The 57,671-nt window shown below is 40.2% G+C and carries 58 protein-coding genes (2 of these 58 cut by a window edge); 25 read left to right on the plus strand and 33 right to left on the minus strand.

From position 1 onward, the window contains the following. A protein-coding gene (locus tag ABJN95_RS09400; protein WP_348370135.1) for a hypothetical protein crosses the window boundary here: on the plus strand, positions 1-640 show its 3' portion. Its footprint begins 536 nt before the window's first position; only the last 640 of its 1,176 coding nucleotides appear in the window; the start codon falls outside the window, past its left edge; its stop codon occupies positions 638-640. 2 nt (positions 641-642) lie between these two features. After that, complete coding sequence (locus ABJN95_RS09405; protein ID WP_348370136.1) at positions 643-1,998, plus strand: hypothetical protein; 1,356 nt, start codon at positions 643-645, stop codon at positions 1,996-1,998. 86 nt (positions 1,999-2,084) lie between these two features. On the opposite strand, the gene ABJN95_RS09410 is transcribed toward ABJN95_RS09405, so the two are convergent. From ABJN95_RS09410 to moaA, 3 genes are all read right to left on the minus strand, one after another. Continuing rightward, a complete protein-coding gene (locus ABJN95_RS09410) occupies positions 2,085-2,540 on the minus strand; it encodes a hypothetical protein (protein WP_348370137.1) in 456 nt (151 codons plus the stop codon). Positions 2,541-2,549: 9 nt separating this feature from the next. Further along, positions 2,550-3,764, minus strand: coding sequence for a molybdopterin molybdotransferase MoeA (locus tag ABJN95_RS09415; RefSeq protein WP_348370138.1), 1,215 nt, complete (start codon positions 3,762-3,764; stop codon positions 2,550-2,552). 88 nt (positions 3,765-3,852) lie between these two features. Next, entirely contained in the window at positions 3,853-4,836 is a 984-nt protein-coding gene (moaA, locus tag ABJN95_RS09420; RefSeq protein WP_348370139.1) for a GTP 3',8-cyclase MoaA, read from the minus strand. A 90-nt stretch (positions 4,837-4,926) separates the two neighbouring features. On the opposite strand from moaA, the gene ABJN95_RS09425 reads away from it, so the two are divergent. Continuing rightward, positions 4,927-6,033, plus strand: coding sequence for an XdhC family protein (locus ABJN95_RS09425; protein WP_348370140.1), 1,107 nt, complete (start codon positions 4,927-4,929; stop codon positions 6,031-6,033). A gap of 14 nt (positions 6,034-6,047) precedes the next feature. Here ABJN95_RS09425 and ABJN95_RS09430 read toward each other — a convergent pair whose 3' ends face one another. The 3 genes from ABJN95_RS09430 to ABJN95_RS09440 all read right to left on the minus strand — a co-directional run bounded on the left by ABJN95_RS09430 (position 6,048) and on the right by ABJN95_RS09440 (position 9,272). Next, entirely contained in the window at positions 6,048-6,671 is a 624-nt protein-coding gene (locus tag ABJN95_RS09430) for a hypothetical protein (RefSeq protein ID WP_348370141.1), read from the minus strand. A 97-nt stretch (positions 6,672-6,768) separates the two neighbouring features. Beyond that, positions 6,769-8,079, minus strand: a complete 1,311-nt coding sequence (locus ABJN95_RS09435) for an FAD-dependent oxidoreductase (RefSeq protein ID WP_348370142.1) — start codon at positions 8,077-8,079, stop codon at positions 6,769-6,771. 17 nt (positions 8,080-8,096) lie between these two features. After that, on the minus strand, positions 8,097-9,272 hold the full coding sequence (locus ABJN95_RS09440) for a cysteine desulfurase family protein (protein ID WP_348370143.1): 1,176 nt from the start codon (positions 9,270-9,272) through the stop codon (positions 8,097-8,099). A 198-nt stretch (positions 9,273-9,470) separates the two neighbouring features. On the opposite strand from ABJN95_RS09440, the gene ABJN95_RS09445 reads away from it, so the two are divergent. The 8 genes from ABJN95_RS09445 (at position 9,471) to ABJN95_RS09480 (ending at position 17,540) form a co-directional block, all read left to right on the plus strand. After that, positions 9,471-10,340 carry a xanthine dehydrogenase family protein subunit M gene (locus ABJN95_RS09445; RefSeq protein WP_348370144.1) on the plus strand — a complete coding sequence of 290 codons (870 nt, stop codon included), beginning with the start codon at positions 9,471-9,473 and terminating at the stop codon, positions 10,338-10,340. Between the two features lie 7 nt (positions 10,341-10,347). Then, a complete protein-coding gene (locus ABJN95_RS09450; protein ID WP_348370145.1) occupies positions 10,348-10,830 on the plus strand; it encodes a (2Fe-2S)-binding protein in 483 nt (160 codons plus the stop codon). Between the two features lie 18 nt (positions 10,831-10,848). After that, positions 10,849-13,215, plus strand: a complete 2,367-nt coding sequence (locus tag ABJN95_RS09455; protein WP_348370146.1) for an aerobic carbon-monoxide dehydrogenase large subunit — start codon at positions 10,849-10,851, stop codon at positions 13,213-13,215. A gap of 103 nt (positions 13,216-13,318) precedes the next feature. Continuing rightward, a complete protein-coding gene (locus ABJN95_RS09460) occupies positions 13,319-13,789 on the plus strand; it encodes an SRPBCC family protein (protein WP_348370147.1) in 471 nt (156 codons plus the stop codon). Between the two features lie 63 nt (positions 13,790-13,852). Further along, a complete protein-coding gene (locus ABJN95_RS09465) occupies positions 13,853-14,725 on the plus strand; it encodes a MoxR family ATPase (protein ID WP_348370148.1) in 873 nt (290 codons plus the stop codon). Positions 14,726-14,777: 52 nt separating this feature from the next. Further along, positions 14,778-15,914, plus strand: coding sequence for a VWA domain-containing protein (locus ABJN95_RS09470; RefSeq protein WP_348370149.1), 1,137 nt, complete (start codon positions 14,778-14,780; stop codon positions 15,912-15,914). Then, positions 15,907-16,917 carry an XdhC family protein gene (locus ABJN95_RS09475; RefSeq protein WP_348370150.1) on the plus strand — a complete coding sequence of 337 codons (1,011 nt, stop codon included), beginning with the start codon at positions 15,907-15,909 and terminating at the stop codon, positions 16,915-16,917. The genes ABJN95_RS09470 and ABJN95_RS09475 overlap by 8 nt, the downstream gene beginning before the upstream one ends. Before the next feature lie 47 nt (positions 16,918-16,964). Then, positions 16,965-17,540, plus strand: a complete 576-nt coding sequence (locus ABJN95_RS09480; protein WP_348370151.1) for a hypothetical protein — start codon at positions 16,965-16,967, stop codon at positions 17,538-17,540. 39 nt (positions 17,541-17,579) lie between these two features. Here the strand turns inward: ABJN95_RS09480 and ABJN95_RS09485 are convergent, their stop codons facing one another. Together ABJN95_RS09485 and ABJN95_RS09490 are read right to left on the minus strand one after the other, a co-directional pair. Beyond that, a complete protein-coding gene (locus ABJN95_RS09485) occupies positions 17,580-18,395 on the minus strand; it encodes a DUF2306 domain-containing protein (protein WP_348370152.1) in 816 nt (271 codons plus the stop codon). A gap of 163 nt (positions 18,396-18,558) precedes the next feature. Beyond that, complete coding sequence (locus tag ABJN95_RS09490; RefSeq protein ID WP_348370153.1) at positions 18,559-19,140, minus strand: Crp/Fnr family transcriptional regulator; 582 nt, start codon at positions 19,138-19,140, stop codon at positions 18,559-18,561. A gap of 127 nt (positions 19,141-19,267) precedes the next feature. On the opposite strand from ABJN95_RS09490, the gene ABJN95_RS09495 reads away from it, so the two are divergent. Continuing rightward, complete coding sequence (locus ABJN95_RS09495) at positions 19,268-19,414, plus strand: hypothetical protein (RefSeq protein ID WP_348370154.1); 147 nt, start codon at positions 19,268-19,270, stop codon at positions 19,412-19,414. Between the two features lie 12 nt (positions 19,415-19,426). Here ABJN95_RS09495 and ABJN95_RS09500 read toward each other — a convergent pair whose 3' ends face one another. After that, positions 19,427-19,936, minus strand: a complete 510-nt coding sequence (locus ABJN95_RS09500; RefSeq protein WP_348370155.1) for a fasciclin domain-containing protein — start codon at positions 19,934-19,936, stop codon at positions 19,427-19,429. A gap of 117 nt (positions 19,937-20,053) precedes the next feature. On the opposite strand from ABJN95_RS09500, the gene ABJN95_RS09505 reads away from it, so the two are divergent. Continuing rightward, the gene (locus tag ABJN95_RS09505; protein ID WP_348370156.1) at positions 20,054-20,617 is read left to right on the plus strand and encodes an RNA polymerase sigma factor; all 564 of its coding nucleotides are present in this window, start codon (positions 20,054-20,056) and stop codon (positions 20,615-20,617) included. Beyond that, positions 20,610-21,386 carry an anti-sigma factor gene (locus ABJN95_RS09510; protein WP_348370157.1) on the plus strand — a complete coding sequence of 259 codons (777 nt, stop codon included), beginning with the start codon at positions 20,610-20,612 and terminating at the stop codon, positions 21,384-21,386. Before ABJN95_RS09505 ends, ABJN95_RS09510 begins: the two co-directional genes overlap by 8 nt. Before the next feature lie 97 nt (positions 21,387-21,483). Here the strand turns inward: ABJN95_RS09510 and eutB are convergent, their stop codons facing one another. From eutB to ABJN95_RS09540, 6 genes are all read right to left on the minus strand, one after another. Beyond that, positions 21,484-23,799, minus strand: coding sequence for an ethanolamine ammonia-lyase subunit EutB (gene eutB / locus ABJN95_RS09515; protein ID WP_348370158.1), 2,316 nt, complete (start codon positions 23,797-23,799; stop codon positions 21,484-21,486). A gap of 216 nt (positions 23,800-24,015) precedes the next feature. Next, a complete protein-coding gene (locus ABJN95_RS09520) occupies positions 24,016-24,630 on the minus strand; it encodes a hypothetical protein (protein ID WP_348370159.1) in 615 nt (204 codons plus the stop codon). Between the two features lie 172 nt (positions 24,631-24,802). Continuing rightward, positions 24,803-26,845: a S9 family peptidase gene (locus ABJN95_RS09525; protein ID WP_348370160.1), complete on the minus strand. Its 2,043-nt coding sequence runs from the start codon at positions 26,843-26,845 to the stop codon at positions 24,803-24,805. Positions 26,846-26,862: 17 nt separating this feature from the next. Next, positions 26,863-28,152, minus strand: coding sequence for an amidohydrolase family protein (locus ABJN95_RS09530; RefSeq protein ID WP_348370161.1), 1,290 nt, complete (start codon positions 28,150-28,152; stop codon positions 26,863-26,865). A 41-nt stretch (positions 28,153-28,193) separates the two neighbouring features. After that, entirely contained in the window at positions 28,194-31,148 is a 2,955-nt protein-coding gene (locus ABJN95_RS09535; protein ID WP_348370162.1) for an amidohydrolase family protein, read from the minus strand. 179 nt (positions 31,149-31,327) lie between these two features. Continuing rightward, positions 31,328-32,395, minus strand: a complete 1,068-nt coding sequence (locus ABJN95_RS09540; protein ID WP_348370163.1) for a DUF3810 domain-containing protein — start codon at positions 32,393-32,395, stop codon at positions 31,328-31,330. A gap of 121 nt (positions 32,396-32,516) precedes the next feature. Between ABJN95_RS09540 and ABJN95_RS09545 the strand changes: the two genes are divergently transcribed. Then, the gene (locus ABJN95_RS09545) at positions 32,517-33,977 is read left to right on the plus strand and encodes an aminoacyl-histidine dipeptidase (protein WP_348370164.1); all 1,461 of its coding nucleotides are present in this window, start codon (positions 32,517-32,519) and stop codon (positions 33,975-33,977) included. Positions 33,978-34,123: 146 nt separating this feature from the next. On the opposite strand, the gene ABJN95_RS09550 is transcribed toward ABJN95_RS09545, so the two are convergent. The 5 genes from ABJN95_RS09550 to ABJN95_RS09570 form a co-directional block, all read right to left on the minus strand. Beyond that, a complete protein-coding gene (locus tag ABJN95_RS09550; protein ID WP_348370165.1) occupies positions 34,124-34,480 on the minus strand; it encodes a DUF805 domain-containing protein in 357 nt (118 codons plus the stop codon). 196 nt (positions 34,481-34,676) lie between these two features. Continuing rightward, positions 34,677-35,660, minus strand: coding sequence for a glycoside hydrolase family 5 protein (locus ABJN95_RS09555; protein WP_348370166.1), 984 nt, complete (start codon positions 35,658-35,660; stop codon positions 34,677-34,679). Positions 35,661-35,851: 191 nt separating this feature from the next. Continuing rightward, a complete protein-coding gene (locus tag ABJN95_RS09560; RefSeq protein ID WP_348370167.1) occupies positions 35,852-36,991 on the minus strand; it encodes a peptidylprolyl isomerase in 1,140 nt (379 codons plus the stop codon). Positions 36,992-37,028: 37 nt separating this feature from the next. Then, a complete protein-coding gene (gldI, locus tag ABJN95_RS09565) occupies positions 37,029-37,574 on the minus strand; it encodes a gliding motility-associated peptidyl-prolyl isomerase GldI (RefSeq protein WP_348370168.1) in 546 nt (181 codons plus the stop codon). Then, on the minus strand, positions 37,571-38,587 hold the full coding sequence (locus ABJN95_RS09570; RefSeq protein WP_348370169.1) for a bifunctional oligoribonuclease/PAP phosphatase NrnA: 1,017 nt from the start codon (positions 38,585-38,587) through the stop codon (positions 37,571-37,573). Before ABJN95_RS09570 ends, gldI begins: the two co-directional genes overlap by 4 nt. 77 nt (positions 38,588-38,664) lie before the next feature. Between ABJN95_RS09570 and ABJN95_RS09575 the strand changes: the two genes are divergently transcribed. Together ABJN95_RS09575 and ABJN95_RS09580 are read left to right on the plus strand one after the other, a co-directional pair. Next, positions 38,665-39,693: an alkaline phosphatase D family protein gene (locus tag ABJN95_RS09575; RefSeq protein WP_348370170.1), complete on the plus strand. Its 1,029-nt coding sequence runs from the start codon at positions 38,665-38,667 to the stop codon at positions 39,691-39,693. Between the two features lie 49 nt (positions 39,694-39,742). Then, positions 39,743-40,162, plus strand: coding sequence for a nucleoside-diphosphate kinase (locus ABJN95_RS09580; protein ID WP_348370171.1), 420 nt, complete (start codon positions 39,743-39,745; stop codon positions 40,160-40,162). Positions 40,163-40,216: 54 nt separating this feature from the next. Here the strand turns inward: ABJN95_RS09580 and ABJN95_RS09585 are convergent, their stop codons facing one another. Genes ABJN95_RS09585 through recF form a run of 3 tightly spaced genes read right to left on the minus strand, consistent with a single transcriptional unit; the run spans position 40,217 to position 42,013 of the window. Continuing rightward, positions 40,217-40,513, minus strand: coding sequence for a DUF721 domain-containing protein (locus ABJN95_RS09585; RefSeq protein ID WP_348370172.1), 297 nt, complete (start codon positions 40,511-40,513; stop codon positions 40,217-40,219). Continuing rightward, the gene (locus tag ABJN95_RS09590) at positions 40,513-40,932 is read right to left on the minus strand and encodes a hypothetical protein (protein ID WP_348370173.1); all 420 of its coding nucleotides are present in this window, start codon (positions 40,930-40,932) and stop codon (positions 40,513-40,515) included. Before ABJN95_RS09590 ends, ABJN95_RS09585 begins: the two co-directional genes overlap by 1 nt. A gap of 1 nt (position 40,933) precedes the next feature. Then, on the minus strand, positions 40,934-42,013 hold the full coding sequence (gene recF / locus ABJN95_RS09595) for a DNA replication and repair protein RecF (protein ID WP_348370174.1): 1,080 nt from the start codon (positions 42,011-42,013) through the stop codon (positions 40,934-40,936). Positions 42,014-42,138: 125 nt separating this feature from the next. Here recF and ABJN95_RS09600 point away from each other — a divergent pair, with 125 nt between their 5' ends. The 8 genes from ABJN95_RS09600 (at position 42,139) to ABJN95_RS09635 (ending at position 49,540) form a co-directional block, all read left to right on the plus strand. Then, the gene (locus ABJN95_RS09600) at positions 42,139-42,906 is read left to right on the plus strand and encodes a tetratricopeptide repeat protein (protein ID WP_348370175.1); all 768 of its coding nucleotides are present in this window, start codon (positions 42,139-42,141) and stop codon (positions 42,904-42,906) included. After that, a complete protein-coding gene (gene ribH, locus ABJN95_RS09605; RefSeq protein ID WP_348370176.1) occupies positions 42,906-43,388 on the plus strand; it encodes a 6,7-dimethyl-8-ribityllumazine synthase in 483 nt (160 codons plus the stop codon). The genes ABJN95_RS09600 and ribH overlap by 1 nt, the downstream gene beginning before the upstream one ends. Positions 43,389-43,453: 65 nt before the next feature. Beyond that, positions 43,454-44,653 (plus strand): PatB family C-S lyase, encoded by a 1,200-nt coding sequence (locus ABJN95_RS09610; RefSeq protein ID WP_348370177.1) that lies wholly within the window; start codon positions 43,454-43,456, stop codon positions 44,651-44,653. Positions 44,654-44,758: 105 nt separating this feature from the next. Further along, entirely contained in the window at positions 44,759-45,043 is a 285-nt protein-coding gene (locus tag ABJN95_RS09615) for a riboflavin synthase subunit beta (protein WP_348370178.1), read from the plus strand. Further along, positions 45,043-46,896 (plus strand): DNA mismatch repair endonuclease MutL, encoded by a 1,854-nt coding sequence (gene mutL / locus ABJN95_RS09620; protein WP_348370179.1) that lies wholly within the window; start codon positions 45,043-45,045, stop codon positions 46,894-46,896. Before ABJN95_RS09615 ends, mutL begins: the two co-directional genes overlap by 1 nt. Continuing rightward, a complete protein-coding gene (locus ABJN95_RS09625; protein WP_348370180.1) occupies positions 46,897-47,640 on the plus strand; it encodes a rhomboid family intramembrane serine protease in 744 nt (247 codons plus the stop codon). 1 nt (position 47,641) lies between these two features. Then, positions 47,642-48,505: a rhomboid family intramembrane serine protease gene (locus ABJN95_RS09630; protein ID WP_348370181.1), complete on the plus strand. Its 864-nt coding sequence runs from the start codon at positions 47,642-47,644 to the stop codon at positions 48,503-48,505. A gap of 3 nt (positions 48,506-48,508) precedes the next feature. Continuing rightward, positions 48,509-49,540, plus strand: coding sequence for an endonuclease/exonuclease/phosphatase family protein (locus tag ABJN95_RS09635; RefSeq protein WP_348370182.1), 1,032 nt, complete (start codon positions 48,509-48,511; stop codon positions 49,538-49,540). Here the strand turns inward: ABJN95_RS09635 and ABJN95_RS09640 are convergent. The 10 genes from ABJN95_RS09640 to acs all read right to left on the minus strand — a co-directional run. Beyond that, the gene (locus ABJN95_RS09640) at positions 49,526-49,840 is read right to left on the minus strand and encodes a DUF6122 family protein (protein ID WP_348370183.1); all 315 of its coding nucleotides are present in this window, start codon (positions 49,838-49,840) and stop codon (positions 49,526-49,528) included. The two genes, ABJN95_RS09635 and ABJN95_RS09640, sit on opposite strands and share 15 nt — an antisense overlap. Next, entirely contained in the window at positions 49,833-50,465 is a 633-nt protein-coding gene (locus ABJN95_RS09645) for a WbqC family protein (protein ID WP_348370184.1), read from the minus strand. The genes ABJN95_RS09640 and ABJN95_RS09645 overlap by 8 nt, the downstream gene beginning before the upstream one ends. 80 nt (positions 50,466-50,545) lie before the next feature. Then, complete coding sequence (lepB, locus tag ABJN95_RS09650) at positions 50,546-52,270, minus strand: signal peptidase I (protein ID WP_348370185.1); 1,725 nt, start codon at positions 52,268-52,270, stop codon at positions 50,546-50,548. Between the two features lie 33 nt (positions 52,271-52,303). Next, positions 52,304-53,002: a 4-hydroxy-tetrahydrodipicolinate reductase gene (dapB, locus tag ABJN95_RS09655; RefSeq protein ID WP_348370186.1), complete on the minus strand. Its 699-nt coding sequence runs from the start codon at positions 53,000-53,002 to the stop codon at positions 52,304-52,306. Positions 53,003-53,004: 2 nt separating this feature from the next. Continuing rightward, positions 53,005-53,664: a DUF5683 domain-containing protein gene (locus tag ABJN95_RS09660; RefSeq protein WP_348370187.1), complete on the minus strand. Its 660-nt coding sequence runs from the start codon at positions 53,662-53,664 to the stop codon at positions 53,005-53,007. Further along, complete coding sequence (locus ABJN95_RS09665) at positions 53,654-54,556, minus strand: ParB/RepB/Spo0J family partition protein (protein WP_348370188.1); 903 nt, start codon at positions 54,554-54,556, stop codon at positions 53,654-53,656. Before ABJN95_RS09665 ends, ABJN95_RS09660 begins: the two co-directional genes overlap by 11 nt. Continuing rightward, a complete protein-coding gene (locus ABJN95_RS09670; RefSeq protein WP_348370189.1) occupies positions 54,557-55,330 on the minus strand; it encodes an AAA family ATPase in 774 nt (257 codons plus the stop codon). A gap of 179 nt (positions 55,331-55,509) precedes the next feature. Continuing rightward, a complete protein-coding gene (locus ABJN95_RS09675; RefSeq protein WP_348370190.1) occupies positions 55,510-55,857 on the minus strand; it encodes a septum formation initiator family protein in 348 nt (115 codons plus the stop codon). Between the two features lie 3 nt (positions 55,858-55,860). After that, a complete protein-coding gene (gene udk / locus ABJN95_RS09680; RefSeq protein ID WP_348370191.1) occupies positions 55,861-56,469 on the minus strand; it encodes a uridine kinase in 609 nt (202 codons plus the stop codon). A 286-nt stretch (positions 56,470-56,755) separates the two neighbouring features. After that, on the minus strand, positions 56,756-57,671 hold the 3' end of the coding sequence (gene acs, locus ABJN95_RS09685) for an acetate--CoA ligase (protein ID WP_348370192.1). The gene runs 992 nt beyond the window's last position; only the last 916 of its 1,908 coding nucleotides appear in the window; its start codon lies beyond the right edge, outside the window — the gene reads right to left on this strand; the stop codon is at positions 56,756-56,758.

The raw sequence follows: 57,671 nt of genomic DNA on the forward strand, positions 1-57,671 counted from the left end.
TGCACTAGAGGGCGTTACCAATTCTGGCGCAATAGTTTTGACCGGAAATGTGGTGTACTCCAATTTCATTGTAAGGCCCGATGCTACCGAGGATCTAGCTGCCAATGAGGGTTATGATCACACCTATAGTGATTCGAGATATCTAAAGAATTGGTCGGTTAGCAACCCTATAGACTTTCCGTTTGGTAAGGACCTGATGTTGGGCATAGCGCGAAATCCTGGAGTTGCTATCGATACTAATTTGTTGAATAGTAAAACGGTATGGAAACCCTTAAAGGCAGAGCGTCGTGCTTTGGTCAACTTAACCCGTTTGTTTGGCAGTACAGCACAAGGGCAACGCAAATTAGCCTGGATTAAAACCACTATTTCATCAGCAACTGATCAAGAAAAAAGAGTTGATTTAGGCTTTAGCGATGAAGTTTGGGTTTTTGTCAATGGGCAGCCGCTGTTTACCGATAAAAACTATTATGGCTCTCCAGGTATGAAAGAACCCCGGGGCCGATGTACCATTGATAATACTTCATTTCAATTACCCTTGCAAAAAGGAGAAAATGAAATTCTTATTGGGGTAACGAATTACTTTTTTGGATGGGGCATTATGGCCCGAGTTGCTGATACTGATGGTTTGAAATTTAACTGATCATGGTAGTACGATTTAGAAGATTTTTAATTTTAGGTACTTTCGCTGCACTACTTTCTTGCGACCAAACTGAAAAAGAAAGTAAATCCTTCCAAGATTTTCCTTTTACTGAGGATCATTGGCGCGTTGAAAATGAGGATGAGACCACTGGTGAAATAGATACCTTGCTATATAAGGGTAAACTTGCATTGAAATTAGGACCCAACCAAAAAGCGTACTTAAAAAACAAGAACTACAAAAACTTCGTCTTGGAGTTTTATTGTAACGGCCTTTCCGCTCCGGGGTTTGGATTCAGGTTGAAGGACAAGCAAAACTTTGAGTACTTATATTTAAGACTGGGTTTGAGCGAAAAAAAAGATGCCTTACAGTATTTACCTATATACAATGGCAGTTTACCGTGGCAATTGTACAATTATCCGAAATATGAAGGTCAGGCAGAATTTCCAAGAGAAGAGGTGGCCACCCTGCCTCAAGGTTTAAGACAAGAACTAGTAGATGGTAAGGCTAGCGATACATTGCGAAGTTTTTTGAAAAATAAACGATTCTCTTTTTCGGAAGCAGCAGAGGTCATAACTGGAGATGATGTAAACTACATTTTTGATCCGGAAGAAATGAAAGTATTGCTTTTCGTTGAAGTTAATAACAAAATAACTTTTCTTGATTCTCGAACTTGGATTCATGTCAAAGTTGAGGTCAAAGGAGATATGGCTGTTTTTTATATAGAGGATATGGAGCGATCTGCTTTTGTGGTGGAACACTTAAAACGTGATCCAATTGCTGGCGGTATAAGTTTAGTATCAGATGCCTTTGGCGTCTATTTTTCAAATGTTTCCATAGCCGAACTAAAGGAAACAAAAGAGGAAGTTTATCAAGAAAAACCATCGACCAATTATGTTACTGAATGGAAAGTCTCTAAAATGTTTGCCAAGGATTCACTGAAATTTGCATTTCAACTTGATTCCGTAATACAGAACAAAAACAAATTCAAGACTATACATACTGATGAAGACGGACTCCTTAACATTAGTCGTTTCTATGATGATATGACTAAAACCATTGTCTTAAGTTGTAATCTTGAATCTGATGTAAATAGAGAAGTCAAACTTGAATTCGATTATGCTGACCATCTTGTCCTCTTTTTAAATTCTGAGATTGTTTTTGATAAAGGAATGAACTTTAAGCCACCAGCTGACAAGGGTATGGAGGGACGGGTTTTTGTAAATGACGAAAGCGTTATGTTAGACTTAAAGCAAGGTGCCAATAGATTAGATTTTATGCTTTCGGCCGACAATAGACAGAAGTTCAATTGGGGCATTATTGCACGACTGGCCGATACCGATGGCTTGAAATTCAATTGATCAACTAAATGGAGGTATAACTTGAAAGTTACAAGTGCTTATTTGTCGCCAAATTGGAGAGATCGAATTGCATTAGTTTAAGACCGCTAAACAGCCTCTCCTTGGCGTCCAAACCGTATAAATCGATAAAAATATTGGAAATTGCCATTGTACCAAATCGCAAAGATAAAGGCAATATAGATAAGCCAATCGGGCATTGCCAAAGCCGTCTCGAAGTAAGTTTTTAAAACCAAGAAAGTAAAGGCTACTGCCGCAATGGCTAAGGAAACGAGTGTTCTTTTGTCTTTGCTATTTAGGAGGATCATCACGATAATTAGTATTCCCATCACCGGTTTTGTATGCAACAACACGGGTACTAAAGTAGCGTACTCAATATCAAAGAAGAGTACCATGGCACTCATGTAGGCCGTCAAGCATAAGGGACATTTCGGTATAAGAATCAATAAGATTGTTGAAAGAAAAGACACTGAACCCTTAGCGGCTTCCACTTTTTTAGGAGAGTGGAGCTTAGTTTTACAGCAGCCTGTCTTAGTGATTTCCATTGCAGGGGATTACCATTTCGTTCGATAAGATACAAAAGGATAAACCTCATTCGCAAAAAATTGGGTTTTATTTTGCGGTAATATTAAAAAACCGTCTGTTTTTACAAGATTAGCGAAATCGCCAGAGCCATTTCCTTTAATGGCTTCTGCGACTAGCGAACCGTCATGATGACTTTCTAGTTTGGCTTCAAGAAAGTAGACCAAATCTGGTTTGAACTCCACATCATTTTTAAGTTTAACCAACAAGGCTTCTGAGGCAATTCCCAAGGACTTTTGCAACCAAAACTTCAAATACATATATACACAAACAAAGGAAGAAACTGGGTTTCCTGGAAGAGCGAAGATCTTTTTCCCATGAGCGTTACTACCGAACCAAAAAGGTTTACCGGGTCGCTGTTGTATTTTGTGAAAGTGTTTCTTGACTTCCAGTGCTTCGAGTACATCTGGCAGGTAGTCAAATTTTCCTTTTGAGACACCACCGGTAAATACGAGGAGATCGTATATCCGCAATGCCGTCGATATCGCCTTGAACATTTGTGCTTTATCATCAGCCAAATGTTGAAGATCGGCTTTAATCCCACATTCCTTTAAGGTCGCCTGAATGCCGTAGATATTTGACCTGCGAATCTGATGCAATTCAGGAGTTTGATCTACGGGTACCAACTCATCTCCGGTAGAAAAAATAACCACCTTGGGCAGCTGACGAACTTGTAAGGCAGCTTTTCCAATAGAAGCAGCAATATTGATTTCAGCGCTAGATAACTGTTTTCCTCTGCCCACTATGACCGTCCCTTTAGCCATATCGATTCCTTTAAAATGCACATTCTGCTTGTAATTCAAGGCATCGAGATTTATGGTAGCCCGATTGCCTTCAATAGTAAGATCTTCATAGCGAATCACCGTATCAACGCCCTTCGGCATAATGGCACCGGTCATCACTTCAATACAGTTTGCGGTATCTGTCAGCGTTTTTTGAGGATTTCCCGCGGCAGCCGTATCGGCAATTGTAAATGCCCTAGTTCCTGATTCGAAAGTTGCATATGCGATCGCGATACCATCCATAGTAACCCTGTCAAAAGGTGGGAAGTCACGGTCTGCGATTAAATCTTCCGCAAGATAAGACCCAATACATTCTTCTAAAATTCTGGATTCTATTGGAAAGTCACCCTGGTGTTCTTCTAAAATCGAGAGGGCTTTTTCATAAGGGATAAACGTATTCTCCATCGGTCACATTGAGCGGAGTCGAAATGCTTTTTTGTACGACTGTCTATTTCTCGACTCCGCTCGAAATGACAGTTTAAAAGATTTTTAACTACCCACCTATACTACTCATACTCTGCATTGCTTTCTTCGGAGCTTTCCGCAATTTTTCGGCTTCAAATCCGTCTTTGGGTTTTAAACGAACAATTTCCCTGAACTTATCTGCCAATTCCTCATCAGAAACTCCAGAACGCATATAATCGCGAATGTTAAAGACACCGTCGTCATACAGGCAACTTTTGATTTCTCCTTTTGAGGAAATTCGTAGGCGATTGCAGGTATTGCAAAAGGTTCTTGAAAATGCGGCAATGACACCGATATTTCCTTTGTATCCAGGTACAGCAAGTAAACTTGCCGTGTCGCCATGTTTACTCGGAAGTTTTACTAAGTTGGGATAATGTGCATTTAAGTCAGCATAAATATCTCTAGCTGAATACATTTCAAGATTCTCTTTGTAGCCCCCATTAAAAGGCATTTCTTCGATAAACCGAACATCAACCTGATAGTCTTTGGCTAGTTCTGCCAAGGGAATAATATCTTGGGTGTTAATGCCCTTCATAATGACTGCATTGAGCTTGATTTTAAAGCCATTATTCACTAACAGTTTAAAGGTCTGCATCACTTTTTCAAAATCATCACGTCTTGTGATTTTATGAAAGCGCTTTTTGTCTAAAGAATCAATACTCAAATTGATTTTGGTAATGCCCAATTCCTTTAAACGAGCTATATGTCTTTGCAAAAGTGTTCCGTTAGAGGTAATGTGGATAGATGTAAAGTCATCCAAGGTAGCGGTGTTTTCCAACAATTTCATGAAATCTTTTCTAAGAAATGGTTCACCTCCTGTAAACCGTACTTTCTGAAAACCGAGTTCTCCTAATACCTTAAGTAATCGAGTAATCTCTTCATAACTAAGCAAATGTGCTTTTGGCTCATAGGGTATACCTTCTGCAGGCATGCAATAGAAGCAGCGCAAATTGCAGCGGTCAGTCACTGCTATACGCACATAATCTATGGTTCTGTCAAAGGAATCCTTCATGATTTATATCAGTGATAAGAAGATTCAATATAGCTATTTTTAGATATATTAGGGGGCATATTTAAGAAAGAAATAAGAACTGTTACGGAAATGAAAGAAATAAAATCGATACTTCAACTTTATAATTCTTTTAAAAGTTCCAATGAGAAATGCGCGATTGCCCAAGTGGTTCGCGTTCAGGAATCCTCCTATCGGAGAGAAGGGGCACGAATGCTCGTATTTGAATCTGGTGTTTTTGAAGGTGGAATAAGCGGAGGATGTTTGGAAGGAGACGCCCTACAACGTTCGCAAATAGCAATTCTCAAACAAGAACCCTCGATTGTTACCTATGATACTTCTAAAGAAAATGAAATCGGGGTAGGTCTAGGCTGTAATGGTGTTATCGATGTTTTAATTTCTCCAATATCAGAAAACTCGACCACCTTGAAAATGCTTCAGAAATGTGTTTCAGATCGTGGGGAGCATGTTATAGCCACCGTAACTGCTCTAGATGCCGAAATGAATGCTATTCCCTTGGGTAGAAGTTTTTATTACGATAAGGATTCGGCCTCCTTGGAAGATTGCCAACATGAAGGGTTGCGTAATTTTCTTCAAGCAAAAATTCAAGATGTATTAGCAAACAAAAAATCAAAAACCTATCATTTTGAAGAAGAAGGGGTAAAGGCGAGTGTCTTTCTTGAATTGATTCCGCCTCAATTTCATTTGGCTATTTACGGTGATAATTATGATGTTTACCCGATGTTGGATATGGCCCAATTGATGGATTGGGATGTTAGTCTGGTTGGAAACGTTCAAAAACTGAAAAAGGAAAAACTGCAATCGGTTACCAATATCTACCTGAAAGAGGGTGAAGCGCGACCTGAAATTGATCATCGCACGGCGATCATTCTAATGGCACACGACTACAAAACCGATTATGCTAATCTACAGCATTTGGTAAAAAGTGCGGCCCCTTATATTGCTTCCTTGGGCCCACGTAAGCGTTTTGACAAAATGATTCGCGAGTATAAAGCAAACGGAATCGAGTTTTCTGAAGACGAATTGAATCGTATTTATGCACCTTGTGGATTAGAGATCGGAGCGAATACTCCAGAGGAAATCGCCATGAGCTTATTCAGTGAAATTTTAGGAGTTTTCTCAGGAAAAACAGGTGGGATGCTCAGGGAGAAGGTTGGCCCTATTCACGAGAGGATATAATTTTCAAATTCGCACTATCCCGTTTTCTTCGCCTTCCTATTCAAATAGAGGCCCACAAATAGTGCTGCAATACCTATAGCGATGCAGCCCGAAAACCAATGCAAGATAGTGTATTGATTCACGAATAGCCTATATAGGAATGTAAAGGAAAATAAAATCAATCCTGTAATTTCCCATATCCTATGCCCCGCTAAACTGGTGGTTAAATCAACCTTTATGGGCAAATTGACAAGTATTTTTAATTCGTTCCAATCCCATAGTAAGAGTAGGAGATTGGCCGAAAGAAGCAGGCCGGTAACTACGGGGGTATAGGCGAACTCGTACGAAAGGGTTATCACGAAAATGTTTAAAATGATGGGAAGGTTGACCATAGCGCCCAGTTTTGCATACCGTTGTGTCATCAATAAAAAGCCCGCAGCCAATTGGCTAAGACCAATAAACTTCCAATACAATCCAGATTGGTACATAGTCTCAAAGAAGTGCCAGGCAGTGTCAATAGGGTTTTCTGCACCACTTTCAGAGGTAAAGCGATATCCTTTGATTTTGATCAAACTAGCAAAAACAAAGGTGCCGCCGATTAGATATCTTGTGTAAATAATAAAGATTTGTGCCCAAACCTGATTTTTTAATTTCTCCATTGCATTTGTTTGGCTTTTATCTTAAGATTTGGCTCTGTCGATCTTATTATGACGTTTGGTGAAGAAAAATGTTACGCAAGCCAATATAAAACCGTGTCTAACTCAGTGTGCTCGTTGCCAACCTTTCGTATCCTAATTTGGAAACCGCTGTTTTATAAAAGTGATCTTCCTGTTTTTTACCCGTAAGGAGGTTTGCAGCTATACGGCCATAACAGAGAGCCCCTTTAGCACCGATACCAGACATGCCTGCAATCACAACAAGGTTTTCGTCTTTGGATTTATCATGCTTAAAAGCTGGGGTAACATAAGGCACTTCAGTCGCTGTTAGGCTATAAACGCAAGAATAGGTATCTACTGTATTTAACTGGTCAAAACCTACAGGTAGATTTAGAAAGGCAAGATAATCTCGTATTTTTTCTTTCGCCCAATTGATTTCTTCGGTACACAATTCTTGTTGCCAAACTGCATCAAGGTTCGGAATGTACGACCTTTGAAAGTGCCCACCAGCTTTTAAAGTTGGGTTTCCCTGAGGATCACAATTTTCAATCATGGCAAAAAATTCATCGGTTTTTTTCGGCCAAGACCTATCAATAAGTGGAAATCCATTTTTAAGTTGTTGCTTTTGTATCGCTGTAAGACTTCGAAAAAGCTCATTTTTAATCTTCATAAACACAAGAAAGACTCGTTGCGGATGAATCAGTTTATCAAAGTATGGGGCAATTTCTGTGAGTAATTTTCCAGTGTATGGGCCCGCCGCACTGATAAGCTGTTTTGCGTATAGTACTTTAGGCATACCCTTGGAATCTACTACAGAGATGGAGTACAATTTGTCTTTTAGTTCGATTCGTTCCGCGTTGACGTTGTACCAAATTTGGCCTCCCTTTTGGGTAACTGCCTTATGCAGATATTGCATTAATACTTGTGGATTAAAGGTTCCTGAATAGCTATTGAATTCTCGTTGTAGAAAGGTATTTTTCTTGAGGTTCACGCCAAATTTTGACTTTGCTTGCTCTATGGTAGATGCAACTTCAAAATTGACATCCTGTTTTTTCAAATTCACCAAAAGTTGGTCCAATTCTTCAAGTCTACCGATATAGGAAACAGGGGAAGTGGTATACACGTTTTCCATTTTCAAATCTGTACCCTTTCGATTTAAAAAACGGATAAGTTTTTCAACTTCTTTAACGGAACTATTGTGCAGGTAAGACCAAAGCTCATCGTTTTCTATATTACTACTTCGAACGATACGCGCTGCACCTTTACTTGAGCCGCTACTATAACTACTAGCTTGTTTTTCTAGGAGCAAGACCTTCTTTCCATAGTTGGATAGATGCCAGGCAGCAGCACTTCCCATAAGGCCGCCACCTATAACAATTACTTCGTGTATGACTTTTTCATGGGATGCCATAGTTTTTTGAAATAGTTTTAGGTCCTACGATCCCAAAGAATGTTGGCTTCTCGTTGCTTGGCAATTTCATTGGTTACAATTTCAATAGCCTTTTCAACTTCATCTTCCGTTGTAAATCTTCCCATACTAAATCGCAATGACGCATATGCTAAACTGCGCTCGACACCCATAGCCAACAATACATGAGAAGGTTCTATAGAAGCCGAATTACATGCTGATCCGTTTGAAACAGCTATTTGTGCGCTTAGGGCGGTTAAAAGGTTGGAACCATCGACAAAGGGAAAGGATACATGTACAGTATTTGGAAGACGCTTGGAAGTTTTGCTGTTTGAAACAGCCATCTCAATTTCAAGTAAACCAGCTTCCAATTTATCACGTAGCACTTCTAATCTTTGTTTTTCTTCTTCAAAGTTTTGATAGGCAAGATCGATGGCCTTTGCTAATCCTACTATCAATGGGGTGTTAATGGTTCCTCCACGCTGTCCCTTTTGTTGACCACCGCCTTGAATAAAGCTGGGTAAGTTGTCTGAACCATCATTATCTTTTATAAAGACCAAACCGATTCCCTTCGGGCCATAAACCTTGTGTGCTGAGAAACAGGCAAAATCTACCAGCCCTAAAACTTCAGTTATATCAATCTTCCCTAACGCTTGTGTAGTATCTGAGAACAGCAAGCTTCCGTTTTCATGTGTCAGTTTTGCAATTTCAGCTAGGGGCTGTACGTTTCCAGTTTCGTTATTTGCATATAAAATCGAAACCAAAATGGTGTCTGAACGTAGCATTTTGTTTAAGGTTGGCAAAGAAATCAACCCATCGGCACCTATGTCTAAATAACTCACTTCAAACCCCTCCTTTTCTAAAAAGGCACATGTATCCAATACAGCTTTATGTTCCGCTTTTGTAGTTATGATATGCTTTCCTTTGGATCGCATTTTGCGCGCAATTCCTTTTAGCACCATATTGATACTCTCTGTTGAACCAGAAGTATATATTAAACTGTTCTGGGGAACCCCTAAATTTTTGGCAATAGCCATAGTGGCATCTTCAACAGCGCTCTTTGCCAACCACCCATAAGGATGATGACTACTTGAAGGATTTCCAAAATCTTCGTGAAAATGAGGTAACATGCTGTTCACCACTTCCTTAGCGCAGGGAGTGGTCGCATTGTAATCAAAATAGAGTTGGGAATACATAAATAGCCGGCGTCTTTTGGAATGAATCTAAAGGTAAGGATAATCTTAAAATAGTAGTAGATGCCAGAATTTCGATGGTTTTAAGTGAATCTCTATAGTTGTATTATCAAATCGTTAAACAAAAGTATTTTATTTTGCGACATCAAAATAAATACGATATATTTAATGCTTACCTCTTAATTTAATCCTTAAATAATTATGATTCCAGCTAATTTCAACTATCACAAAGCTACCTCGGTAAGTGAGGCCATTGCTTTGTCACAGGAGCTTGGAGAAGAGGCGAAATATATGTCGGGCGGACATAGTTTGTTGCCCATGATGAAACTTCGCTTTGCGACTCCCGAACACATTATCGATATCAGTAAAATAGATGGCCTATCTTATATTAAAGAAGAAGGCGATTTACTCAAAATAGGTGCCTTGACGACACAGACGGAGATGGAGCACAACGCTTTGCTGAAGGAAAGTTACCCTATTCTTGGTGATGCAATTTGGTTAACGGCAGATCCATCAGTGCGGAATGTAGGTACTATTGGGGGAAACATTGCCCATGGTGATGCGGCCAATGATCAACCAGCCTTGATGCTGGCGATGCGGGCAACCGTTATTGCCGAAGGAGCCGGAGGTACAAAATCGATTCCTATTGATGAATTTTTTCATGGTTTTTATATGACAGCATTGGAACCTTCAGATGTTTTGACTGAGATTCAAATACCAAAAGCAAAGAAAGGTAGTGGTGGTGCTTATCATAAAGTAGAACGAAAGGTGGGTGATTATGCTACGGCAGGAGTCGCTGTTCATGTTGCATTGGATGATAGCGGTGTATGTCAGGAAATAGGTATCGGACTCACGAATGTAAGCGCGGTTCCGATGCGTTTGGAGAGAGGTGAAGATTTGTTACGAGGTCAAAAAATTACCGATGACTTAATTGAACAGGTAGGTAAGATTGCTAGTGAAGACTGTGAACCAGAATCTGACTTAAGAGGTTCTGAGGCGTATAAAAGATCTATTGTAGATACGATAACAAAAAGAATGTTGAATAAGGCTTTGGAAAGAGCGAGACAATAAAATAGCTATGGGAAAACATAATATAACAATGACAATAAATGGAGAAAGCGTTTCGGCCGAAGTTGATTCGCGCTTGCTCCTGGTACACTTTATAAGAGAGAATTTAGATTTGACAGGTACGCATATCGGTTGCGATACGTCTAATTGTGGGGCCTGTACCATTCTAATGGATGGTAAATCTGTTAAGTCATGCACCTATTTGGCTGTGCGGGCCGATGGTGCTGAAATAACCACGATTGAAGGTTTAGCTGCCGAAGGAACCAATCATCCGCTGCAACAAGCGTTTCATGACCAACACGGCTTGCACTGCGGGTTTTGCACTCCTGGTATGATTATGCGTTCGGTAGATTTATTAAAAAATAATCCCAACCCGACCGAAGAGGAAATTCGTTGGGGTATCTCAGGAAATCTTTGCAGATGTACAGGTTACAATAATATTGTAAAGTCTGTGCAACAGGCAGCCAAAGAAATGGAAAAAGAATCAGTCTAACCTCTAAAGAAAGAAACTATGTTTAAATGTAAAACATCACCAGAGGTAGGCGGAATGGGTCACTCTGTAAAAAGAAAAGAAGATGCTCGATTTTTACACGGCAAGGGTAATTATGTAGATGATGTAAAACTACCGGGTCAATTGACGATGGTTATGGTGCGTAGCCCTTATGCATATGCCAAGATCAAAAGCATAAACAAAGAAAAAGCACTGGCAATTGATGGCGTATTAGCCGTTATCACAGGTGAGGATTTGGCACAGTACAATCTACATTGGATGCCCACCTTACTTTCCGATACGCAAATGGTTTTACCTACAGATACGGTTATGCACCAATCACAAGAGGTATGTGCCGTTATTGCAACTGACAGGTACATTGCCGTTGACGGAGCTGAGGCTGTTGAAATTGATTATGAGCCCATGCAGGCCATAGTAGACCCTTTTAAGGCTTTAGATGACGATGCACCGCTTTTGCGACCAGATAAAGAAGGACAGGAAGACAATCAGATTTATCATTGGGAAAGAGGTGATAGGGCAAAAACCGATGAGGTTATCGCCAAGGCAGATGTTGTTGTTAAAGAACGCATCTACCTTCCAAGAATTCACGTAGCTTCTATCGAAACTTGTGGTTGCGTAGCTTCCTACGATAAGGATACTCAGAAATTAATAGTCTACTTGACAACTCAGGCACCGCATGCCATACGAACAGTAGTTGCGTTGGTTGCGGGGCACGTAGGACTATCTGAAGAAAAGATACGAATCATATCTCCTGATATTGGAGGTGGTTTTGGCGGGAAAGTACCGGTTTATCCGGCCTATGTTGTGGCCATTGCTGCGACCTTCTTAATTGGTAAACCAGTAAAATGGATTGAAGACCGTTCTGAAAACTTGGTCAACGGTTTTGCTCGTGATTATCATATGGACTGTGAGTTGGCTGCCACGAAAGAGGGAAAAATTCAGGCTTTTAAAGTGTCGACCCTGGCTGATCATGGGTATACCGATTCTTCTGCGAATCCATCAAAATATCCAACCGGCATGTTCTCGATTTGTACGGGGTCTTATGATTATGAGCACGCTTTTGCCGAATTGGATGCAGTATATACCAATAAGGCACCGGGTGGTGTCGCTTATCGTTGCTCTTTTCGAGTAACGGAAGCGGTTCATGCCATTGAACGGATGGTCGATAAATTGGCTGCTGAGATTGATAAAGATCCTGCCCTATTGCGTTTTGAGAACTTTATCAAAAAAGAGCAATTTCCATATGAATCTCCGTTAGGATGGAGTTACGATAGTGGCGATTACAAGGCTACCCTTGAAAAAGCCATGGAAATGATCGGCTATGACGATTATAAGAAGGAGCAGGCTGAAAAGCGTGCTCAAGGAAAATTAATGGGTATCGGAATTTGTACCTTTACAGAAGTGGTAGGTGCCGGACCATCAAAAGACTTTGATATTTTGGGAATTGCCATGTTCGATAGTGCTGAGATTCGCGTACATCCAACAGGAAAGGCATTGGCTCGTTTCGGAACCAAGTCGCAAGGGCAAGGTCATGAAACTACCTATGCTCAAATACTCGCTGAAGAGCTAGGAATACCCTATACCGATATCGAAATTGATGAAGGAGATACTGATACGGCTCCTTATGGTTTAGGAACCTATGCAAGTAGAAGTACCCCAACTGCTGGTGCGGCAGCGGCTATTGCCGCGCGCAAGCTTCGTGACAAGGGAAAGAAAATTGCAGCGCATCTCTTAGAAGTAAGCGAGGAAGATATCGAATGGGAGGTAGGGAAATATTCTGTAAAAGGAGCTCCTGAAAAATCGAAAACAATTCAAGATGTGGCCTTTGCGGCCTATACCAATATTCCGCCGGGTATGGAACCTGGTTTCGAAGCCACCCATTACTATGATCCACCGAATTTAACTTTCCCCAATGGCGCATACATCTGTGTTGTTGAGGTAGAGGAAGAAACGGGTGCCATTGATGTAAAACGTTTTGTGGCTATTGATGACTGTGGAAATATCATTAACCCCATGATCGTAGAAGGTCAAGTACACGGTGGGTTAACTCAAGGAATTGCCCCGGCTATGTACGAAGGTATCGAATACGATGACGAAGGAAATGTACTCAACGGTACCCTAATGGATTACCTTGTACCGACTGCGGTAGAATCGCCTCATTGGGAAACAGGTCATACAATTACGCCATCACCGCACCACCCTCTGGGTGCCAAAGGTGTAGCGGAATCGCCAACGGTTGGTGCACCACCGGCAATCGCCAATGCTATAATTGATGCTGTGGCTCCGTTAGGAATTAAGCACTTGGATATTCCAATCACTCCAGCGAAGGTTTGGGAAGCGATTCAAGAGGCTAAAGCGAAAGCTTAATTGTACTATTGTAAATCAGTTTGGTTTCCCTTCTAACAAGGAGGGATTAAAGGAGATGTAATTTGGAGTTTTCCAAATTACAATCTTCATAAAGAAAAATATAATGAAAACACAATTAGATAAATCATTTGAAGTGCCTCAAAGCACAGAACTAGTCTGGGAGCACCTTATTGATCCTGAGAAAATAATGGATTGCGTACCGGGAGTCACTATAGACGAGAAAGTAGGTGACAACCATTACAAAGGAAAAGTAGGAATGAAATTTGGCCCCATGGGGGTGAAGTACGATGCTGATATTTACTATAACGAGATTGATGTCGACAATCGTAAAATCATCATTTCGGGTGATGGTGTCGATTCAAAAGGCAATGGAAACGCGGAGATGAAAATGACGATTGACCTTTCTGAGCGTGATGAAGGTGGCGTGAAACTAGATGCCATTATGGATGTTACGGTAAATGGAAAAATAGCGCAGTTTGGATCGCGTTTGATCTCCACAGTATCGAATCAATTGTTCAAACAATTCGTTTCGAATTTTTCGAAAAAATTAGCCGCAGCGGAGGCCACAGCATAGCTAGTCCCGATAATCTGTAATCAGAAGCTATGCCCCCCGCATAGCTTTTCTAAATTAAAGGAATTGAACAAAGACATCGAAAAGCTTATTAAAGATTTTTATGAGCACGACTATATTCTAAATGAAGCCTTAGCAACTTCTGTTTTTCTGTTGAAGAATCTAGAAAAGCCTTTGTTGCTAGAAGGAAATCCGGGCGTAGGGAAGACTATGCTGGCCAAAACTTTGGCTCAACATTTGGGTACGAATCTGATTCGATTGCAATGTTATGAAGGCCTTGATGTTAACACGACGATTTACGAATGGAACTATCAAAAACAGCTCCTTCATATCAAGCTCTTTGAGCAGGAGGAAGATAAACTAGCACTTCAAAATCAGATTTTTGGAATGGATTATGTTTTACAGCGACCCTTGTTACAATCTATAAGTGCAGCTAAACCTATAGTGCTTTTGATCGATGAAATCGATCGAGCCGATGAAGAGTTTGAAGCTTATTTGTTGGAGTTGCTCTCTGATTTTCAGATCAGTATTCCCGAATTGGGAACAATTTCTGCGAAGTCAAAGCCCTTCGTGATTTTAACGTCTAACCGAACAAGAGAATTGAGCGATGCCCTAAGAAGACGATGTCTTTACCATTGGGTAGACTTTCCTTCTAAAGCGGGTGAGATTGACATTATTGCTAAGAAGCTTCCGAATATTGATGAGGCACTGGCTACTCAGGTAGTGACCTTTATCCATAATCTAAGGAAGTCGAGTCTTCATAAACCACCAGGAATCGCAGAGTCTTTAGATTGGGCAAAAACCCTCTTAATGATGAATCAAAACTCTATTACTGATGAGATCGTAAAGACCACCATCGGTAGTGTTTTGAAACACAAAGATGACGTAGCGTTTGTACAGAACAAATCGGTTCAAGATTTTTTGGTACCTATTACCTAATTTCTTACCTCGATCCTAGTCGAGGGCTACAACTTTAAACAATCGAATATTCGTGCAAGCTGTTAAAAAACCTTTTAGAGAACGTCTTATTGACTTTACCATGTATTGTCGTGAGCGCCAGTTTGTTTTAGGGCCTCAAGAAACTCGAGACGCTTTTGAAGTTGCCGAAAGGGGTTGGGTGCTAGATCGTAAGTTGTTTCAGTATAGTTTAAAATCTATCTACTGTAAACGCAAAGAACATTTTGATCGCTTTGACGAGATGTTCGACCGTTTTTGGAGTCGTTATTATGAAGAGAAATTAGAACAACGGAAAAAGCAAATTCAACAACTTAAAAAAGAAAAAGACACCGCAACAGTTATTTTTTTGGGAACAGAATTCAAGGTCCTGAAAAAAGAAGTTAAAGAACAAGAAGCAAAAGAAACCGTGGGTGCTAACGAAAGCATCCGTTTGCGAATGACAGATTTTTCAAAAGTGGATGTTACTGATAAAGAAAAATTGGAAGAACTGGCCGAAGAGCTGTTTCACCAAATGAGTATGCGCTTTAAACGCCGGTTGGAAAATGCAAACAAAGGGAGTATTGACGTTAGAAACACCATTCGACATGGTATTGATAAAGGGGGCATGTTGTTAGATCTCGCTCACAAACGCAAGCGAAAGGAAAAACGAAAGGTGGTTTTTATCTTGGATGTCAGCGGTTCTATGGATACGTATAGCTACTACCTGTTGCGCTATGTGATGGTGTTAAAAAAGTATTTTAAGAGTTTAGAGTTCTTTACCTTTAGTACACATTTGACCCATGTAACACCTATGTTGCGACAAAATAACGAACAGGAAGTCTTAAAACAGATTGGTAAGAACGTAAATTCGTGGTCAAGCGGTACCAAGATCGGGGAATCACTTACGGAATTTCTTTCTGTTTACGGAAGTAAATTTTTAAGTCAAAAGCATATCGTAGTCGTTCTGAGCGATGGACTAGAAACCGGCAGTGTGACTGTACTTAAGGAAGCAGTGCGAACCATTCGGAGAAAATGCAAAACTCTAGTTTGGCTGAACCCCTTGAAAGGAATGAAAGGTTACCAGCCCATTCAAAAGGGAATGGTCAATGTGATGCCGCATCTCGATGCCTTTGAATCGGCACATAACTTGGATAGTTTGTTGAAATTGGAAAAAGTATTGATGGATGTTTAATGAAATTGCCCTGAAAATAGAAGAGCACCTAGCCAAAGGCTCTAACTTTGCCATAGCACAAGTGATTGACCGCATTGCGCCAAGCTCTGGTAAAGTGGGAGACAAGGCCCTTGTATTAGATACTGGGGAGCTCATTGGTTGGATAGGTGGTGGCTGCGTACGCGGCATTGTCATTAAAGAAGCCTTGGATGTAATAAAAAGCAAGCGCTACCGACGTGTTCGTATCTCCCCAGAAGGCGGTACGCGAGAAACGGCGAACTACAAAGAATATGTCATGTCATGTCAAAGTAAAGGAACCTTAGAAGTTATGATAGAACCCGTGATTCCACAACCAGAGTTGATTATTGTAGGGAAGTCTAATATAGCCAGAAAGCTATCGTTATTGGCTGCAGCAGCTGATTTCAAGGTCTCTGTGTTGGCGAGTGATGCCGATGTGCAAATGTTTCCTACGGCTTATGAAGTTAAAGATGTTGTTGATTTCAGGTCATTCAAGAGCGTTGCGAATACCTACATTATAGTGACTACACAGGGCGAAGATGATGAACTCTCTGTTCGGAAAGCCTTGCAAACTGCCGTGAAATACGTTGGTTTTGTTGCCAGTGCAAAAAAGGCGGAAGATATTAAAGCGTATTTGGCCGACCAAGGTATTTCTGCAAAACGCATCGCACAATTGCGAAGTCCTGTAGGATTAGATATCAATGCGAAGCTGGCTAGCGAGGTGGCTATTAGTATTTTGGCAGAGGTAATCGATCATTTTAGAAATGGCAATGCGGCTGATACCATGCCCGTTCATACCAAAGACAAGGTTAGTGAAGATCTTTTTACTCCGGCTGAAGACAAATTTGCCGAGGATTATTATATCAACCCAGTTTGTAATGTGCCCGTATCTAAAAAGAATCCGAAACACATTGTGGAGTTTCAAGGTGAGCAGGTCTATTTCTGCTGTGATGGCTGTAAGGTAAGTTTTGAGAATGATCCCTCCAAGTATGTTAAAACCGAATAGCTTTTAACCACTTTTTGTAACTTCCCTGAGAACCAATATTTCGTTCTATGAAAATATCACTTACATTTTTTTTGTTATGCTGCCCTTTCGTATGTATGATCGCGCAAAGTGAATATGAGCCATCGCAGACGAATCCTTACGGACTCCAGAACCCAGAGGCGCCAGAACAACTAGACGATTTCAAACCGCTCATTGGCTTGTGTGATTGTGTATCAGAACGTAGAAATCAAGAAGGGGGTTGGGCAGAACCGGTTAAAATGACCTGGAAATATAAATATATCATGAACGGTATGGCTATCCAAGATGAAACTCTGAAAGCAGACGGTGCACATTCAGGTAGTATCCGTCAGTTCAATGCAGACAGTCTGAAATGGTATGTACATTATTATTCCTCTTTGACCCCAACTCCGACTTTGTCTTCTTGGGAAGGCGTTAAAAATAAGGATGGTAAGATCATATTGTACAAGCCTCAGAAAGCGCCTAATGGTACAGATGGCTTTTCACGACTTACCTTCTATGATATCTCTAAAACCGGTTATAAATGGATTGGTGAGTGGGTAGACGCCTCCGAGTCTATTGTATTCCCCTTTTGGAGAATAGCGTGTACACGAACTAAGGAGTAAAATCAGGGCATTGAGTTTGGTTTTTTGCCCCTAAACCTTTTACATACGCGGCAGCCACATGCCCATAGTCGCTGAAAAGGTACCCACTGCAATACAGGCAGTCAACACCCACATAAAGACAGATAGTGTCCATTGACCTTTGTTATGTTTACTTTCCTTTGCCCTAAAATAGAATTCAACAAATAACACCGGAAAAATATAGCTAAAGGTGTAAATCATATTCAATGCAGGGCCCTGAAAAGTTTCCAAATCGAAACCCACTGGGCCTTGAAAAATAGTGAGCCATAGCATCAAAAATACCCTAAAGAACCACACTCCACTGACCGCAAGAAATAGACGAATCGCCCATTTGCGATGTGAAGCTAACTTTCCGTTCATTGCCAATCGCACGGCGTAAAAAGCACAAACCATAATTAGGGCCGCGTTACAAGTGATAAAAATAGCACCAATCAAGCCTCCTACCATACCTCTTACCCAAGACAGGTAAAGGCCAGCAATACTAATTAAAAAGGCAGTGAAAATATAGATCCTACCATTAATACGATGAAATGTAGGAAACTTGGTGCGTACTTTTTTCATCAGCTGTAGTGGCCCGCCGATCGTAATGATTGCTGCCAGCGCCATATGTATTCCGAAAAAGAGATTTCCCCAGAGGTCTTGTTCTACGTAGCCGTGCGGACTAGCTGCATTCCATCGTTCGAAGTCGCCGGCAAGACCGTTGACGCCATACAAGTCTAGAATGTAGAGTGCAAATATAAATTGCCCGATTACGATGACGACAAACCATAAGTTGACAGAGCGTTTAAGTACTTTCGATTTCGATTTCGATTTTGTGATGGAGATTGATGAAGACATAGGATTGGTTTTGATTGATGAAAATCAGGCTCTTTCTATAACAGACGTACAATTTGACGCAAAAGTTGCCTGACTAGTTATTTTTTAGCGTTGCTGATTATACAAAGCTAAAAGCAAAATCCTGCCGAGCACTTCACAAATGTGAAGAAATGCAGCTAACAGACTAGGCCAGAGTTTTGCGAATACGACTCAAACTACCAGGATTGATACCCAGGTAAGAAGCAATATATTTTAGGGGAATATTTTTGATAATAGCTGGGCTGTTCTTGATCAGTTTAGCGTAGCGTTGTTCGGCTGAGAGGGTGGTAAGGTCTACTGCACGTTGTTTGTTCTTTTCCAACTGTTGTTGTAGAATTTGAAGGGTGTATTCTTGTTGGGTAATACCCAATTTCGCGGTAATGTCTACCGCATCACGTGAAATTTGCAGCAGCTCGCAATCGGTAATACAGTGTAGGTTTTCTTTGGAGATCTTACGGTACATAAAAGCATCATAAGAAGTGAAAAATCGTGGCCCATCGTTAATATCTGTGGTTATTTCCTGGCCCTTTTCGTCAACATAGTAGTTTCGCATATAACCGGAAACAATAAAGTTATGGAATTCGGGTATTTTGCCAGCGGGGGAGATAATGCTGTCTTTTTTAAGCTGTAGTGGTTTAAAGTAAGTACGACAAATGTCTTGATCTATTTCAGGGATATCAACAAGCAGACGTACGTAGTCAAAGAATACTTCGAAATAACGGTTCATGATTTTTTGATTGATTAGAACTAAACAACTCGAATTGTATAGCGATTTATTGGTGTACACTGCGTCTGAATTGTTACAGATCTGTATGGATTTATTGGCGCTCTTTCTTTCATAAAAAGGGAGGTAATTGTCAAATGGAGCAGATATGGAGGTATTTGGCTTAAGTTTATGGGTAGTTGATTCGACTTTTTTTGACCGTGTATTGGTGCGCAACCCTTTGCCAATCGAAGTTCATAAAAAAAGCACCGCCTTAGCGGTGCCTGTTCATCAATAAAAAGACAAGTGCTTACTTGGGCATTACCACATCTTCAATGATATGGATTACGCCATTGGAAGCCATGACATCAGTTTTTGTAATCTTACTGTAGTTGCCGTTGGCATCTTTAAGATAGATACCGCCATTTTTGCTTACCGCTGTTAGTGTGCCCCCATTTAAGGTAGTCAGAGTAGCTTTACCTTTTCCACTCTTTAAAGCCTTTGCTACATCTTTGGCCACTAATTTACCAGCAACTACATGGTAGGTAAGAATAGCACCTAATTTTTCTTTGTTGGCCGGCTCTAATAGGGAATTTAAGGTGTTGGCATCGATCTTGGCGAAACCAGAATTTACGGGAGCAAATACGGTTAACGGTCCTTCTCCCTTTAAGGCATCTACAAGGCCTGCTGCTTTTACCGCAGTAACCAAAGTTGAAAAATCGTCGACTGATGCTGCTACATCTACAATGTCTTGTGCCTTTACCCTCTGAGCGAATAATAATAGGGTGATTGCTGTGAAACTTAGAATTAATTTTTTCATGATTTTGTTTTTATATATTATTTTACAAACAGCTATTGTTTGTTTTCATTGGTAAGTACACCGGCTTTCTATCTATGGATGAGCTTGCTACTTTTTTATCATATCTTTAACATAACTATGCAGTCGAAAGAAATCCATGTAAGGTTGATCAAACGCCTAAAAGAAGGTGATAAAAGCGCTTTGCTTGGTCTTTATGATGCCTATTCTAAAGCTTTATACGGTGTTGTGGTGCGCATTTGCGATAGGGAAGATGTTGCCCAAGATGTACTACAGGAAAGTTTTGTGAAAATCTGGCAAAAGATACATACCTATGACCCCGATAAAGGACGATTTTATACTTGGGCATACCGTATTGCCAAAAATACGGCCTTGAATGCAATTCGGAAGAGAAGCGCCCTCATCCAAACAGATGATTTAAGTGTATATAACCATAAAACTGCAGATCTGCCGAAGGACTATTCGGAACTGAATGGGGTATTAAAAAAATTGGAACCCCATCACCAGCGTGCAATAGAGCTCGTGTACTTCAAGGGACTAACTCATAGGGAAGCTCATGAAGAAATGGAAGTTCCGTTGGGTACCTTTAAATCGTATGTGCGCCAAGCGTTGTTGCAACTTAAGGAGGTATACCCAAAACAATTGTTGTTGTTATTGCTATTTGAAATGATGGGAAATGGATAAAAAGAAAATCTTGGAAGACGGCCTCTTGGAGCAATACCTCCTCGGGGAACTTGACGATAAGACCTTGCAGATGGTAGAAATTGCCATAGCAGGCGACAGCGACCTACGCGCTCATTTCGATTTGTTGGAAGCCGATTTTGAACGCATCGCTTTTGAAAATGCTGTGGATCCTCCTTTAAGCGTGCGACAGGGGTTGGAAACACAAGTTAGCGAAATGAATGAAGAAAAACATCTCCGTTCTCTGTCGAATTCACGACCAAATACCAGTTTTTGGTTTGCTGCCAGTATAGCAGCTTTGATGGCCTTTGGTGCCGCATGGATATACAATCAATGGCGAGCATCAGAAGAAAACTTAAAAACTTTGGAAACTCAAACTGCTGCTCTGCAAGAGCGTCTTTCGAAACTTGAGGAAAATTATGAAGAAACGAATAACAGATATCAGCAAATCAATAATCCCAACGTAGTACCTTTAGTATTGGTTGGTAATTCAAAATCTCCCAGTTCTCGAGCTACTGCCTATGTGAATCACCAAACAAAGGAAGTAATTTTGAATACTAAGGGCTTAAGCGCGCTAGACGAAGAGCATACTTATCAAATGTGGGCTGATGTAGCGGGTGAAATGATCAACATGGGGGTGCTTAGTAACAATCGAGATTATGTTCTTCTTCGATATATAGAAGATGCAGAGTCGCTAAATATCACAATTGAACCTGTTGGTGGAAATGACCATCCAACGGTAGAGAACCTTATTTCAAATGTGGTGTTATAAGGAGATACAACATGGGTTATGTATTCAAAGTTCCAATTAATACGGTGTAAGTAGCGCATACTAAACTCAAGCATTAATGTTCTTGATGATAACTTTCCTATACATTAATATAGAGCCTATTAAAAACCCTCAGAGTATCTTTCACCGCTTGATTGGGTGACAAAGCAGTATCGGAAATGCCCGATATTACCCGTGAAACATCATGATCGACCTTACCTTGTTGACCCCAGGTGGAAGGAGACGCAACTGTTAAGTAGGCTGAGAAATTATGATGCCCCGACCCTGGGCGTTCCCCAATAACATGAATTATACCCTTTTGTCTGCTGCTTTTGACACCTCCGAATAGCACTTCCCCACAGGCATACCCGGCGCGCACCCTACCGTGTTGAATGACGATGGTAGTATCGCTCAGGGTATAGCTATTTTCTTTAAGCCCTGCTTTCAAACCACTTAGAAAGGGTTTCAAATGACCTTCATCCATCAACGCTCTGGGGTTGAGGCCATCTGAGATGATGATTTGTACATCAGGTACTTCATCTGCCCAAGCGGCTTTTATTTTCCTTACTTCTTGAACCGCAGCTGCTGTCAATTGCTCCCCACTTTCGGGATGGTAAACATAATCTACACGATCTACTGACTGCGTACTAATCTGGGCTGCAGCGGGAATTGTGGCTGTAAATTTAGGGTCTAGTTCCGTCCAAAGGCTAATTTTGGCATCTTCGTAAAGCCGATGTACTTCTTGGTCGAGTTCTTGGGTCATATCCCAGATATGTTCTCCATAACCTTCAGAAATGGGTACGCCTCTATCTCGAATTCGGGCAATGCACTGTTGCCCTTCTGCATAAATATCAGCTTTAGACCTGGGATCTTTTTTAGCTAAGCAATATTGATAATATACCCAAATGGGGTCGCCAAAATGTTCAGTAGGTTTTCCAGCAGCATTTAGTACTTTAATTTTTTTAAAGAAGTTCCACATGGTATCGTTTACCTTGTACCCGAATTGCTCACGTATTTTTACGTGGTTGTTGAAGGCTGTGGTCAGATAACTCAGCATGGGGTCGTTTTTGGTCGGTAATGCCATTAAATAGGCTGGGTTAGCTGGCAGGATCTGTTCAATACACCAATCGAGATCGTCTAGCGTAACGTCCATATGGAGTGTAGAGCAAATGTCTAACCCTATAGTCAACCCATGTAATTTTCCCATAATAGTATCTTCTAAGCAACAACGTACCAACTGTTCTCTGGTACGAAACACTTCGGGACCGATAAAACCAGCTACATCGTTCAAGAAGACCCAGGGCATTTCTTGCGGCGTTTTGGAGATTGACATTTCTTGCTTTAAAGCACGTACAAAACCATATTTGCGTGCCTCATGAATGACCATATCAAAACCTGCGCCATGACCATTGGTAAAATCAGCTCCTTGACCCGTTTCCGCATATAAACCATAGCGCCCCTTTCGTTTTGACATATGAAAAAACATTTTCTCAATAGTCACATCAAAAGTTTGATTGGCAGCTTCGGTACCGGCCAAACTCTGAAACCAGACTCCTGTGGTACCCGGCTGTATTTGCTCTGCCTGAGCCTGTATATCAATATGTGAAAGCACACAATTGGGTAGGGTATCTTGTAGATTAAAAGTGGAGATGATGTCGAAAAGCGACTGTTCGATTTTTGCAACAGATTCGGGCTCGCTAGAAACCGGATTGGTACCTAGTAGCAAATCACCAACGGCATAAGACCAAGCGTTAAAAACCTGCCAAGTAATATCTTCAGTATTGTCGGTAGGAGAGTTGGGTTGTACTCTTGCACTGAGGTAGCCCTTGCTTCCAATATTACTATTGGGTAGCGGATTGAACACCTTTTGGCCGACGCTTATCAATTCGGTATTGCTCATTAGCTTAACAAGGCAGCCAATAACATCACTTGACAAGCTGGGCATTATTTTTTTTATGTCGGTTTCCGATTTTGTCAACACAAATTGTTTAAGCTCGCCTAAGGTCAAGTTTTGAGTTGTTTCTTTGGTAACAGTGGATTGCTTGATTAGGTCAAGAATGCCATCTTGATGAACTACATTCTCGTCGAGATCGCTAATTTTCGTTTGGCTGAGCAAGCTACGCGCGTTGTTACGTGATGCATCATCTTTTGCCGCAAGCCCTAAGGTCTGGTCGCCTTCTTTGAATTCATTGGCTGCACCAATGATCTGGCGGTATCGGGTAATATCCATTTTACCGTACATCCGTTTGATATAGGAAAAAATATCCTCGCCCTCTGCTGGCATCGCAATGGTGACTCCTCTCTGGGGTGCTGCCTTACTTGGTTTTGCGAAAAAATCACATCCTTGTCCTAGCACAAGCGAGGTGCCAAGCATACCCGTTTGAGCAATGAATGTTTTACGTGAAATTTTATCCATACCTCTTTTTAAAAGTCGAGCTATTTCAAAAACTTTCTATGAAATGGCCCAGACGCCCCTCTAAGTTATAAAATATTCGACAGTTTTTTTGGTTAAGGGGCCTGAAAACAGGCAGGTAGATCAATAAATCAAAGGCTGTGAAGATTGACTATTAATCTTCATAAAAATGTAATCTAGAAGGAGTTTATGTTTTCTTTATTCTATCGGCAATTTAGGTCAATCACAACGATTGTATACCTTAATTACCTTTTCAATATCTCTTTTACGATAGGTCTGATTTTCAAGTTTTGCCACGAGAGAAGGACAATCAGAAAAGTAGTTTTTTGCGCGATGTCGAAACGATTTTGAAATTCTACCCGTTATTAAGGGCATCGCTATGGTTTCTGATTCTCGTTTCACGTAGTACTCATCTACTTCGTATGTAGAAGTCATCATCATACCGTTAGTTCCTCCTGTACTAGAAGTCATGCTGACATACCGATGATAGAGTATGGCCTTTCCTGTGACGACTGCCCTAAAAAGCTCCTTCTTTTTATCGGAAACAGCAACGTACTCATAGTACCCACCATAATTTGTATCGTTTAAAATAATATGATCTATTTCAGCCGGCCGGTATTTGGCTTTTTTTCCTTTTTTGGTAGGTTTGAATTTTACAGCTCCACCACCACCAAGGGCAACCAAATCTTTGGAAACTAAACTTATTTTTACCAACCCGCTTTTGGTATCTCCATTGTTGAGAAAGATGTCACCAGCAATCCACCCCCTTTGTGCTAACATGCTACCGATAGCCAGAAGAAAAAACAAAAAGGAAAGTATATTTTTTAACTGCATATGAGTCTGTTTCAAAGCATTTAGTAATAAACGCTTGCTGAACAGGAATCGTATATAAATAAAAGCTTGTTCACACAAGCTTTTGAATTACGATTTTTCGGTGGTTATGGCAATGAAGAAGTTATTATTGCCTACGCTTCGCCCATGTATTTGCATCCTTCTTTAAAGCGTATTATTCTGCTGGTATTTCTATCTCTTCTCCCCAAATGTATTTTCCAAACCATTGCCAGTTGTGCCATGTAGCGGCAAGACGTTCCTTAGGTTTGTTGATACCATGTCCAAAACCTTTATAAATGATAAACTTTGTTTCAACACCCACATCTTGTAAGCCTTGAAAGAGTTCATAGGCATTAGCAATGGGTACCCTGCGGTCATTTTCACCGTGTTGGATGAGAGTAGGAGTCTCCGCCTTGTTTATGTTGGTCATAGGCGAGGTCTTTTCATAGATTTTTTTGTCTGACCAAGGCGTAGCTTTCAAATACTGTCGCGTAAACGGATGTATATCCGTATTTACATAGTAGGTCATCCAGTTGGAAATTCCAGCTCCTACCGAAATCGCTTTGAACTTATTGGAGTTGGTCGTTAAAAAGGCCGATATATATCCACCCTGACTCCATCCCATGGAGCCCACTTTATTGCCATCTATAAGGCCATTTTTCTCCAAATATTGAACCCCAGATAGCACATCCCAGGCATCGCCAACACCCAGGTTTTTTACGTTAAGAGAACGGAATTTTTCACCATAGCCAGCTGAACCCCTATAATTGGGGCGCAATATCAATGCTCCTTTATTTAGCCATTGTACCATGGGGTATACATAAGAAGGTACTGCACCGGGCGTTGATATACCCGTTGGTCCGCCATGAATAATAACCAATAGTGGATATTTTTTAGTAGCATCGTAGTCTTGTGGTTTGTGTAAAACGCCTTCAATAACTGCTCCGTCTTTGCTCTTCCAGCTTATGACCTCGCTTTGTGCCGTTGCCCAAGTTTCAATTTGTTGCGTTGACGTGGTTAGTGATTTTGCATCACCAAGTGGAAAACTGCTCGAATACACCTCGGTTAAATCGGTATCATTACTGCCAGTAAAGGCAATTTTTGTTCCATCATCGGAAAATGAATAATTCCAAATGCGTTCTGGAGTACCTGATAGTATATCAGTACTTCCGTTTTGAGGATCAATATGCACCATTCTTCGGACGGTCTTTTGCCATGACAATCCAAATATGCCATTGCTATTCCATTGTAGAGCGAACAAATTCTCATCAAAACCCTCAGCCAATTGTCGGTTGTTTTTGCCGTCAGCGTCAATTCGGAAGAACTTTCCGTTCTTATAGTAGTTGGAAACTTTATTGTTAAGACTACTGCCATACAAAATAGACATACCATCGGGAGACCAATCTACCAGTCCGTCATAACTAGAATTCTTTACTAAAGGCTTGATCGATTTGGAGCCGATGTCATAAATGGAAATATCTGCATCGAAAAAAGTATTTATGAGCGGATCAGGCTGATGTTCAATAGCTACTTTTTTGCCATCGGGAGACCACTTAAAATAGTTGACGGAAAAAGTGGTACTATCTATAAGCAGTTTGGCCTTTTGCTTTTTATTATAAACAGTATCCTTCAGCTGCTCTGGTAATGGCCTTCTATTAAAGTTTGCTGAATTAAAATCAACCACCCATATTTGATTCATACTGTATTCCGCATCCTCTACGACAAAACCGCCATATTTCTCCTTTCTTTTTTCTTCATCGGTTGATTTATCTTCTGATTGTAGAAAGGCAATTTTTTTACCATCAGGAGACCACTCAAAACTCGAGATGTTTTTATCGGTATTTGTGAGTTGGGAAGATTCGCCACCTGCGGCCCTAATAGCATGAATCTGTGTTTTTTCACCACGCTTTGAGGTGAACGCTATCCATTCCCCGTCGGGCGACCATTTCGGATTTCTACTACTTCCTTCGGTATTATTGGTTAACTGAAATGCCGCATTGCCATCTTTTATCAACCAGAGCTCTCTATCATATCGATTTTCTTTCCAGTCCACCGACTGCACTTCAAAAACGATATTTTTTCCGTCAGGGGAAATCACTGCATTAGACCGAGACTGCAATGAAATCACCTCTTCGAAAGAAGGGTTTGTTCCATTTTGAGCAGTACCTAGAAGAACACTTAAACACGCAAAAACAAGTAAGGATAGCTTTTTAGTCATTTCAATAGTTTTGTTAATTATTTGCCTTTGTATTTACCCATATACCGCTTCCAAAGTTCAGTCTGGTGGGTTTCTAGGGAAATGTTTCTACCATCAATAAAAGCATGGCTCAATTGATTTGTACGCATATCAAGCGCATCTCCTTTTGAGATAAATAGCGTGGCGCTTTTACCAACAGCCAAGGTGCCATGGGTGGCGTCTATTCCTAAGATCTTGGCAGTATTTCCAGTAAGCATTTGAACCGCTTTTTCTTTTGCTAGCCCCTGACCTACGACTTGTCCGGCATAAAATGGCAGGTTTCTAGTTTGAAAGTTACTTGCATTTCCATTCTGAATAGCAACCAACAAGCCAGCATCCATAAGCAGTTTTGGTAATTTATAAGGCAAATCATAGTCGTCGTCTTCAAATTCAGGGGTGTTATGTGTATACTGCACCAAAACGGGAATATCGTTTTCCTTTAAGAATGCGGTCACTTTGTACGCGTGATACCCACCCACCAATACGATAGATTGAACGCCAGATTTTTTTGCTAGGATAATACCATCAATGATTTCCTTTTCTCCATCAGCATGGATGTATAATTTTTGACCCCCGTTGAAAACACCTTGCATCGCTGCGAAAGCGGGGTTCAATTCCTTGGCCGCTCCACCGCCATATGCCAAAGCATTTTGCATAAAAGTTTCAACCTCTGCTACCTGTTTTTGATAATCTTTATTTGGCTTTAAGCCTCGAGCTTCCCCTAACCACCAGCGACCTCTTCTAAAGCTTGAGGGCCAGTTCAAATGAATACCATCATCTACTTTTACGGCCGCATCTTCCCAATTCCATGCATCAAACTGTACGATGGAAGAGGTGCCCGAAATACGACCACCTTTGGGTGTGATTTGCGCCATCAAAACCCCATTTGGTCGCATACTTTCCACCACTTTTGATTCTGCGTTATAGGCGATTAAACTGCGAACATGGGGAATGATATCGCCAATCTCATCGGCATCTCTACTTGCGCGAACCGCATTGACTTCTATGAGTCCTAATTCTTTTACCGGAGCAATAAAGCCGGGGTACACATGTTTGCCGGTGGCATCGATAACTTCACCTTGGGTCGTTTCGCCAGCCCCTAGGCCGGTGATTATTCCATCTTCAAAAACGATGGTACAATTTTCTACGACGGTTCCGTCTCCGATATGAGCGGTCGCCCCTGTAATGGTAATCGCTTCAGTTTGTTTTGCTGCGGGAGTCTGCTGTGCCCAGCTGGTTAATCCTATGGTCAGTAGGAGGGCGGTTAGTATGCTTTTTATTTTTTTCATGATTGTTCTATTTAAAACTTAACATTTAAACTTAGCCTACCTTACAGGCTCTCACAGGTCATTCTTTCTTTCTTACTCATCTTTGGGCCTTGTGTTTTTGCACCACCGGCCTTTTCCTTGAGCATCATGTTGATGAGCTGGGTGCGCTCTTTTCTAATAGCATTACGCATTTGCTGGTCTTTTTCCAAATCGAAATAAGTGGCTCCTTCGATCAAGGTCTTTTCCGCTTTTGCATAGATAGACAGCGGGTGGTCATTCCAGAGTACCAAATCAGCATCCTTACCCACTTTGATACTTCCCACACGATTATCGACATGGAGCAGTTTGGCAGGGTTGATGGTTACCATTTTCCAAGCCTCTAGTTCGGTCATGCCCCCATACTTTACAGTTTTGGCCGCTTCTTGATTTAGTCTTCGGGCCATTTCACCGTCATCACTGTTGATAGCTACCGTTACCCCTTGCTTTTGCATTATGGCTGCATTAAACGGAATCGCATCATTGACTTCATACTTGTAAGCCCACCAATCACTGAAAGTTCCAGCGCCAACACCATGGGCTGCCATCTTATCCGCAACCTTATATCCCTCAAGAATATGGGTAAACGTATTGACCCTAAAGTTGAATTTTTCGGCCACTTTCATCATCATATTAATTTCGCTCTGCACGTAGGAATGGCAGCTTATAAAGCGTTCCCCGTTTAAGATTTCAGCAATAACCTCCATTTCCTCATCATAACGATAGGGTTGGCCACTTTTCTTTTTAGCATCATATTCCTTAGCTCTTTGAAAGTAATTCATAAACACCTGCTCAACCCCCATACGCGTTTGTGGGAATCGCGCAAAGCTCTGCCAGTTACTTTGCTTTACATTCTCACCCAAAGCGAATTTGATAAACTTGGGCGAATTACTGTAGATCATATTTTCAGGAGATTCACCCCATTTCAATTTTAGGATGGCCGACCGCCCCCCTATAGGGTTGGCAGAACCATGTAGCAATTGTGCTGAGGTAACGCCCCCTGCCAATTGACGGTAAATGTCAATATCTTCATTGTCAACCACATCTTCCATCTTTACTTCGGCCGTGGAGTTGTGCCCTGCTTCATTCACAGCCAATGCAGCAATGTGGGTATGTTCATCAATGACACCCGCCGTTAAATGTTTTCCTAAAGCGTTGATAACTGTGGCCCTACCTGGAGCAAGGCTAACACCGATTTTTGCAATTTTACCGTCTTTTACAAGCACATCAGTTTTCTCTAAAATACCCTCGTCTTCGCTGGTCCAAACCGTGGCGTTTTGAAATAAGATAGTCTCTGGCTGCGGTTTGACCTTGAGACCGTAACCGATATTGGGGTAGGTAACAGCCATAACTTCGGGCGCTGTATCTGCTTTCTTTTCCTCCTTTTTCTCAGCGGTAAAAGCAGCAGTTTTCATTGCCGAAAAGGTAGATTCGCTACCGTTGGGAAGGATTAGTTTTCCTTTCAGATTATCTGAAGCTCTACCGGTCAAACTGGTCATCCGATAATTTTTTTCCCCTTTGTCAGTAGCAAAAGAAAAAGACACCCAATCATCTTTATAACTAATTTTTGATTTCAGTTGGTTGGTGTCTTGCTTGATTTCGATCTTAGGTTTGCTGACTTCACCACTTATTGTCATCTTATATGTTATTCCTCCGGCAGACAGATCATATGTACCCCGTATATCCTTTTGACTCTTGTCGATGATCACATGCTTTTGCCCCTGAACCCAATTTTCATAAAGGGTGGTGCCTTTATCAAAAATATCACCGGAGGCGATCAAGAAATTTGCCTGGCGCCCTACTTGTAGCGAACCAATGCTTGCAGATTTCCCCAAGATGGAAGCAGGAACCGTAGTCAAAGCTTCCAATGCTTTTGTTTTTGTGAGTCCGTATTTAATGGCTTTCATCAATTTTGCCTTAAACTTTGCAGGTGATTTTAAATCATATAGTGTAAGTGCAAATGGAATGCCGTTCTCTGCCATAATCTTAGGGTTTGAAGGTGCCTGATTCCACTTGCGCATATCTTTTAAATTTACGTAAGAAGCTGCAATAGGGTCGGAAACATCGTAGGCATCGGGAAAATTCAGCGGAAGAATAAATTTGGCGTTCGTTCCTTTGATTTCGGCAATACGTTCGTATTCATTGCCTCCGCCTAAGATGGTATATTGTATGCCGTTAGCATCTCCAATTTTATCTGCCCTTAAGGCGTTCCCTTTATCTTTGGCTTCAAATATTTGCACAAGTACCTTGTTCTCATTCAAGGCTTCCAAAGAGCGGTCTTTGGTTTCTGAATTGCCGGCGGCATACCACTTGGCATCGGAATACATTTGCCGTAATAATGCCATCGAACCCATAAGTGAAGTTGGGTAGGATTGTTTTTTGATGACACTCCGAGAAAAGGAAAGATATTGTGCCGATTTATCGTCTAGAATACGATTAGAATCATCACCACTGGCGTTTAACGCTACAAGTACACCTGTGCCGCGAACAACACCATCTTGAATGTGAGAATTGACAACGCCGAAACCTATATTACGCAGCTCTTTCGCATTTTTATCGTCGTATTTGAATTTGGCAATGGCCGAATTCTCTGGCATGATATGATCGTTCCAGTAGAATCCTTGTCGTGAAGCATCGTATTGCGCAGTACGGCCTCCCCCAGTAGGGCGTTTTGGTTGCTCTACACCAAATTTAGAATACAGGTCGATAAAGGAAGGGTAAATAGTATGTCCTTTGATATCTATTATCACCGAGTTTTTTGGAATGCTTACCGATTTAGCTACTTGTTTTACTTTTCCATTTTGAATAAGCAAGGTACCGCCCTCGATAACCTGTGAAGGGGTAACATAAATTTTGGCATTGGTAAAGGCTGTGTAATTGTTGTTTTTAGATTTTACACCGTCATTTTCAGGGAAGTATTCCTGGGCAAATAAGATGCCGCCGCACCATAAGAAGGCGAGACATAAAAGTCTGATTTTCATAAATAAGTTTTTGATTAATTAGTCTTACTAAATGTAAGGGAAGTCATTCGATTTACAGGGGTGTTTGGAACTTTTTAACATTCGGCTAAAAATAACAAATACCAAATCAAACTGAAATGACTTACACAAGCACAATCGCAAATACGAAACCAAGTTGGATTCGAGCTTTAATTTGTAATTTACAGCGGATACTTCTCATGATAACCAACTAGCAAGTGCACAACCCGACTATAGCTCTGAACGCCATCGACCTGGTTATTGGCTTTTAAAAAGGTACTAAAAATAGAAGTAAAAATTGGCTCAAACGGATTCTCATAAGCTTCGTGGAAATCTTGTAGCTCTCTATAGTTTTTCTTTACACCTTCGTTAATGCTGGCATAAAGCGCTTCAAAATCTTTTTCATCCGTTCGGTTAACGGCATTTAGGCAATAGGCTAAGGCATATGCAGCGGCGGAATATTGAAAATAAATGTCCTCGTTCTTAAGCGTAACCAAATATCCAATTAGATTGGTTTCGTTCTCTGCAGAATAACCAATTTGATGTCCAATTTCGTGCCCTACGACTACAGGAAAACGAAAAACAGGTGTCTTTTTGTTCACCTGCGCTTCGTTGGTAAACGGGTTCAAATAGCCACCAATGCCCATATAACTTGACATAATGCTGAACATTGATTTTTTAACGCTGGGGCGAGGGTATTCTAAAAAGGGCATTTGAACGCCTAACCCATCATAACCGCCAATAGTTTTGTCAAAAATTTCATTTCTAGTATACGGTAGGTTTACTATCGCTATACTATCACCTGTGATCTGCATTTGCAATGCATTGGTCTTCGCGACAAGAGCTTCAGAAAGCTTCTTAATGTCTTGGTAGTTCGCTTTCTCTTGCACTGCAAGGGTTATTGCTAGTGGTTGTCTGTAATAGTTGAGTCCCCACATGATGTGAAAGGTGAAATAGAAAACAGACAGCACCATGATGTTATCCCGCAAAAATACAAGGGGTTGCGTTTTTATTTTTGTTCGATTTCGAATGATATAGCGAAATATCAAAACAATCAATATCGTATAAATAATTTCACCAATAGAAAAGGGAATCCATCCGAATAAACTTCTAAAAAATTGACTTATCCATGGGTAGATACCATTACTATAAAAGCGCTCGACCCAATCAGGGTGGCCAGCCAGCCATTTGACTAGAATGATTTGCGGAATAAGGCTAAGGGCTATGCCGTTTCTTAGTTTGTTTTTCATAGGCAATATGGTCTACCGATCGCTATTGGAAGAGTGAAGACCAACTGTTCGTCCAAAAATAACCATTTATGATTGACAGCAATTTTTGAGTCCGTATTTTTGGGAAAAATTAAACATTTGTATGCGCAACGAACTAAGGACTCTAGAACCGACGATTGTTTGGAACAAATTTGCCGATTTAAACGAGGTGCCACGACCTTCTAAGAAGGAGGAACGTGTGATTCAGTTTATGATCGATTTTGGAAAAGCTTTGCAGCTTGAAACATTCAAGGATGAAGTTGGTAATGTAATTATCAGAAAACCGGCAACTTCGGGCATGGAGAATCGCAAATCGATAACCTTGCAATCGCATTTAGATATGGTACATCAAAAGAACAACGATACCGTTTTTGATTTTGATACCCAAGGAATTGAAATGTTTATAGATGGAGATTGGGTTAGGGCCAAGGGCACGACACTAGGGGCCGATAATGGAATGGGCGTGGCTGCTATAATGGCCTTGTTAGAAAGTACCGATATTCCACATCCTCCCCTGGAAGCTTTGTTTACCATAGATGAGGAAACGGGAATGACAGGAGCCATGGGACTTAAAGGTGGAGTGCTACAAGGAGAAATACTATTGAATCTAGATACCGAGGAAGATGATGAAATCGACATCGGCTGCGCTGGGGGAATCGATGTAACGGCTAAAAGAGACTATAAAGAAAAAGCAACTCCTGCTGGTCATGTAGCCTATGCTATTCACGTGAACGGTTTAAACGGCGGTCACAGTGGAATGGATATTCATAAAGGTTTGGGGAATGCCAATAAGATAATGAACCGGCTTTTACATAACCATTATGTTAAGCATCAAATTCGAATTGCTAGCATTGAAGGGGGCGGTTTACGTAATGCTATTCCAAGGGAAAGCAGCGCTATTTTCAGTATTGATCAATTTCAAAAACAAAAATTTGAAGAAAATTTTAAAGCTCTTGCCGCTGTCATTAAGAATGAACTAAGCATAACCGAGCCTAAGCTGCAAATAACCTTGACTTCAGAAGACCTTCCTAAAAAGGTAATGGATGTTTCTGCTCAGGAAGAATTGCTCAAAGGAATTTATGCTGCCCATAACGGCGTTTATGCCATGAGCGTCGCTTTTGCTGATTTGGTGGAGACTTCCAATAATATAGCTCGGGTTTTGGTTAACGATGGAAAGATTACCATAGGATGCTTAACGCGTTCTTCTGTTGATTCAGCCAAAATGGATTTGGCCGAAGCACTGAAAGCAACTTTTGAATTGGCAGGATGCCAAGTGACTTTCAAGGGAAACTACCCGGGATGGAATCCAAATCCTAATTCTGATATCTTGAAAGTTTTAAAGAATACCTATGAAAATCTGTTTCATGAGACACCACGGGTTGTAGCATGTCATGCCGGACTCGAATGTGGTATTCTAGGGCAAAACTATCCTGATATGGATATGATCAGTTTCGGACCCACAATTCAAGGAGCACATTCACCAGACGAACGGGTACAAATTTCTTCCGTGCAGAAGTTTTGGAGGTATTTGCTTGCAATTTTAGCGGCTGGGCCGAAGCGGTAAAAGAAGTAAGCTACTTTAAGAAGTCAAATTAAAGCGTGATGACTAGCGTAGAGAAATTACCGGTGGTTAGATAATCAACGATTTACGGGTTGCACTAGGGTTTGCCTTAGCGTTTCAATGCAATACTTCATTGAATACATCTCAAATCAAACCTTTTTCAGCACAACATCTTCCCTCTTTTTAGGGCTTTCACCATACTTATTCTCGGCATATTCGCCATTTAAGCAAAACAAATACATATTGTAAAATGGAACTAAAAAGTACCACCCACTTTTATCATTGTCATGCACTCTTCTAACAGCCAACGAACAAAAAGGCAATAATGTCGCAAATACATAAATGGTTACGGCGAATAGTAATGCAGGTACATGCAACAGAAGTGAAAGCGAAACGGCCCCATAAATAAAGATGCTATGATACAAAAAGAACATCCAAAATTCTTTCCTTCTTGCTCTTCCGTCAAAGTCTGCGTATTTCTTAAATGCTTTTACGTACCAGTTCATAAAAAGGCTCTTGGGTTTGAACTGAGAAAACGGTGCTTTGTATGGGCTAGTATAATTTTTAGATGAACGGTGAAAAAAATGGCAACTATTCGTTAAAAGGTAGATTTAGCAATGATTAACCTGGTATTTATCTTGCTTTTTTATGTCTCGCATTTCCATAAGGTTGGAAAAGTATCTACTGCTTACAGCGCTGGTATTAGTCGCTATATTTAGGGTTATTGGCTTTGATCTCTGCACGTACCATGGTTCCCGATTGGGTAAGTTGATCCAGTGTCCAACCTCCTGTAGCACTGGCACCTGGTTTTAATGCAGCTGAAAGTTCTTCTTTGTCAGCGATTGACCAGTTGCACCAACCGATGCTATTTGCATCGAGAAAATCCCACCAAGTATTTGCCTCTTCATCATCAATCGAGCCGTCTCCTGAGGCTTCTGAAACCCCATATTCCGTGACGAAAAGAGGAACACCCGCATCTACTGCTTGTTGTGCAATATCTCTCAATGCTTGTTTGTGAGTTGCCGCGTAGTAGTGCAGGGTATATGCTACGTTGGGGTCATCAATTTTGTTACCTATTACTTCATCTACGCGTTGTGACCAAGTGCGGGTACCACAGATAACAATATTATCTGGGTCATTGGCACGAATGCTTGCCAACACATCTTCATGATATGCTTTTAAGGTTCCTGTCCATGAAACATCTAAGGGCTCGTTGTAGGGTTCGTAAATGATATTGGGAGTATCTCCATATTTCTTTGACACTTCATCAAAAAAGGCTTTTGCCTCTGCCAAATAGTCTTCAGCGTGATGTGAATGCCAATCTACAATAACATATACACCTTCAGCGATGGCGGCGTCAATTACCGTAAATACTTTTTGCTTTTCTCGCTCAGGATTCGCAATATAAGCATCACCACCTTCATCTACTCCCATCGCTGCACGCACTACATTACATTGCCAATCTTCTTTCAACCATTTAACTGCCTCGGCGGTATAATATTTTCCAATCCACTGACTCCAGAAAAGCGACATGCCACGCAATTGAATCGGTTCTCCGTCTTTGTCGACGATTTTGGTACCTTCTATGCGCAGTTGTCCATGGTCTGCTACAAAAGAACCAGTTAAGGTTGGTGGTTCATTTGAAGTATTTTCTTCCTCCTTTTTTGGGGTTTGTTCCTCTGCCATTTCATCCTGGGTTAAGGATTCTTCCGACGAGGAACTACATGATGTAGTAGAAAATAAAAAACAGATAAGGACGAGCTTGAGGCACTTTCTTTTCATCGAGGGAAGGGTTTTATTTTATAACGGACATAAAATACAAATTGTTTTAAGGCTAAAAGGAAATAAAAAATCCCGCGTTGGCGGGATTTGTAATTTTACTTTGTCAGCCCTGTGATTTCTATGTCAAAAACCAAATCTGCATTCGGTGGTATGGGTCCTCCACCTTGTTCGCCTAGGCCTAGGTGAGCTGGCAGGAATGCACGTATTTTATCTCCAATTTTCATTGTTAGCAAAGCTTCCCTAAAACCTGGAAACAAAGGTGAATCCTTGCTGTAATCCATTGGAGTTGGGAAATACCCACCACCTTGTTTTCTTCTTTGGTCAAACATATTGTAAAGCGTTGCTATCTCTTCATAGTTACTATCGAATAAGGAACCATCTTCCAAATAGCCTGCATACATCACTAAAACTTTTGAACCCAATCCTGGTTTTTTATCCTTAGCATCAACCAAACTCAATAACTTAAGTCCAGATGGAAGTGCTTTCGCCTTAGTTTTTTGACTTGCAAGTTCGACCACAAAAGCCTCTTTCACTTTTTTAACTGCTTCAATTTTAGCCTGTTTTTCTGCTTCTATGGCAGCTAATCGCTCTCCCTCTTTATCAAAATAATCGGTCATTACTGCCACGGCATCGAATTTCTTGGCTTCTTTTCCATTGCGAATAATTACAATAGTGTTCATTTTTACTTCGGTAATAGGCTTATTGCCTGCCGCTACAGGAACATTGGCAATAGAGTCTAATACTGGCATACCCACTACGACTTCTCCAAAAACAGAATGTTTATTATTTAACCAGGGGGTCTCTTTGTGCGTGATAAAAAACTGACTTCCGTTGGAGGTGGGTCCTGAATTTGCCATGGAAAGAATTCCCTTTTTATCATGTACTAAAGAATCATTAAATTCATCAATAAACCTGTAACCAGGGTTACCCATTCCTGAGCCCATAGGGTCACCGCCTTGAATCATGAAGTCTTTCATTACTCTGTGAAAAGTTAGACCGTCGTAGAACTTTTTACCTTTATAAGGTTCACTTACAAATGTATTTGTTCCCTCGGCCAGGGATATGAAATTCGCAACGGTAACCGGTGTTTTTTCATATTCCAATTTTACAACAATATCACCTTTGGTGGTTTGAATGTCAGCAAAAACCCCATCACCTAAATCTGGATATTTACTTGATTTACAGCTTGAAAGGGCCATAGAAACTCCTAGTAATACTATTAATATTTTTTTCATGAATGGTATTTTAAATGATTTGATGTTATTTGATTATTTATAAACTATCTCCCTGTTTTTCAATTTTCAATACAGCAATGGTTGATTTCAAGGGTATGTTGATTCCAATTTTATCTCCATCTCCAGGATACCCATATCCTAATGAAGATGGAAACAAAAAGGTTGCTGTCTCGTTTTCCCTTAACAGTTTTATGCTATTTCGTAAGCCAGGAAAAAGTTCTTGTTTATCTACTTTATATTTTAAGATGCCAATATCTTGCATTTGATACAAAGTGTCATTGTTGAAGTTGAGAATATTATAGGTAAAGGTAACCAGATCATCAGGCTGAGGCCTGTAGGTTGCAGCTTCATTTTTCTTATTGTAATAATACCAAGACCCTGAAGTACTATTTATATAGGTATGCAGTGAGTCTTTGGCTATCAGCTCTTGAATCAGTTTTTCTTCTAAGGCTAATAATTTCTTACTGCGTTCTATGGAAGCTTGAATAGAGCTCCCTGTTTTTCTTTTTACAGGCTGTCTTGGTGTAGGACCCTCACAGCTGATAAGACCTGCGAATAGCAAGCTATAAATCAAATACTTCATGCGTTCAATTTATCTTTATAGTTCTCTAAAAGCGAAATGAAATATTTTGCAGTTTCTTCGATAGAAACATCACTTCGTCCTCCGGCGGCATTATCATGCCCTCCACCATTGAAGTGTTTTCTAGCAAATTCGTTAACGGAAAAGTCTCCTTCTGACCTAAACGAGATTTTAATAATACCCTCCTCTTTGTTTTCAATAAAAATAACGGCAAGCCGTATACCTTCTAAAGTGAGTCCGTAATTTACAAAACCTTCGGTATCTCCTTTTTTGTATTCATAGGTATCCAACTCTTCTTGACTCAGGGTGATGTAAGCAGTTCGATACGCTTCGAGAATCACCATATTCTTCAGTGCTGTACCCAATAAATGAAGCCTGCTAGGAGAATTGGTGTTGTATGTCTTAGTATGAATTTTTGTATTGTTTGCTCCTTTGTCAATCAAATCGGCTACGATACGATGTGTTCGACTGGTAGTTGATGAGAACTTAAAGGAACCGGTATCTGTCATTATTCCTGTATAAATACAATCTGCAATTTCTGGAGTGATAGAGTCAATATCTCCAAGAAATTCTATAAAATTATATACCATTTCACAGGTAGAACTCATCGATACATCAGAATAGGTGATGTCTGCATAATCATCAGGTGCTTGATGATGGTCAATCATTATGAATTTAGCTTGAGAAGCCTCAAGTAAAGGTGCGAGTTGCCCCGTTCTAGCAAAGTGATTAAAGTCTAAAGTAAAAATTAGAGAGGCTTCTTGGAGGGCAGCTAGAGCCTGAGAATTTTTTGATTCGAAATTTAGAATTGTTTCGTTTTCAGGCATCCATTTCAAGAATTTCGGATAGTCATTTGGAGATACAACAGTAGCCTTCTGTTGCCTGTTCTTCAAATAGTGCCAGAGCGCCAAAGTAGATCCTATCGCATCACCATCAGGATTCTTATGGGGAATAATAACAATTTTCTGCGGTAATGAAAGCAGCTTTTCTACTGCTTTGATATCTGCTAAATTCATGGGCGCAAAGATACAATAATATAACAGAGACCTAAACGCAAAATGGCTATTTTTGCGGTATCAAACCAAGCCAAGTAATGATGCAAAAATTAATACAAGTTTTAGGCTTTTTGTTCCTCCTCGGATGTAAGACTGGCCAGGTGACTGCTACCCAGGTTGTCACAAAATCTGATTTCACTATCACATTTGGTTCTTGTAACAAACACGATTTGCCCAATTTGCTCTGGGATGATATTGCTGCCACCAATCCTGATGTTTGGATTTGGGGTGGAGATATCATATATGCCGATACCGATGATATGGTGAAGCTTCGCAAGACCTATAAAGCTCAAAATGAGGTATTGGGCTATAAAAATCTAAAAGGAAAAGTTCCGGTTATCGGATCTTGGGACGACCATGATTACGGTTTGAATGACGGAGGAGTTGAGTTTTCGGCTAAGCGGGAAAGCCAACAAGAGTTCTTAGATTTTTTAGATGTTCCGAAAGACAGTCCAAGAAGAGCACAAGAAGGCGTTTATACCACCCATGATTACGATACTCCTGGAGGGAGCATAAAAGTTATTGTTTTAGATACCCGCTATTTTAGAACCGCTCTGACCCCAGATACGGAAACCAAAAAGCGCAATACTCCCAATAAATATGGTGAAGGCACCATTTTAGGAGCAACCCAATGGCAATGGCTAAATGAGACACTTTCAACTTCAGACGCCGCTTTTAATGTGATTGTGAGTAGCATTCAGTTTCTATCAAATGAACACGGTTTTGAATGTTGGGGAAATTTTCCTCATGAAGTAGATAAACTAAAAAATATGATCGCGACTTCAAAAGCCAAAGGAGTGCTCATCTTGTCGGGAGATCGACATATATCGGAATTTTCAAAAACCAAAGTAGATGGATTAGACTATAATTTAATAGATTTTACCAGTAGCGGTTTGACCCATGCTTATTCAAAGTTTAAGGAAGAGTCGAATCCGTTTCGGGTTGGAGAGGTAGTATCTACTGAAAGTTTTGGAGTATTGGAAATCGATTTAAGTAATAAGGAAGTTGTATTCAAAATGTTAGGTGACGGCGGAGTAGTTCTAGGAGAAATGAGAGAGTCATATTAAAAGTTGTCGATTCTTAAATAAACTGTATTTTTGCACAAAATTTTGAAACATGACGACAAATAGAACTTTTACAATGATCAAGCCTGATGCTGTTGAGAACGGACACATTGGTGGAATTTTAGATAAAATCACCTCTGCTGGCTTTACCATTGTTGCTATGAAGTATACACAATTGAGCAGAAGAGATGCAAAAGAATTTTATGCTGTTCACAAAGAACGTCCGTTTTTTGGTGAATTGGTTGAATTTATGACAAGAGGGCCGATTGTATCTGCCATTTTGGAAAAAGATAATGCTGTAGAGGATTTTCGTGCTTTAATTGGCGCCACCAACCCTGCTGAAGCTGCTGAAGGTACTATTCGGAAATTATACGCTACCAGTATAGGCGAAAATGCGGTGCATGGTTCAGATAGCGACGAAAATGCGGCTATTGAAGGAGCATTTCACTTCTCAGGTAGAGAGATTTACTAGATTCATAATTTTATATTGAAGAAACCCAATAAGTGCTGCTTGTTGGGTTTTTTATTAGCGCAATACCAATTTCTTGACCAAATCCTTACCCAACTCCTCGTTGAGCATTGTGATGATTTTTGATTTACCCAAGCTTAGCTCTTCCCGCAACACAGAAGATGATAGCGAAACAAAAAGCGTATCATTATGTAGTTCAACAGCGGTGGTATAATTGTTCACCCCATTGCCCATAAGGTTTATCCAAGCTTCCTGTACGTTAACCTTATCCATACCTTTTTGAAGCTTATTGGCTTTAATAAACTCATTTAAAGCCTCCCCCATATTCAGATTGTTATTTTTTCGTTTGGCCATTATTCTTTTAGACTCATAGTTTGATAACGTCTGTAGGTGTAGGTAAGCGCATCTTGGTTGATCACCGAGAACCTATCTTTTGAAATCGATTTTATTTCCTCCTTCCATTCGCTCATTTCATTTTTATATTGGAATTCGAAACGACCGTTAGCATTTTGTATTATGAAAGGTTCGGCATCATTTGAAGTGCTAAAACTTCCATCAAATTTGGGTTGCATCTTTTTACGAAATCCTTTGAACCCATCTAGTTTAATATAGTCTACTGTTTGATTCACTCCGTAATCTTTTGTATCGCCATTGGCAAAGGTGACTTTCTCAATTTCCCAATAACCATTGAGGTTTGCAATATCTTCTTTGGATACTTTTGAAGTACATCCGAAGAACATAAAAAGAGAGATTATACACAGCGTTTGTTTCACTTTACAATTTAAATATTTTATAAGACTGATGAATGTTTTTTACTACATTTTCGGTCCGTTCTGGGTGGGTATCACTGATAAAAATTTGCCCAAAATTTTCATTGTCTACCAAAGCTATTATATGACCTACGCGATCTTCATCAAGCTTGTCAAAAATATCATCCAACAATAGAATCGGCGTAGTCTTGGATAATTCTTTCATAAAATGAAATTGCGCAAACTTTAAGGCAATTAAAAAAGATTTTTGTTGGCCCTGACTACCAAATTTCTTAATAGGGTAATCGGTTATTTTAAAACTTAGATCATCTTTGTGTATGCCCACACTGGTGTATTGTAAGGCTTTATCACGATCAATGTTTTTTTCTAATAAACTTATAAATTCATTATTTAAAAGCTTTGATTCGTAGCTAAGGGTGACGGCTTCATTAGCTCCCGAAATGATGGCATACTGCTCTTTGAAAATTGGGATGAATGTTTTTAAAAATGCCGCTCTTTTTTCGTAAATGGGGGTTCCGTATTCCACCAATTGTTCGTTATAGACTGCTAGCGTAATTGCATCAAAAGTTTGATTTGCGGCAAAATACTTCAATAGCGAATTGCGCTGTGAAAGTACTTTGTTGTATTTAATGAGGTCTTGCAAATATACCTTGTCAGACTGCGAAATCACCCCATCTATAAACTTTCGTCTTGTATCACTTCCTTCTACGATGAGGTCACTGTCTGCTGGTGAAATTATTACTAGTGGTATTAGGCCAATGTGGTCTGATAGGCGGTCGTAGGCCTTAGCGTTTCTTTTTATAATTTTTTTCGCTCCGCGTTTGAGGCTACATATAATTTTTTCTTCCCGCTCTTCTTTTTCAAAGGTTCCATCAATGACGAAGAAATCGGAGCTGTGTCGAATATTTTGGGTCGCGATAGGATTAAAATAACTCTTGCCCAAAGAAAGATGATAAATGGCATCTAAGGCATTCGTTTTGCCAATGCCATTTGCCCCCACAAAACAGTTGATTTTGGTGTCGAATTCAAAATCCCTTGATTCAAAATTTTTGTAATTGATAAGAGATAAATTCTTTAAAAGCATTCCGTGCGCTGAAGTATTTTTGATTCAAGTGGCCTAAGAAGATGCAAATTATCGAAAAATAACGAATAAATACGGCTCTCGATTTCAATAAAAACTTTATTTTTGCGCGACCAATAAAAATTCTGATGGCAACATATAAAAAGCGAGGTTTTAAACCTAAAAATAAAGCAGAACAGCAACAGTTCGATGAGCAAGATAGCACAACGGCTGAGGTATTTAGTACCTTGGATGAAAGTGCTTCTAGAAGTGAGGCCTGGGTTGCAAAGAACCAAAATTATATACTGGGCTTTATTGGGGTAATTGCAGTTGGCGTTCTTGGCTATTTGGCGTACAACCAATTTGTTCAAGCTCCTAAAGAAGAAAGCGCTGCAAACGAATTGTATTATCCGCAGCAATATTTTGACCAAGCGGTTAACAGTACGACGGCAAAAGATTCGCTGTTTAACTTGGCATTGAATGGGGCCGAAGGTAAGTACGGTTTCAAAGACATTATCGACGAGTATAGTGGAACAAAAGCGGCAAACCTTGCTAATTATTCAGCAGGAATGGCCTACTTGAATATGAACCAATACGAAGAAGCTATTGACTATTTAGAAGATTTTTCTTCCGAAGATGATATTTTAGGAGCTTTGTCTAAAGGAGGTCTTGGAGATGCGTTCATGCAATTGGGTCAGGCGGCCGATGCGCTGGGTTACTATGAGCAAGCGCTTAGCCACAGTACAAATGAGTATACAACTCCGAAATTCTTGTACAAAGCTGGAGTTACGGCTTTGGAATTAAACCAAAACGACAAAGCTTTAGGGTATTTTCAAAGAATTAAAGACGAGTTTTCAAAGTCTGAAGAAGCCCAAACCATTGATGCTTTTATAGGAATGGCTAAAAGTGGAAAGTAATGGCCACGGCAAATAAAAATTTATCGGTTTATGATAAAACGACAATCCCAAACGCGAAAGACCTTCGGTTTGGGATTGTTGTTTCTGAATGGAATACAGAGATTACAGACGGACTTTTCACTGGGGCTTTGGAAGCCTTGCTGGATTGCGGAGCTCAATCTGAAAATATTATCCGATGGGATGTGCCTGGTAGCTTTGAATTGACCTTTGGGTGTAAAAAAATGATATCAGATGGCCAGGTTGATGCAGTTATCGCTATTGGAAGTGTTATTCAAGGTGAAACGAAACACTTCGATTTCGTATGTAGTGCCACCGCTCAAGGCATCAAAGACTTGAATGTTCAATTCGATACTCCTGTAATCTTTTGTGTGCTCACCGACAATACGCTGCAGCAGGCTCAGGAGCGTAGCGGAGGTAAACACGGCAACAAAGGCACCGAAGCGGCTATCGCAGCTATTAAAATGGCTACGCTCGGAGTGTAAATTCCAAATTCTATTTCCTTCATTTCAATTTTAAGCAGTATTTTTCCATACAGATACCATGGATTATGAAATACAATTTTGATGAAGTTATAGATCGCCGAAATACCAACGCGATGAGTTTGGGTGGCTATCGAAATTATCTATTTGGAGGAAGTGATGAATTTGATTCTGATTATTCTGATGACGAGCTAATACCCATGTGGATTGCAGACATGGAATTTGCTTCTCCCCCTGAAGTAATCGAAGCTATAAAAGAAAGGGCTGACCATGGTATTTTTGGCTATTCACAAATCTTTGACCCAAACTACTTTAAAACCTTTTTGAATTGGTCAAAGCACTATTACGATTGGGAGTTTGATACCCAACATATGGTTACTTCGCATGGCGTAATTCCTGCCTTATTTGCTCTTGTCAAGTACATTTGCGCTGCGGATGAGAAAGTACTCATAATGACGCCATCTTATGCTTTTTTTAAATTGGCAACGGAAGGAGGTGGTTTGGAATTGGTGACCTCGAATCTTCGCTATGGTGATGGGCATTGCACAATTGACTTTGAAGATTTTCGTAGCAAAGCGGAAGATGAGAAAGTAAGATTGACCATTTTTTGTAATCCACATAATCCTACTGGCCGGGTTTGGTCAAGCGATGAACTGCGGCAATTCGGGGAAATATGTTTGGAAAACAATGTAATGATTATTTCAGATGAAATTCATTGCGACCTCTTAAGAACAGGAAAGAAATTTACCCCTCTGGCCAAACTTTTTCCAGAAAGCGATCAAATTATCACCTGCATGGCACCCAGTAAAACCTTTAATATGGCTGGTTTTATGATTGCAAATATCATTATTCCCAATAATGAATTGCGATCGCAATGGAAAAAAAGTCAAATACCTATTGATAATCCACTTAGTATTGTTGCCGCTCAGACCGCCTATGCTAAGGGCCATGAGTGGTTGGAAGCATTGCAGGAATATCTTGATGACAATTTTGCATTTTTGAAGAACTATTTATCGCAACATTTACCGAAGGCTATCTTCAATATACCAGAAGCAACCTATCTCGCTTGGATTGATATCGGCGCTTATATGTCTAGCGAGGAAAATTTAACCCTATTTTTTGCAAATAAAGCCGGGGTACTTCTTGAAGGTGATACCATGTTTGTTGCAAATGGAGCAGGTCACATTCGCTTGAATCTAGCTTGCCCGAGAAAACGGCTTGAAATAGGATTGCATCGAATTACAAGGGCCATTCATGAACTAGCTTAGCTTCTACTGCAATACAAAAAGACCGGATTCTAGTACTGCATTCTGTTAACAAATTTTGGCATTAGAACTACGGCATATTTTTTGATTTTAAGTAACTTTGATACAATGGGTTTTTTTGGCAAACGACATCGAGATTACGATTATCAACCGCGTTACTACAAAAGTGATAAAGAGGGTAACCCGTATCGTATGGAGCATAAATTTGATCAGTATCGTTCTACGGTGGGCTCTAATCGAGGTTTAAAGGCAAAATTCAACAATGCCCTTGCCGATTCTAAAAGACAGGGCGATCGTAATATGCGATTGCGGTTGCTTATTATTATTTCCATTTTAGTGCTTGTTTTTCTTTATATAATCGATTTCGATCTTTCTATATTCTTTTCTAGCTAATGGCAGATATCATCAAACTTCTGCCTGACCATGTTGCCAATCAAATTGCGGCTGGTGAGGTAGTACAACGACCAGCGTCAGTTGTAAAAGAACTTCTTGAAAATGCCATAGATGCAGGAGCCAATGCTATAATGCTAATTGTGCGTGATGGGGGCAAAGCCCTAATTCAAGTTGTTGATGATGGCCTTGGTATGAGTGCAACCGATGCTCGACTGAGTTTCGAGCGTCATGCTACCTCTAAAATTCAGAAAGCAGAAGATCTTTTTAGCTTAAATACAAAGGGTTTTCGTGGTGAAGCCCTTGCTTCCATAGCTGCCATTGCACACGTAGAGATGCAAACGAAACCTGAAGATGCAGAGCTCGGTACGGTTTTGAAGATAGAAGGAAGTAAAATCATTTCTCAGGAAGTCTGTGCAACGGTCAAGGGTACTTCTATGGCGGTGAAAAATCTTTTTTTCAATATCCCGGCACGAAGAAATTTTCTAAAATCCAACCAGGTAGAACTTCGTCATATTACCGATGAATTTCATAGGGTTGCCTTGGCACACCCAAATATTGTTTTTCATTTTCACAACAATGGAAGTGAAATTTTCAACCTTCCCAAAAGCAATCAACGGCAGCGTATTGTAAATGTCTTTGGAAGTAAGGCGAATCAAAAATTGGTTCCAGTTGAAGAGGATACACAGGTTGTTAAGATCTCAGGGTTTATCAATAAACCTGAATTTTCTAAAAAGAGTAGGGGTGAACAATTCTTCTTTGTAAACAATAGGTTTATCAAAAGTCCGTATTTACATCATGCCGTGGTTGCAGCATTTGAAGGTATCATAAAACCAGATACCTACCCGGGTTATTTTTTGTATTTGGAAGTCGATCCGGCATCCATAGATATTAATATACACCCAACCAAAACAGAAGTCAAGTTCGACGATGAGCACACGCTTTATGCTATTTTAAGATCTACTATAAAACACAGTTTAGGGCAATTTAATGTGGTTCCGGCCTTGGATTTTGAGCAAGACCAAAATTTGGAGACCCCTTATGCATTTAAAGACAAAGAAGCTCAATTGCCAGGGGTAGCCGTTGATGCTGGTTTTAATCCTTTTCAACAAAAGGTAGGTAATTCAGGGTCTGCGTACAGAAAAGACGGTCATGCTGTAAACAAATCTTGGGAAGGCCTGTACACTGGGTTGGAATCAGAAATAGGAAAAGAGGTCAGTTTTACCAGTATGCAATTTGAATCTGATACCATTACAGGATCGGTCTTCGCTGAACAAAAGGAATCGTTGGAATCTACCAGTACCACCTTTCAGCTGCGAAGAAAGTACATTGTCACTACCATCAAATCTGGTATGATTGTAATTGACCAAAGTCGCGCGCATCAACGCGTTTTATATGAAAAGTTCCTAAAAAATATAACGGTTAATGAAGCGGTAAGTCAGCAGTTGCTATTTCCGTTGTCGCTTTCCTTTTCAAAGGCTGATCGAGTAATTTTAGAGGAAATCAAAGAGAGCTTGAATACGATTGGTTTTGTATTTGGAAAAATGGATGCTGAAACAGTTGAAATAAAGGGCGTTCCGCTGTTGGTGTCGGAAAGTGAAGTGGGCATGGTACTCGACCAGTTGATTTCTGATTGTCAAATGGAAGTTACCGATGATAGTTTTTCGCAGACCGATATTCTTTCGAAAACCTTAGCAAAAACCCTATCTGTTAAGACTGGAGAAATATTAGAGAGTGCCTCGCAAATCGCCTTGGTGAATGATTTATTCGCTTGTAAGGAATCACTTGTGAGTCCGTTTAACAAACCGATATACATTACGATTACCGAAAATGATATTGATAAAAAATTTATTTAAATGATTCGACTTACCGAAGCTGTTAAGCATCTCCTTATTGTAAATGTGTTGTTCTTTATTGCAACTGCCATATATGGAGATGTGATGTATCAATGGTTTTCCCTATGGTTTCCTAAAAATGAGAACTTTCAGTTTTGGCAGATAGTCACCCACATGTTCATGCACGGAGGTATTGCCCATATAGGTTTTAATATGTTTGCTTTATGGATGTTTGGAGGACCCGTTGAACAGTATTTGGGAAAGAATAAATTTCTGTTCATCTATTTTTCTGCCGGATTGGGAGCAGCACTTTTTCAGCTAGGATATTACTATTTTAATTATCTGCCCATTTATACTGAATTGGTCAATTCAGGATTAAACGGAGATCAAATTATTCAAATGTTGACGTCTAATCAAACGATGGGAGCATTAACACAGGGTCAATTGTATAATTTACAGGAGGCCTTTCCAATTTACAACGCATCTATGGTCGGTGCCTCGGGTTGTATTATGGGAATTTTAGCGGCTTTTGGATTGATGAACCCAAATGCGGAGCTCATGTTGATTTTCTTGCCGATCCCGATTAAAGCTAAATACTTCATTCCGGGTATCATATTGCTAGACGTAATTTCCGCAATTACCGGCCAATCCTTTTTTAGTCCGAGCAATACCGCTTACATGGCCCATGTTGGTGGAGCGGTAATCGGTTTTATCATCATGTGGTACTGGAAAAAGAATTCGTTTAATAAAAATCGCTGGAATTAAGATGGCAAGCGGAGGACTACGATATCAATATGCCCGATTAAATATCGCTGAGAAGCTAATCGCTATTAACGTTTTGGTGTTTATAATCGTCGGCCTAGCGGAAGCGTTATTTGCTTTTTCAATTTCCGATTGGTTTGTTTTACCAAAAGATTTAAAGGCGTTTTTTGGTCAACCCTGGTCCTTGGTAAGCTATTCCTTTTTGCATGGTGGCTTCTGGCATATTCTATGGAATATGTATATTCTCTACATTGCTTCGCGAATTTTGTTAAACCTTTTTGATGGAAGGCGCTTCTTGAATGTTTACTTTTTGGGGGTCATCTTGGGTGGTCTTTTGTTTATAGCTAGCTACAATGTTTTTCCCACTTTGGTTAAGAGTAATTCTGTATTATTAGGGGCTTCAGCTGGTGTAATGGCTGTATTGATTTTTGTTTGTACCTATATTCCAAACCATGAAATTCGAGTGATTTTTTTTAACGTCAAGTTATGGCAAGTTGGACTTTTCGTTGTGGTTATGGATTTGGTTCAAATTCCCGTCGGAAACATTGGTGGTCACATAGCGCATTTGGGAGGCGCTTTATTGGGTTATGTTTATGCACGGCAATTGATGCAGGGCCGCGATATTGGTGCCGGATTCTCTAAATTCTTAGATGGACTTGCTAACCTCTTTAAACCAAAAGAAAAGAAAGCTCCGCTGAAAACAGTTTATAAGAGCAAGGCTTCATCAGTCATATCTAAAGCAAAACGCGATAAGGATAGTCATCAACGTCAAATAGATACCATACTTGACAAAATAAGTAAATCTGGCTATGAAAGTCTAACAAAAGCGGAAAAGGACTTTTTATTCAAAGCAGGTAAAGAAGATTAATCGGTGAAGCGACGCTCCAAGTTTAATAAGGTTATCTTTTTCTTCAATGCGATAGCTGGGCTCTTGCTCCTGTCGGCCTGTGCGGTACCTTACATTTCAGATGAGCGCTTTTCATTTCTTTCCTTTTTGAGTCTTGCGGTTCCTGTATTGGTGGGAATTAATTTTGTATTTCTGTTCTACTGGCTAATACAAAGAAGAAGGCAATTTTGGCTTTCCCTTTTTGTTCTGATTTTCGGGTATTTTAGCTTGGGAACTTTCCTAACCTTTAAATTAACCGAAGAAGCTGTTTTAGAGGAAGATTTGAGCGTTATGAGCTTTAACGTACGAAGTTTCAATCGTTTTGAACAAATGGATGACCCTGATATTTTTGAAAATATCAAAGATTTTATAGATAAGGAACAACCTGATATCATTTGCTTTCAAGAAACTGGTTATAAAAGAAAAAACGAATATCTGAAAAATTATCCCTATCAATATTTGGATTACATCTATATGAAGGGAAAGGTTCTTCTTGGGATTTTCTCAAAATATCCCATCATCGAACGCGACCTCATTTGTTTTCCAGGGTCTCCGAACAATGCAGCTTATGCCGATATTCTTTACCAAAATGACACCATCAGAATTTACAATGTGCATTTGCAATCTTTGGGTGTAACACCCGGAAAAGGGAATATAAGCAACCAGCCTAAAGATAAATTGTTCAAAAAGGTAACAAGACGCTTTAGTATTCAACAGCAACAGACCAAAATGGTTGAGGAGCATATGAAAGCAAACCCGTACAAACAAATTTTATGTGGCGATTTCAATAACACTCAATTTTCAAATGCATACCACACTATAAAAGGAGATAAACAAGATACTTTTATCGAAAAAGGGGTAGGATATGGCCGAACGCTAAATTTTCACGGTTTGCCAATGCGTATTGATTTTATAATGGCTGATGCGGAATTTAAGGTGAAGAGCCATAAAAATTACAATGAGAAGTACTCAGATCATTATCCTATTATGGCATCATTTGAGCTAGACTCCGATTAGGTAACAATCTATAAAATCTGCCAATATGTGAATTAGAAAAGCTATTCCAAAGATTCTAGTCTTTTTAGGAAACAAGAGCAAAACATATATCGCAATGGCCCAATAGCCATGCAAGGGATGAAAGTCAATACTACAACGATTCGGATCAAAAATAGGGCTAGCCAATAGGTGATCGATATCAATAATAATACCTGCCAGCAAAATGACAATGGCTTTAAGGCTGTTCGCTTTAAAAAAGAGAAGCCCGATACCAATGGGAACAATAAGATGAATTCCGTAGTGAATGAAGAATCTAAGCATTTTCGGGTGCTAACTTGAGATTTCTGAGATATGAAAGTGCATTGGTGCCTTCATTAAACAAGAGATCAAGAATGCTGCAGTTTTCAATAAATCCGTGGCGGTCTCCAAAAACCTGTACATACGGCGGCTGTATAAACTCCAATTTCTTTTTGGCATTGACCAGATAACGCATGTCTCGAAAAGTTTTGTGTTGAAGTTCATATTTTTCCGTTTTCATTTTCGGCATTTTCAACTGAAGACAACTACAAATTATGTCGATAGACTTCAGGTTGTATTCGAGAAGATGCGCGTGAGTTTCGTTATAGAGTGGAGCAATATCGTCTTCATAAAATTCGAAATAAGGTGATGTTCTATATGCCGTTTGCAACGTTCGCCAATGTTGACGTTGCCAGTTGTACTCATTGTCTACTTTTACCTCCTTATACAATTGTCGCCCTTGATTTTTACCAACATGTTGTATGGGTATATTCAGCATCAACTTTCCACGATCTGTACAAATGTATGACCGGTTTCTGTAGGTCTGTTTTTGAAAATTGTCACTGACTTCCCAACAGATTTCATTTTGCGCCATCACAGCAAAGGTTGCTATGTTGGGTAAATAGACTGGATGCAATACTGTAGTCAATGGTTCAGGTTATAAATGTAGCAATAGGTCAATGTAAAGGGTGTCAGTTGTCACACTGATCCATCGTTTATGTTCTTACATTAAGACTTTTTTTGCTTCTTCCTCTTTCTAAAAAAGTCAAATGCAAACCACCCCGCCAACGCAATTAAAAAATATTTAAAATAAGAAACTGGTTCTCCGGTACCATTTACGGTGGTGAAAATACGGTCCCAGCGCGGTTTCCATTTCCAAGGCGCATTCGTAGCCGTGCCCTTGGCATTCATAAAATTATCAACGCTCATCCATATAAATATTGGCGTACCCACGATATGATTTGCCGGAACGTATCCCCACGCACGACTATCTTCAGAATGATCGCGGTTATCGCCCATCATCCAATAGTAGTCTTGCTTAAAGGTATAACTATCAACCACCTCACCGTTTAAGCTGATTTGATTTCCAGTTACTTTGATACTATTTCCTTCGTATTTTTCAAGAATTTTTTTATAGAAGGGTAGGGTATTAAGGTTAAGTGCTACTGTCTTTCCTTCCTCTGGAATATAAATTGGCCCAAATTGATCATGACTCCATGGGTAATCTGGACTTTGAGGAAATATATTTATACCTCTAGTTCCCTTTGGGGTAATAATGCGAACGACAGAGTCGATATTGGCATTACTTTTTAGTTGTGCTGCCATATCATCTGTTAAAGGTGCCATACGCACTCTTCCGGTTTCCTCCTTTAAGGAAATACCATTTCTTCGAATTACATCTACAGGAATTCCTGGCCCCGCGGTATAAATCTCTATTTTTCCATCTTGCCGTCGGTTATAGCCTTTCGCATAGTCATTCAAAGCATCTGCTTGTTGCTGATTTAAGGCGGAGACAATATATTTTCTAGTGAAATCATTGACGCCAATTTCCGCTAATAGTTTGGAAGAGACGCCCTTACTTGCGTGTATGTTATAGTCGAATTGTGGTTTCGCCCTATCGGGTAATTCCAATTGTTTTCCATTCACAAAGACGTAACCGTCGATCACCTGCAGAGAATCGCCTGGGAGCCCTACACAGCGTTTTACATAATTTGATTTTTTGTCGATTGGTTTTTCTACCCCCTGCTCTTTTCTAAAAAATTGGCGTACCGTATCAGCGGGCCAGCTAAAAACTACAATTTCTTTGCGTTTTATGTCTTTAAAACCGGGTAGTCTAAAATAGGGGAGCTGGGGTTTGTTAATATAGGAGGGTATATTCAATACCGGTAGGGTGTCATGAACCATAGGCGCGGCAATGGTCGTCATGGGTGTTCGCGCACCGTAATGGAATTTACTGACGAACAACAAGTCACCTATACGCAAGGTACGCTCTAATGACCCTGTAGGTATTACATAAGGCTGAATAAAATAAGTATGCACAAGGGTAGCCGCTACAATAGCGAAAACGATAGAACTAACCCATTCACCCGCCACACTTCTTGGGTGCAAACTTCTTTCCTTAATGTGAGTTACATCCAAGGCATAATTGACATAGTAAATGTAAAACCCTAAGCTGAGTATAACCAACCAAGTTTCAAGCAGACTAGTACGGCCAAAACTGCGTATTGTTTCCACCCAAATAACTGGAAACATCAATAAGTTAATAATGGGAATAAAGAGTAAAATTACCCACCACTTCGGACGGTTAATGATTTGCATTAAAACGATAGCATTGTAAACCGGAACTGCCGCTTCCCATGCTTTTCTCCCAGCTTTTACATATAATTTCCAAGTCCCTAAAAAGTGAATGACCTGCACTAAAAGAATGAATAAGAGCCATTGTGTTGTGTCCATCTTTGTTTGTTATTTGTGTTGGATGGTTAATTGTTATAATCCTAAAACGTCTTTCATCGAAAAAATACCCGTTTTGCCTACTAGCCATTCTGCTGCAATAACAGCACCCTGTGCAAAGCCCTCTCTGTTATGGGCGGTATGTTTTATTTCAATACTGTCTACATGACTATCGTAAACCACGGTATGTGTACCGGGGGTATTGCCTATTCGCTTGGAGGCAATAGCTATTTCGTTTTCTGATTCTTGGTTCAAGCTCCAACCTTTATAGTTTGTTTGCTTAACAATACCTTCGGCCAAACTAATTGCAGTACCGCTAGGGGCATCCAATTTTTGGGTATGGTGTATTTCCTCCATCGAAACCTGGTATTGCTCCAAGTTTTTCATCATCGTGGCCAAGTACGAATTTAGCTCAAAGAAAACATTGACCCCCAAACTAAAATTGGAAGCATAAATAAATGCCCCATTTTTTTCTTTACATAAATTCACGGCCTTGTCATAATCTCGAAGCCAGCCCGTGGTGCCTGAAATTACGGGGATTCCATTTTCAATACAACTTGAAATATTTCCAAAAGCGGCGTTGGGCATACTAAAATCGATGGCGACATCCATACTCGAAAAGTCAATGTTTTTGGTATCAACATCTACTTTTGCTACAATGGCATGACCTCTTTGTTGCGCCACTTGCTCAATCATCTTTCCCATTTTTCCGTAACCAAATAACGCAATATTCATTTTTAAAATTTTACTATTAATGCCATGCCATAATGTGGGTCTGTGGTTATGGGGTTGAGCTCTAAGTAAGGTCGAAACTCCATATCCATACTTAATTCATCATCAATGTTAAATTGCTTCAGATGTGCATCTACGTTAGCGTCAACCACGTTGAGAGCATACAAAAGAATGGTAGCGAGTAGCGCCAAATCGCGATCATTTTGGCGGTCATTTTGAAGCCTTTCCAATCGTTGGTCATCAATCTCAGGCGTAGTTCTGGTAATACCGTCATTTGGTCTTAAATCATAAAACTCATCATCGGTAAAGCCCGCCTGACGCCTTTTAAATGCCGTGCGAAATGCATTATATCGATTATCGAAATTAATATAGGCATAAGCACCCGTACCAATGGCGGCCCAAACTATGGGTACCTTCCAGTAGCGCTTATTGTAAATCTGACCTAAACCCGGTAATACTGCTGAGTAAAAGCCTGCTTTGGCGGGGGCAAGAGGGTTTAGATTTCGTTTTTTTGTAACCAAGGTGTCTATTACCACCATGCCTTCCTTTTTCAAATCTGTTTTCAAGGAATCAACTTCTGGGGCATCAATTTTTTCTTCTTGTCCCCAATTTAGGAATGCAGAAAGTACAAAAAGCAAAGAAAGAAAGAAACGTTTACTTACCAAGGAGTAATTTTTTTATTCGTAGAAACTCTTCTTGAGATTGGAATGGGATGGTTATTTTTCCTTTGCCATTTTCCGATGCCTGAATAGCTACATTTGAAGATAGATGATTGGTAAATTCATCTTTGGCCGTTTTAATAAATTCAGGAGATGACTTGGCTTTCTTCCCCGAGGAAGCCGAACCCGAACCTTGATGATGGGCCTTTACCAATCGCTCTGTATCTCGTACGGAAAGCGAACTGCCTACAATCTTTTCGTAGATTGCAATTTGGTCTTCTTTGCCCTCAATGTTCACCAAAGCTCTTCCGTGACCCATGCTTACAAAGCCATCACGTATTCCTGTTTGAATAATGGGGTCTAACTTTAGAAGACGCATGTAGTTAGCAATAGTCGATCGTTTCTTACCAACACGGTCACTTAATTTTTCTTGTGTCAATTGTATCTCGTCAATCAAACGCTGGTAAGAGAGGGCAATTTCAATAGGGTCTAAATCTTGACGCTGTATGTTTTCGACCAAAGCCATTTCAAGAGATTCTTGATCGTTCGCAATTCGAATGTATGCTGGAATGGTCTCTAAACCAATAAGCTTTGACGCTCTATATCGTCTTTCTCCTGAAACCAACTGGAATTGATTGAAATCGAGCTTTCGAACCGTTATTGGCTGTATTACGCCCAATTCACGAATGGAAGATGCCAATTCTTGAAGTGCTTCATCATTGAAATGCGATCTCGGTTGGAACGGATTCACCTCAATGGAATCCATATCCAATTCAACAATATTACCAACAACTTTATCTGCATTTTTATCCGATGCCGATTGAATATCGTTTTCAGGATCTTTCAGCAATGCTGAAAGTCCTCGACCTAAGGCTTGTTTTCTTGTTGCTTTCGCCATTTATACCGCTTCCATATTTTTCTTAACTACTTCATTCGCCAAATTTAGATAATTGGCGGCACCCTTGCTGCTAGCATCGTATTTGATGATGCTCTCTCCATAGCTAGGAGCTTCGCTCAAGCGTACGTTTCGCTGAATAACCGTGTCGAAGACCATATCTTCAAAGTGCTTACGAACTTCTTCAACTACCTGATTAGACAAGCGCAATCTAGAATCATACATGGTTAAGAGCATGCCTTCAATATCCAAATCTGGATTGTGGATTTTCTGAATACTTTTTACGGTATTCAAGAGTTTCCCTAGACCTTCAAGTGCAAAGTATTCACACTGAATAGGAATAATCACAGAATCTGCTGCCGTTAGAGCGTTTAAGGTTAAGAGACCAAGTGAGGGCGCACAATCAATAAGTATAAAATCATAGTTGTGCTTTAGCTCAGCAACGGCTTTTTTCATCATATATTCCCGCTCATCTTTATCAACCAATTCTATCTCAATAGCAACTAAATCAATGTGCGCAGGAATCAAATCAACATTCGGAGAAGAAGTCTCTATAATCGTTTCGCTAGCCGTTTTCGTATGCTCCAGAAGCTGATAGCTACCAAATTCTACACTATCTACATCTATGCCCAAACCAGAAGTGGCATTTGCCTGTGGATCTGCATCAATCAGCAACACTTTCTTTTCAAGTACCCCTAGGGCCGCCGCCAAATTCACTGTGGTCGTGGTTTTGCCTACTCCTCCCTTTTGATTCGCAATCGCTATAATTTTGCCCATAGGTATGTTCAGTTAGCCCGTAAAAATACAATTATTTACGATGCTATCGGACGAATTTTGTTAACAGAAAGTGAATAACTATGGTGTCTTGCGTTAAATTGAGTTAAAGTTTTGAAGTTGGGCAAGATAGGTTACCTTACGGGCTCAAAATGAGGAAACTATACTACGTGCTTAACGCTCTAATCTTTCTTTTTTTCCTTCAATTTTAAACTATCTTCATACTCAATGAGATAAATCTCTTCATTCTTTTTCTTTAAATAGTATTGTTCTCGAGCAAATTTCTCTAATTCTTCAGGGTCAGATAGTTTTTCGATTATCTTCTTGTCGTTTTCAATCTGTTCTTTGAGGTATTCTTTTTGCTTTTCCAGATTATCGATCTCTCTTTTTAGTTCCAAATGAATTCGCAATGAATTCGTGTCAAAAAAAACCATCCAAATAACAAAAGCGGTAAGTATGAGTACGTAGATACTGCTAAAGATGGTAGCTAAACGGAACCATTTGCTCTTTTTGAAATCTTTCCATCTCATTGATTAGACTAATTTTTCGTTGACAATGCTTCGTACAATATCAACTGCCACCGTATTGTATTTATTGTTGGGAATAATAATATCAGCATGCTCTTTTGAGGGTTCGATAAACTGATCGTGCATGGGCTTCAAAATGGTTTGATACTTTTCTAGGGTTTCATCTAAATCCCAGCCACGTTCGTTTACATCTCTTTTGAGTCTTCGAATAAGCCTTTCATCAGAATCAGCGTGTACAAAGATCTTGATATCACACATTTCGCGAATCTCGGCATTGGTCAATATCAAAATACCTTCAACGATTAATACTTTGGTAGGCTGCGTAGGAACAGTTTCTTCCATTCGGTTGCATTCTAAAAAAGAATATACGGGTTGTTCTATCGAAATTCCAGCTTTCAATTCTTTTAAGTGTAGCGCCAATAAAGCAAAATCAATAGAATTGGGATGATCAAAATTGGTCTCCCTTCTTTCAAGAAGCGTCAAATGCGAAAGATCGTTGTAGTAGGCATCTTGAGAGATAACACCGACTTCCTCATCTGGGAGTTCATTAATGATCTGATTAACAACCGTTGTTTTTCCACAGCCCGTTCCTCCAGCGATTCCTATAACTAGCATTCCTATTCTTTCTTTGGTTACAAAAATAGGAAACTATAAGGATTGAAAGGAAAGACTTGCATCTTATTCCTATAAACGGGCAAACAACTTACCTTCCTTCTCCAGAAAAGGCAAGGTGATTTTTATACTCCTCTAGACAGATCAAAAATCAGAATACTTAGACACAAGCTATTAGGCATTACCTGAAATTTTAATCAAAGACCAAGACTTAGGCTTTCAACCAGCCGCGGCTTATCGTAATCAGAACCCAATGCATACGGCCTAGTCTGGAGACTTTAACATGAGTTTAGAGGACGTTGTTCATAATATCCTTAACGACTTCAGGGTTCAATAAGGTGCTGGTATCCCCTAAGTTGGAGGTGTCTTTGCCGGCAATCTTTCTCAAGATTCGGCGCATAATTTTACCACTTCGAGTTTTGGGCAATCCCGGTACGAATTGAATTTTATCTAGTTTGGCGATGGGGCCAATCTGCTCGGTAATTTGCTGATTGATTTCTTTACGAAGGTTGTCGCGATTTCTATCTTCTCCGGTTTCCTTTAAAATCACATAGCCGTATAACGCATTTCCTTTTACATCATGCGGGAAGCCTACAATTGCCGATTCTGCCACGGCCGGATGCTCGTTGATAGAATCTTCGATCGGGGCCGTTCCTAGATTATGCCCTGAAACGATGATTACATCATCGACCCGCCCAGTTATTCTGTAATAACCAACGGCATCTCTAAGCGCACCATCTCCGGTAAAATACATGTTCTTATAAGCAGAGAAATAGGTGTCTCGATACCTATCATGATCGCCCCATATGGTTCTTGCAATAGAGGGCCAAGGGAATTTGATACACAAGCGACCATCAACTTGGTTGCCTTTGATTTCTTTGCCTTCCTCATCCATCAATGCAGGTTGAATGCCTATAAATGGGAGTGTAGCGTAAGTAGGGGTAGTAGGAGTTACATAGGGTATTGGCGTAATCATCATACCACCGGTTTCCGTCTGCCACCAAGTATCTATTATTGGGCTCTTCTTTTTACCAATGTTATTGTTATACCAATGCCAAGCTTCTTCGTTAATGGGTTCTCCAACCGAACCCAAAACTTTTAAAGAAGATAAATCATGCTTTTCTACAAAATCAAGGTTTTCTTTGGCCAAAGCGCGAATTGCAGTTGGCGCTGTATAGAACTGATTAACTTTATGCTTTTCAATG

The organism is Maribacter sp., from assembly GCF_039974175.1.
Lineage (GTDB): Bacteria > Bacteroidota > Bacteroidia > Flavobacteriales > Flavobacteriaceae > Maribacter_C.

Bases quoted from the DNA above. Each gene is read 5' to 3' on its own strand.
- ABJN95_RS09405 (WP_348370136.1), top strand. From the start codon at position 643: ATGGTAGTACGATTTAGAAGATTTTTAATTTTAGGTACTTTCGCTGCA.
- ABJN95_RS09410 (WP_348370137.1), bottom strand. From the start codon at position 2,540: ATGGAAATCACTAAGACAGGCTGCTGTAAAACTAAGCTCCACTCTCCT.
- ABJN95_RS09415 (WP_348370138.1), bottom strand. From the start codon at position 3,764: ATGGAGAATACGTTTATCCCTTATGAAAAAGCCCTCTCGATTTTAGAA.
- moaA (WP_348370139.1), bottom strand. From the start codon at position 4,836: ATGAAGGATTCCTTTGACAGAACCATAGATTATGTGCGTATAGCAGTG.
- ABJN95_RS09425 (WP_348370140.1), top strand. From the start codon at position 4,927: ATGAAAGAAATAAAATCGATACTTCAACTTTATAATTCTTTTAAAAGT.
- ABJN95_RS09430 (WP_348370141.1), bottom strand. From the start codon at position 6,671: ATGGAGAAATTAAAAAATCAGGTTTGGGCACAAATCTTTATTATTTAC.
- ABJN95_RS09435 (WP_348370142.1), bottom strand. From the start codon at position 8,079: ATGGCATCCCATGAAAAAGTCATACACGAAGTAATTGTTATAGGTGGC.
- ABJN95_RS09440 (WP_348370143.1), bottom strand. From the start codon at position 9,272: ATGTATTCCCAACTCTATTTTGATTACAATGCGACCACTCCCTGCGCT.
- ABJN95_RS09445 (WP_348370144.1), top strand. From the start codon at position 9,471: ATGATTCCAGCTAATTTCAACTATCACAAAGCTACCTCGGTAAGTGAG.
- ABJN95_RS09450 (WP_348370145.1), top strand. From the start codon at position 10,348: ATGGGAAAACATAATATAACAATGACAATAAATGGAGAAAGCGTTTCG.
- ABJN95_RS09455 (WP_348370146.1), top strand. From the start codon at position 10,849: ATGTTTAAATGTAAAACATCACCAGAGGTAGGCGGAATGGGTCACTCT.
- ABJN95_RS09460 (WP_348370147.1), top strand. From the start codon at position 13,319: ATGAAAACACAATTAGATAAATCATTTGAAGTGCCTCAAAGCACAGAA.
- ABJN95_RS09475 (WP_348370150.1), top strand. From the start codon at position 15,907: ATGTTTAATGAAATTGCCCTGAAAATAGAAGAGCACCTAGCCAAAGGC.
- ABJN95_RS09480 (WP_348370151.1), top strand. From the start codon at position 16,965: ATGAAAATATCACTTACATTTTTTTTGTTATGCTGCCCTTTCGTATGT.
- ABJN95_RS09485 (WP_348370152.1), bottom strand. From the start codon at position 18,395: ATGTCTTCATCAATCTCCATCACAAAATCGAAATCGAAATCGAAAGTA.
- ABJN95_RS09490 (WP_348370153.1), bottom strand. From the start codon at position 19,140: ATGAACCGTTATTTCGAAGTATTCTTTGACTACGTACGTCTGCTTGTT.
- ABJN95_RS09500 (WP_348370155.1), bottom strand. From the start codon at position 19,936: ATGAAAAAATTAATTCTAAGTTTCACAGCAATCACCCTATTATTATTC.
- ABJN95_RS09505 (WP_348370156.1), top strand. From the start codon at position 20,054: ATGCAGTCGAAAGAAATCCATGTAAGGTTGATCAAACGCCTAAAAGAA.
- ABJN95_RS09510 (WP_348370157.1), top strand. From the start codon at position 20,610: ATGGATAAAAAGAAAATCTTGGAAGACGGCCTCTTGGAGCAATACCTC.
- eutB (WP_348370158.1), bottom strand. From the start codon at position 23,799: ATGGATAAAATTTCACGTAAAACATTCATTGCTCAAACGGGTATGCTT.
- ABJN95_RS09520 (WP_348370159.1), bottom strand. From the start codon at position 24,630: ATGCAGTTAAAAAATATACTTTCCTTTTTGTTTTTTCTTCTGGCTATC.
- ABJN95_RS09525 (WP_348370160.1), bottom strand. From the start codon at position 26,845: ATGACTAAAAAGCTATCCTTACTTGTTTTTGCGTGTTTAAGTGTTCTT.
- ABJN95_RS09530 (WP_348370161.1), bottom strand. From the start codon at position 28,152: ATGAAAAAAATAAAAAGCATACTAACCGCCCTCCTACTGACCATAGGA.
- ABJN95_RS09535 (WP_348370162.1), bottom strand. From the start codon at position 31,148: ATGAAAATCAGACTTTTATGTCTCGCCTTCTTATGGTGCGGCGGCATC.
- ABJN95_RS09540 (WP_348370163.1), bottom strand. From the start codon at position 32,395: ATGAAAAACAAACTAAGAAACGGCATAGCCCTTAGCCTTATTCCGCAA.
- ABJN95_RS09545 (WP_348370164.1), top strand. From the start codon at position 32,517: ATGCGCAACGAACTAAGGACTCTAGAACCGACGATTGTTTGGAACAAA.
- ABJN95_RS09550 (WP_348370165.1), bottom strand. From the start codon at position 34,480: ATGAACTGGTACGTAAAAGCATTTAAGAAATACGCAGACTTTGACGGA.
- ABJN95_RS09555 (WP_348370166.1), bottom strand. From the start codon at position 35,660: ATGGCAGAGGAACAAACCCCAAAAAAGGAGGAAGAAAATACTTCAAAT.
- ABJN95_RS09560 (WP_348370167.1), bottom strand. From the start codon at position 36,991: ATGAAAAAAATATTAATAGTATTACTAGGAGTTTCTATGGCCCTTTCA.
- gldI (WP_348370168.1), bottom strand. From the start codon at position 37,574: ATGAAGTATTTGATTTATAGCTTGCTATTCGCAGGTCTTATCAGCTGT.
- ABJN95_RS09570 (WP_348370169.1), bottom strand. From the start codon at position 38,587: ATGAATTTAGCAGATATCAAAGCAGTAGAAAAGCTGCTTTCATTACCG.
- ABJN95_RS09575 (WP_348370170.1), top strand. From the start codon at position 38,665: ATGATGCAAAAATTAATACAAGTTTTAGGCTTTTTGTTCCTCCTCGGA.
- ABJN95_RS09580 (WP_348370171.1), top strand. From the start codon at position 39,743: ATGACGACAAATAGAACTTTTACAATGATCAAGCCTGATGCTGTTGAG.
- ABJN95_RS09585 (WP_348370172.1), bottom strand. From the start codon at position 40,513: ATGGCCAAACGAAAAAATAACAATCTGAATATGGGGGAGGCTTTAAAT.
- recF (WP_348370174.1), bottom strand. From the start codon at position 42,013: ATGCTTTTAAAGAATTTATCTCTTATCAATTACAAAAATTTTGAATCA.
- ABJN95_RS09600 (WP_348370175.1), top strand. From the start codon at position 42,139: ATGGCAACATATAAAAAGCGAGGTTTTAAACCTAAAAATAAAGCAGAA.
- ribH (WP_348370176.1), top strand. From the start codon at position 42,906: ATGGCCACGGCAAATAAAAATTTATCGGTTTATGATAAAACGACAATC.
- ABJN95_RS09610 (WP_348370177.1), top strand. From the start codon at position 43,454: ATGAAATACAATTTTGATGAAGTTATAGATCGCCGAAATACCAACGCG.
- ABJN95_RS09615 (WP_348370178.1), top strand. From the start codon at position 44,759: ATGGGTTTTTTTGGCAAACGACATCGAGATTACGATTATCAACCGCGT.
- mutL (WP_348370179.1), top strand. From the start codon at position 45,043: ATGGCAGATATCATCAAACTTCTGCCTGACCATGTTGCCAATCAAATT.
- ABJN95_RS09625 (WP_348370180.1), top strand. From the start codon at position 46,897: ATGATTCGACTTACCGAAGCTGTTAAGCATCTCCTTATTGTAAATGTG.
- ABJN95_RS09630 (WP_348370181.1), top strand. From the start codon at position 47,642: ATGGCAAGCGGAGGACTACGATATCAATATGCCCGATTAAATATCGCT.
- ABJN95_RS09640 (WP_348370183.1), bottom strand. From the start codon at position 49,840: ATGCTTAGATTCTTCATTCACTACGGAATTCATCTTATTGTTCCCATT.
- lepB (WP_348370185.1), bottom strand. From the start codon at position 52,270: ATGGACACAACACAATGGCTCTTATTCATTCTTTTAGTGCAGGTCATT.
- dapB (WP_348370186.1), bottom strand. From the start codon at position 53,002: ATGAATATTGCGTTATTTGGTTACGGAAAAATGGGAAAGATGATTGAG.
- ABJN95_RS09665 (WP_348370188.1), bottom strand. From the start codon at position 54,556: ATGGCGAAAGCAACAAGAAAACAAGCCTTAGGTCGAGGACTTTCAGCA.
- ABJN95_RS09670 (WP_348370189.1), bottom strand. From the start codon at position 55,330: ATGGGCAAAATTATAGCGATTGCGAATCAAAAGGGAGGAGTAGGCAAA.
- ABJN95_RS09675 (WP_348370190.1), bottom strand. From the start codon at position 55,857: ATGAGATGGAAAGATTTCAAAAAGAGCAAATGGTTCCGTTTAGCTACC.
- udk (WP_348370191.1), bottom strand. From the start codon at position 56,469: ATGCTAGTTATAGGAATCGCTGGAGGAACGGGCTGTGGAAAAACAACG.